Source organism: Kiloniella sp. (genome assembly GCF_048259265.1).
In the GTDB taxonomy this organism is placed as follows: domain Bacteria; phylum Pseudomonadota; class Alphaproteobacteria; order Kiloniellales; family Kiloniellaceae; genus Kiloniella.
The window spans coordinates 1-57671 of sequence record NZ_JBLXHT010000011.1 but is presented as its reverse complement, the minus strand read 5'-3'; the positions used below and the strand labels follow the sequence as shown (position 1 = coordinate 57671).

At 45.8% G+C, this 57671-nt stretch carries 48 protein-coding genes; 26 read left to right on the top strand and 22 right to left on the bottom strand.

Annotated elements, in window-relative coordinates:
* Positions 1 to 354: 354 nt before the first annotated feature.
* The 3 genes from ACN0QW_RS16280 to ACN0QW_RS16270 all read left to right on the top strand — a co-directional run bounded on the left by ACN0QW_RS16280 (position 355) and on the right by ACN0QW_RS16270 (position 3295).
* On the top strand, positions 355 to 1032 hold the full coding sequence (locus ACN0QW_RS16280) for a cupin domain-containing protein (protein WP_417432860.1): 678 nt from the start codon (positions 355 to 357) through the stop codon (positions 1030 to 1032).
* A gap of 478 nt (positions 1033 to 1510) precedes the next feature.
* Entirely contained in the window at positions 1511 to 2614 is a 1104-nt protein-coding gene (locus tag ACN0QW_RS16275; RefSeq protein WP_417432858.1) for a D-cysteine desulfhydrase family protein, read from the top strand.
* A gap of 30 nt (positions 2615 to 2644) precedes the next feature.
* The gene (locus ACN0QW_RS16270; RefSeq protein WP_417432856.1) at positions 2645 to 3295 is read left to right on the top strand and encodes a GDSL-type esterase/lipase family protein; all 651 of its coding nucleotides are present in this window, start codon (positions 2645 to 2647) and stop codon (positions 3293 to 3295) included.
* 239 nt (positions 3296 to 3534) lie between these two features.
* On the opposite strand, the gene ACN0QW_RS16265 is transcribed toward ACN0QW_RS16270, so the two are convergent.
* Entirely contained in the window at positions 3535 to 3993 is a 459-nt protein-coding gene (locus tag ACN0QW_RS16265) for an Lrp/AsnC family transcriptional regulator (RefSeq protein ID WP_299380459.1), read from the bottom strand.
* A 226-nt stretch (positions 3994 to 4219) separates the two neighbouring features.
* Between ACN0QW_RS16265 and ACN0QW_RS16260 the strand changes: the two genes are divergently transcribed.
* From ACN0QW_RS16260 to ACN0QW_RS16240, 5 genes are all read left to right on the top strand, one after another.
* The gene (locus ACN0QW_RS16260; protein ID WP_417432854.1) at positions 4220 to 5125 is read left to right on the top strand and encodes a DMT family transporter; all 906 of its coding nucleotides are present in this window, start codon (positions 4220 to 4222) and stop codon (positions 5123 to 5125) included.
* Between the two features lie 293 nt (positions 5126 to 5418).
* Complete coding sequence (locus tag ACN0QW_RS16255; RefSeq protein ID WP_417432852.1) at positions 5419 to 7440, top strand: hydantoinase/oxoprolinase N-terminal domain-containing protein; 2022 nt, start codon at positions 5419 to 5421, stop codon at positions 7438 to 7440.
* A gap of 295 nt (positions 7441 to 7735) precedes the next feature.
* A complete protein-coding gene (locus ACN0QW_RS16250) occupies positions 7736 to 9100 on the top strand; it encodes a serine/threonine protein kinase (protein WP_417432850.1) in 1365 nt (454 codons plus the stop codon).
* 5 nt (positions 9101 to 9105) lie between these two features.
* A complete protein-coding gene (locus tag ACN0QW_RS16245; RefSeq protein ID WP_417432849.1) occupies positions 9106 to 10257 on the top strand; it encodes a UvrD-helicase domain-containing protein in 1152 nt (383 codons plus the stop codon).
* Between the two features lie 8 nt (positions 10258 to 10265).
* A complete protein-coding gene (locus ACN0QW_RS16240) occupies positions 10266 to 11603 on the top strand; it encodes a hypothetical protein (RefSeq protein ID WP_417432847.1) in 1338 nt (445 codons plus the stop codon).
* A 203-nt stretch (positions 11604 to 11806) separates the two neighbouring features.
* Here ACN0QW_RS16240 and ACN0QW_RS16235 read toward each other — a convergent pair whose 3' ends face one another.
* Positions 11807 to 12250, bottom strand: coding sequence for a winged helix-turn-helix transcriptional regulator (locus ACN0QW_RS16235; protein ID WP_417432845.1), 444 nt, complete (start codon positions 12248 to 12250; stop codon positions 11807 to 11809).
* A 181-nt stretch (positions 12251 to 12431) separates the two neighbouring features.
* On the opposite strand from ACN0QW_RS16235, the gene ACN0QW_RS16230 reads away from it, so the two are divergent.
* Positions 12432 to 12812, top strand: coding sequence for a VOC family protein (locus tag ACN0QW_RS16230; RefSeq protein WP_417432843.1), 381 nt, complete (start codon positions 12432 to 12434; stop codon positions 12810 to 12812).
* Between the two features lie 419 nt (positions 12813 to 13231).
* On the opposite strand, the gene ACN0QW_RS16225 is transcribed toward ACN0QW_RS16230, so the two are convergent.
* Positions 13232 to 13891, bottom strand: coding sequence for an alpha-ketoglutarate-dependent dioxygenase AlkB family protein (locus tag ACN0QW_RS16225; protein ID WP_417432841.1), 660 nt, complete (start codon positions 13889 to 13891; stop codon positions 13232 to 13234).
* 29 nt (positions 13892 to 13920) lie between these two features.
* A complete protein-coding gene (locus ACN0QW_RS16220; RefSeq protein ID WP_417432840.1) occupies positions 13921 to 14529 on the bottom strand; it encodes a DUF4447 family protein in 609 nt (202 codons plus the stop codon).
* A gap of 522 nt (positions 14530 to 15051) precedes the next feature.
* Here ACN0QW_RS16220 and ACN0QW_RS16215 point away from each other — a divergent pair.
* A complete protein-coding gene (locus tag ACN0QW_RS16215) occupies positions 15052 to 15615 on the top strand; it encodes a hypothetical protein (protein WP_417432838.1) in 564 nt (187 codons plus the stop codon).
* 5 nt (positions 15616 to 15620) lie between these two features.
* Positions 15621 to 17681 carry an ATP-binding protein gene (locus ACN0QW_RS16210; protein ID WP_417432836.1) on the top strand — a complete coding sequence of 687 codons (2061 nt, stop codon included), beginning with the start codon at positions 15621 to 15623 and terminating at the stop codon, positions 17679 to 17681.
* 122 nt (positions 17682 to 17803) lie between these two features.
* Here the strand turns inward: ACN0QW_RS16210 and ACN0QW_RS16205 are convergent, their stop codons facing one another.
* The gene (locus ACN0QW_RS16205; protein ID WP_417432834.1) at positions 17804 to 18220 is read right to left on the bottom strand and encodes a PilZ domain-containing protein; all 417 of its coding nucleotides are present in this window, start codon (positions 18218 to 18220) and stop codon (positions 17804 to 17806) included.
* A gap of 232 nt (positions 18221 to 18452) precedes the next feature.
* Between ACN0QW_RS16205 and ACN0QW_RS16200 the strand changes: the two genes are divergently transcribed.
* Entirely contained in the window at positions 18453 to 19502 is a 1050-nt protein-coding gene (locus tag ACN0QW_RS16200) for a lipid II:glycine glycyltransferase FemX (protein WP_417432832.1), read from the top strand.
* Positions 19503 to 19650: 148 nt separating this feature from the next.
* Here ACN0QW_RS16200 and ACN0QW_RS16195 read toward each other — a convergent pair whose 3' ends face one another.
* Entirely contained in the window at positions 19651 to 20820 is a 1170-nt protein-coding gene (locus ACN0QW_RS16195) for a YeeE/YedE family protein (protein ID WP_417432830.1), read from the bottom strand.
* A 318-nt stretch (positions 20821 to 21138) separates the two neighbouring features.
* Between ACN0QW_RS16195 and ACN0QW_RS16190 the strand changes: the two genes are divergently transcribed.
* On the top strand, positions 21139 to 22527 hold the full coding sequence (locus ACN0QW_RS16190; RefSeq protein ID WP_417432828.1) for a tetratricopeptide repeat protein: 1389 nt from the start codon (positions 21139 to 21141) through the stop codon (positions 22525 to 22527).
* Positions 22528 to 22533: 6 nt separating this feature from the next.
* Here the strand turns inward: ACN0QW_RS16190 and ACN0QW_RS16185 are convergent, their stop codons facing one another.
* From ACN0QW_RS16185 to ACN0QW_RS16175, 3 genes are all read right to left on the bottom strand, one after another.
* Positions 22534 to 23865, bottom strand: coding sequence for an NAD(P)/FAD-dependent oxidoreductase (locus ACN0QW_RS16185; RefSeq protein ID WP_417432826.1), 1332 nt, complete (start codon positions 23863 to 23865; stop codon positions 22534 to 22536).
* A 217-nt stretch (positions 23866 to 24082) separates the two neighbouring features.
* Positions 24083 to 25084 (bottom strand): alpha/beta hydrolase, encoded by a 1002-nt coding sequence (locus ACN0QW_RS16180; RefSeq protein WP_417432824.1) that lies wholly within the window; start codon positions 25082 to 25084, stop codon positions 24083 to 24085.
* Between the two features lie 27 nt (positions 25085 to 25111).
* The gene (locus tag ACN0QW_RS16175) at positions 25112 to 26356 is read right to left on the bottom strand and encodes an OpgC family protein (protein ID WP_417432822.1); all 1245 of its coding nucleotides are present in this window, start codon (positions 26354 to 26356) and stop codon (positions 25112 to 25114) included.
* Between the two features lie 277 nt (positions 26357 to 26633).
* Between ACN0QW_RS16175 and ACN0QW_RS16170 the strand changes: the two genes are divergently transcribed.
* A complete protein-coding gene (locus tag ACN0QW_RS16170) occupies positions 26634 to 28199 on the top strand; it encodes a glucan biosynthesis protein (protein WP_417432820.1) in 1566 nt (521 codons plus the stop codon).
* 15 nt (positions 28200 to 28214) lie between these two features.
* Positions 28215 to 30059, top strand: coding sequence for a glucans biosynthesis glucosyltransferase MdoH (gene mdoH, locus ACN0QW_RS16165; protein WP_417432818.1), 1845 nt, complete (start codon positions 28215 to 28217; stop codon positions 30057 to 30059).
* Between the two features lie 76 nt (positions 30060 to 30135).
* On the opposite strand, the gene ACN0QW_RS16160 is transcribed toward mdoH, so the two are convergent.
* The 8 genes from ACN0QW_RS16160 to ACN0QW_RS16125 form a co-directional block, all read right to left on the bottom strand.
* Positions 30136 to 31023: a DMT family transporter gene (locus tag ACN0QW_RS16160; protein ID WP_417432816.1), complete on the bottom strand. Its 888-nt coding sequence runs from the start codon at positions 31021 to 31023 to the stop codon at positions 30136 to 30138.
* 56 nt (positions 31024 to 31079) lie between these two features.
* Positions 31080 to 31952, bottom strand: coding sequence for an ABC transporter permease (locus tag ACN0QW_RS16155; protein WP_417432814.1), 873 nt, complete (start codon positions 31950 to 31952; stop codon positions 31080 to 31082).
* 67 nt (positions 31953 to 32019) lie between these two features.
* Positions 32020 to 32967, bottom strand: a complete 948-nt coding sequence (locus tag ACN0QW_RS16150; protein WP_417432812.1) for an ABC transporter permease — start codon at positions 32965 to 32967, stop codon at positions 32020 to 32022.
* A 2-nt stretch (positions 32968 to 32969) separates the two neighbouring features.
* Positions 32970 to 33746, bottom strand: a complete 777-nt coding sequence (locus ACN0QW_RS16145) for an ABC transporter ATP-binding protein (RefSeq protein ID WP_417432810.1) — start codon at positions 33744 to 33746, stop codon at positions 32970 to 32972.
* Positions 33739 to 34551, bottom strand: coding sequence for an ATP-binding cassette domain-containing protein (locus tag ACN0QW_RS16140; RefSeq protein ID WP_417432808.1), 813 nt, complete (start codon positions 34549 to 34551; stop codon positions 33739 to 33741). The genes ACN0QW_RS16145 and ACN0QW_RS16140 overlap by 8 nt, the downstream gene beginning before the upstream one ends.
* Positions 34541 to 36106, bottom strand: coding sequence for an ABC transporter substrate-binding protein (locus ACN0QW_RS16135; RefSeq protein WP_417432806.1), 1566 nt, complete (start codon positions 36104 to 36106; stop codon positions 34541 to 34543). Before ACN0QW_RS16135 ends, ACN0QW_RS16140 begins: the two co-directional genes overlap by 11 nt.
* A gap of 195 nt (positions 36107 to 36301) precedes the next feature.
* The gene (locus tag ACN0QW_RS16130) at positions 36302 to 37777 is read right to left on the bottom strand and encodes a sensor histidine kinase (RefSeq protein ID WP_417432805.1); all 1476 of its coding nucleotides are present in this window, start codon (positions 37775 to 37777) and stop codon (positions 36302 to 36304) included.
* A gap of 8 nt (positions 37778 to 37785) precedes the next feature.
* The gene (locus tag ACN0QW_RS16125) at positions 37786 to 38547 is read right to left on the bottom strand and encodes a response regulator (protein ID WP_417432803.1); all 762 of its coding nucleotides are present in this window, start codon (positions 38545 to 38547) and stop codon (positions 37786 to 37788) included.
* A 308-nt stretch (positions 38548 to 38855) separates the two neighbouring features.
* Between ACN0QW_RS16125 and ACN0QW_RS16120 the strand changes: the two genes are divergently transcribed.
* The 9 genes from ACN0QW_RS16120 to eda all read left to right on the top strand — a co-directional run bounded on the left by ACN0QW_RS16120 (position 38856) and on the right by eda (position 48635).
* Positions 38856 to 40118 (top strand): ABC transporter substrate-binding protein, encoded by a 1263-nt coding sequence (locus ACN0QW_RS16120; protein WP_417432801.1) that lies wholly within the window; start codon positions 38856 to 38858, stop codon positions 40116 to 40118.
* 235 nt (positions 40119 to 40353) lie between these two features.
* A complete protein-coding gene (locus ACN0QW_RS16115) occupies positions 40354 to 41262 on the top strand; it encodes a carbohydrate ABC transporter permease (RefSeq protein ID WP_417432799.1) in 909 nt (302 codons plus the stop codon).
* Entirely contained in the window at positions 41255 to 42142 is an 888-nt protein-coding gene (locus ACN0QW_RS16110; RefSeq protein ID WP_299371255.1) for a carbohydrate ABC transporter permease, read from the top strand. The genes ACN0QW_RS16115 and ACN0QW_RS16110 overlap by 8 nt, the downstream gene beginning before the upstream one ends.
* 14 nt (positions 42143 to 42156) lie before the next feature.
* Complete coding sequence (locus ACN0QW_RS16105) at positions 42157 to 43281, top strand: ABC transporter ATP-binding protein (RefSeq protein ID WP_417432797.1); 1125 nt, start codon at positions 42157 to 42159, stop codon at positions 43279 to 43281.
* 68 nt (positions 43282 to 43349) lie between these two features.
* Positions 43350 to 44228, top strand: coding sequence for an SMP-30/gluconolactonase/LRE family protein (locus tag ACN0QW_RS16100; RefSeq protein WP_417432795.1), 879 nt, complete (start codon positions 43350 to 43352; stop codon positions 44226 to 44228).
* Positions 44229 to 44244: 16 nt separating this feature from the next.
* Complete coding sequence (locus tag ACN0QW_RS16095; protein ID WP_417432793.1) at positions 44245 to 45045, top strand: SDR family NAD(P)-dependent oxidoreductase; 801 nt, start codon at positions 44245 to 44247, stop codon at positions 45043 to 45045.
* Positions 45046 to 45098: 53 nt separating this feature from the next.
* Entirely contained in the window at positions 45099 to 46889 is a 1791-nt protein-coding gene (locus ACN0QW_RS16090) for an IlvD/Edd family dehydratase (RefSeq protein WP_417432791.1), read from the top strand.
* A gap of 136 nt (positions 46890 to 47025) precedes the next feature.
* A complete protein-coding gene (locus ACN0QW_RS16085; protein WP_417432789.1) occupies positions 47026 to 47973 on the top strand; it encodes a sugar kinase in 948 nt (315 codons plus the stop codon).
* A gap of 11 nt (positions 47974 to 47984) precedes the next feature.
* Positions 47985 to 48635, top strand: a complete 651-nt coding sequence (gene eda / locus ACN0QW_RS16080) for a bifunctional 4-hydroxy-2-oxoglutarate aldolase/2-dehydro-3-deoxy-phosphogluconate aldolase (RefSeq protein ID WP_417432787.1) — start codon at positions 47985 to 47987, stop codon at positions 48633 to 48635.
* Positions 48636 to 49085: 450 nt separating this feature from the next.
* Here the strand turns inward: eda and ACN0QW_RS16075 are convergent, their stop codons facing one another.
* The 4 genes from ACN0QW_RS16075 to ACN0QW_RS16060 form a co-directional block, all read right to left on the bottom strand.
* Positions 49086 to 49475, bottom strand: coding sequence for a hypothetical protein (locus ACN0QW_RS16075; RefSeq protein WP_417432785.1), 390 nt, complete (start codon positions 49473 to 49475; stop codon positions 49086 to 49088).
* On the bottom strand, positions 49472 to 49642 hold the full coding sequence (locus tag ACN0QW_RS16070; protein WP_417432783.1) for a hypothetical protein: 171 nt from the start codon (positions 49640 to 49642) through the stop codon (positions 49472 to 49474). Before ACN0QW_RS16070 ends, ACN0QW_RS16075 begins: the two co-directional genes overlap by 4 nt.
* A gap of 592 nt (positions 49643 to 50234) precedes the next feature.
* Positions 50235 to 51620: a tetratricopeptide repeat protein gene (locus ACN0QW_RS16065; protein ID WP_417432781.1), complete on the bottom strand. Its 1386-nt coding sequence runs from the start codon at positions 51618 to 51620 to the stop codon at positions 50235 to 50237.
* Positions 51621 to 51764: 144 nt separating this feature from the next.
* Positions 51765 to 52997 carry a methionine gamma-lyase gene (locus tag ACN0QW_RS16060; protein WP_299371619.1) on the bottom strand — a complete coding sequence of 411 codons (1233 nt, stop codon included), beginning with the start codon at positions 52995 to 52997 and terminating at the stop codon, positions 51765 to 51767.
* A gap of 223 nt (positions 52998 to 53220) precedes the next feature.
* Between ACN0QW_RS16060 and ACN0QW_RS16055 the strand changes: the two genes are divergently transcribed.
* Together ACN0QW_RS16055 and ACN0QW_RS16050 are read left to right on the top strand one after the other, a co-directional pair.
* Positions 53221 to 54792 carry a sigma 54-interacting transcriptional regulator gene (locus ACN0QW_RS16055; protein ID WP_417432779.1) on the top strand — a complete coding sequence of 524 codons (1572 nt, stop codon included), beginning with the start codon at positions 53221 to 53223 and terminating at the stop codon, positions 54790 to 54792.
* Positions 54793 to 55098: 306 nt separating this feature from the next.
* On the top strand, positions 55099 to 56793 hold the full coding sequence (locus tag ACN0QW_RS16050; protein ID WP_417432777.1) for a methyl-accepting chemotaxis protein: 1695 nt from the start codon (positions 55099 to 55101) through the stop codon (positions 56791 to 56793).
* Positions 56794 to 56894: 101 nt separating this feature from the next.
* Here the strand turns inward: ACN0QW_RS16050 and ACN0QW_RS16045 are convergent, their stop codons facing one another.
* Positions 56895 to 57290 (bottom strand): group III truncated hemoglobin, encoded by a 396-nt coding sequence (locus ACN0QW_RS16045; RefSeq protein WP_417432775.1) that lies wholly within the window; start codon positions 57288 to 57290, stop codon positions 56895 to 56897.
* Positions 57291 to 57671: the final 381 nt, after the last annotated feature.

Below are 57671 nucleotides of genomic sequence, written 5' to 3'. Positions count from 1 at the left end.
AAGCTTACCTATTAAATGATAGATAACCTCTTGACGTTTCTTTTTAAAGGCATAAATGATAAGCACGATAAATTACCTACTCATAGATACATAACTTACATATAGGTGAATAAAGGCTTATCTATATGACTATTTCTGAGAGCCACATTAAGATACACGCTTGGGCACATGCCAAGACACATGCCAGGATCGAGGTAGACAGGACCTTACGGGTAATACTTTTATAGGCTTACGGGTAATGCCTTATGGCAATACATTTTGGCTATGGGTAATACCTTCTTAGAAATTATGGCGACAATCTTACCTAGAGATATAGCGCCAACAATGAGACAGTTACCAACAAGAGACAGTAAAATGACGGAGAGCCCGATGCGTATCAATACTGATTTCACGAAACCTGTCGAACTACACCCTTCGGATACAAGCCTGTCGCCCTCTCCGGCATCGGGGGTAAACAGGACCATGCTTGACCGCATTGGCGATGAAGTTGCGCGCGCAACAACGATTGTGCAGTTCGACCGCGACAAGTATTTCCCGGAACATACCCATGACGGCGGCGAAGAGTTCTTTGTGCTTGAGGGAACGTTCTCGGACCAGTACGGCGACTTTCCCGCCGGAACCTATGTGCGCAACCCGATCGGGACCAGCCACTCGCCGCATACTGTAGAGGGCTGCACAATTTTTGTGAAGCTCTGGCAGTTTGATAAAAACGATACGGAACAAAAGTCCGTGAATACAAACGACAAAAGCCTTTGGACAGAGAGTGACCACAAAGAACAGACCGTTCTAAACCTGCATGAGTTCGAGAGCGAAAAAGTTACTCTGCAAAAATGGGCCGCAAATGCCAAGGCCGAGCTGACCGCCCCGGAAAAAGGCATGGAAGTTCTGGTTGTTAGGGGTGAGTTGAAATCCAATGGCCGGACTTTTCCTAAAAGATCATGGTTGCGCTATCCGACCGGAACCGAGGTCAACTACGATTTCACCAACGACACAACGCTTCTGGTCAAAACAGGGCACCTAGGGGAAGTCTAATCGCCAATCTTAACTCTTTGCTGCCCTAACTCTTCTTCACCACCTTCTGATTACTCATTTTAGGGCTCCTCATTTTAAGGGCGGCATCTTTTGACAGCATCTTGTGGTTGGGCATTTTATTTAACGCGCTATGTGGCTAAAATTTTCATCTCGCAAATAACAAATACCCCCTTCTCTTTACCCGTCGAGAGCAAGGGCCTCGAGAACAAGGGCCCCGAAAACAAGGATTGGCTTGAACCCTATCGTCGTCCAGACTATGTGAAAAATCTGTAGACTGCTCACCGGATTTAAATTTCAACGTGTTTTCGCACTCTCGATCGAGCGGAGATTCAAAATCATTTCAAGCGATGCAGGTCGAAGTAAATTTACGACAGGTGAAACGTTTGCACACAACTTGGTTTGATAGCGATACAATCATGAAATGCCCGTTCATAGGACCCGTTAATAGCAAATGCCCACCCCGCAGGTATTGCTATATATGGCAGCAAATTTACTTGTCGCTATTGAAGTAATACCGGAAAGAGATCAAAGTAAGTCTCTGAACAATTTTATATCTTTTGCCCTCTCGTTTCTCAGGTATTCCATGCTCACCGAATTCAATTCATCTGTGCCGCTGGCCTTCACCCCGACACCTCTACACCTGCTCAGTAAGTTATCCAAGCATCTCGGCGGGCCAGAGATCTTTATCAAACGGGATGACTGCACCGGCCTTGCCGGGGGCGGTAATAAAACCCGCAAGCTGGAATTTCTGATTGCGGATGCGCTGGACAAGGAAGCGACCTGTGTGATTACGGCGGGTGGATTACAATCCAACCATGTCCGACAGACCGCCGCAGCGGCAGCACGTTATGGGTTAAAGTGTCATCTGGTTCTGGTGCGAAATGTTGACTGGCAAGATCCGGCTTACCAAACATCGGGGAACCTTGTTCTCGACAAGTTGCTGGGGGCTGAAGTTACCATTCATCCCGGCGGCTCGGACCGGGATCGTATTATGGAAGAATTGGCATCCGATCTAACAAAAGCGGGCGAGACGCCCTATGTCATCCCCGTTGGCGGCTCCAATGCTGTTGGTGCCCTTGGTTACGCCAGCGCCTTGATGGAAATTCACGAACAGTGCCGCAGCTTGGGCCTCAGCCCCAAAGCACTTTATCACGCCACATCCAGCGGTGGCACACAGGCTGGCCTTATTGCCGGCATGATCACCTTGAAACGCCCCTTTCCTGTTCTCGGCGTCGAAGTCGATGGAGATCCCGTACCTGTTACAGACGCCATTAAATCTATTGTGCCGGAAACACTGGAGCGCCTTGGTCGGTTCGAGACTTGGGACCCCGCGCAGGATTTACAGGTGGTCACGGGCTATGGCGGCAGCAACTATGGCATTCCATCCGATGCAGGGAACGAAGCAATCGAGTTACTAGCCAGAACCGAAGGCATCTTGCTTGATCCTGTCTATTCCGGCAAAGCCTTTGCTGGCCTTGTTGATCATATCAGACAGGGTACATTGACCAAAAGCGATACAGTGATCTTCCTGCACACGGGCGGTGCTCAGGCACTCGGGGCCTACCCTTCTCTCTTTGCCTAAGCCACGAAACCAACACCGAAAGATAAAAAGATGAAACGAGTTTGTTTTCTGGGTGCGTCCGTCATGGAAGGAATGGGGGATGAAGCACGGCTGGGGATGCCCGGACGCCTCGCGCTTTTAGAGGCAGAAACAAAACAAAATTTTATCCACTATAATCTGGGCGTCAGAGGGCAAACGCTGAAGGAAATATCGGGCCGCGCGGCAGCTGAATGTCAGGCACGATTAAAGGATACAAAGGACTTTATAGTCTTCGCCACGGGATCTAACGATTTTGCCCTTATCAAAAGTGGTATACACCAAAAACCTATGCCGAGAACGCCGCGCCGAAGAGCCATGAAAAACTTCAAAGCCCTGATGACAGAACTTTCAGAAATCGCGCCCTTGCTTGTCTTTGGCCCGACACCTGTTGATGAAAGCAAGCTGCCCTTTTTCTCGACCGTATCAAACATGCATTTTGATTTTAAAAACGAAGAACTGGCCAGCGGATCAGCAGAATACGGTGCGATCTGTCAGGATATGAACATCCCCTTTATCAATATGCACAAAGCCCTGAGCGCGAGCGATGATTTTATGGCGGGACTGGCAGAGAACGACGGTCTGCATTCAACCGGAAAAGGCTATCAGGCCATGGCAAAAATCGTGCAGTCTTCGCCCCATTGGCAGGGTCTTCTTCAGGCGTAGATATAGTTGTCTAGCTTAACTTTTTCTTCCAATATCTCATAGCCTAATATCTAATACGTTACTTCATCACTCATGTAGGTCACCTACACGTCGCGCTTCACGCCTTGAGCTAAAATTAAGCTAAACAACTACCCCAAACACCTCGGCCTACAAGACTAGAGAGTTCATTAAACTCCGGCAAAGCGCCGCCACCTAAAATTGCCCCTAACTAAAGCCGCCCCAGTTAAAACAGCTAGGGATTATATTGGCAACTCCAGGCCACGTTTGACGTTTTCCATCACGACGGTGGTGGTGAATTCCTGTATTGCCGGGTTGTCAAAAAACACCCGCTTGGTAAATTTCTCGTATGACGTCATGTTTTCTGCGGTGACGATCAACAGAAAGTCAAAAGCCCCGGTCAGGTTATAACACTGTTGAATTTCGGTTTCGGCAAGGAACTGCGCCGTTAGCTTGTCCAACATCTTGGCGTCACAGCGTTCGATGACAAGCTGCACAATCAGGGTCAGGCCATGGCTGGAAACTTTGGGGTTAATCACCGCGACTTCTTTTTCGATGGCCCCCATATCCCTAAGCCGTTTAATACGGCGTTGACACGCGGTCGCGGACAGACCAACTTGTTCCGCAATGCTATCTGATTTAAGGCGGGAATTTTCCTGTAACGATCTCAGGATAGCTTTGTCGAAATTATCTATTTTCATCTTGGTCTTTAAAGTGGTCTGGCTCTAGCTAATCAGAGGGGCGACACTAATCCGTTGCCTGTTTCGATAACCGTTAAGCCGTGTAAAAGTCGAAAAAATGCTTCGATTTCTATTTGTTGCAGTTTTTTGATCGGGAAACCACTTATTTTGCAGTCAAACGACGTAAATATTCGGCTATGATCCGGATGAAAAAGGTAAAACATATTTTTGAGTATCGGGTAGAATTATGGATCAGGCTTTAAAGGCAGAGCAAAGTGCACTGACAATGGGTATCATTTACGGCTTGATGGCTGCTCTGTTGTGGGGGGCGTGGCCCGTGGTGTCCAGCCTTGGCCTTCAGAACCAGACCTTGAACGCCTATGATATTACGGCCTTACGCTTTGGTGTCGCGGGCATTATTCTTTTGCCCCTGATCCTCAAGCGCGGGTTCAAAGGCATCGGCTTGCCCGGTAGTCTGTTGCTGGCATTCGGGGCTGGTGCGCCTTATATGCTGCTCACCGTCACAGGGCTTAACTTTGCCCCGGCCAGCCATATGGGGATCATCGCGCCAAGCTGCATGATGACCCTATCCACAATCGGCGGCTGGTTTATTCTTGGCGACCGACCCGACAAAAATCGTCTCTTTGGCCTCGGGGTCATTATCCTTGGTGTTGCCCTGCTCGGTTGGTCCGGCTTTGCCATGGCGGGGGATAACCAATGGATGGGGCACCTGTTGTTTGTTGCCGGGGGCGGCAGTTGGGCCTGCTATACCATTGGCACAAAGTACTTCAAGGCTGATCCGCTCCACGCCACAGCCTTGGTTGCTGTGCTGTCCATGGTCATTTACCTACCACTTTACTTTACCTTTGGTGATCCACAAATCTTTGTCGCGCCTATTGAAGAAACCCTGTTTCAGGCTGCGTTCCAAGGCATCGGCTCTGCCATTCTTGCCCTGTTGTTCTATACCAAGGCCGTCGCCTTGCTCGGCGCAGCAAAGGGTGCCGTCTTCGCCGCACTGGTTCCCGGTATCGCCGTTATCCTCGCCTTTCCTGTATTGGGCGAAGAGCCAACGACCATAGAGATCATCGGCGTCAGCATCGTGACCATCGGCATGATCGGTGCCCTCGGCCTGATCAAGGCCCGCAAAAGATAGGTACCTTATTAAGGCTCACAAAAGGAAACGTGCTTATGTGGTGAGGCACCACGCCCCTATTTTTTAATTCACTGCTATTCAAGGCGTGAAGAGCGACGTGTAGGAGACCTACATGAGCAATGAAATAACGCCGAAGAGGAATAAATAAAGACGATCAGAGACTTTGCTATTTGCGTCAACAGCACTCGTCGCTTTTAGAGAAGCAATATTCATAGTAAATTGCTAGGAGATTTAGGTATAAGCTCTTTATATCACGGGTTCTTTTTTCACTGGCAGTTACGGATTATTCGGGAATGTTGTTAGGTATTGATACGGGTGGCACCTATACGGATGCGGTTCTTTTCACAGAAGAAGACGGTGTGCTGCGGACCGCCAAGTCACTGACAACCAAACACGACCTGTCCATCGGTATCTGTGATGCAGTCAACCGGATTATGGATCGCGAGGGCGACCAGATCCGCATGGTGTCCCTGTCCACCACCCTTGCCACCAACGCCATTGTCGAAGCCCATGACAGCCCGGTCTGTCTGATGATGATCGGTTATGACAAGGGATCACTGGAACGATCCAATCTCGGCACCGCCATTGGCAAGAACCCCTATGTCTTTATTGATGGCGGTCATACGCCATTGGGGGATGAGCAATCCCCGCTGGATATCATCGCAGTACAACGGGCCATCGACGAACACGCCCCCAATGTATCCGCCTTTGCGGTTGCGGGTTATTTTTCGGTGCGCAATGCATCCCACGAAGAAGCCGTTCGCAACCTGATACTGGAAAAAACAGATCGCCCGGTGACCTGTGCCCATGAACTGTCATCGGGGCTGGATGCCCCGCGCCGCGCCCTCACCGCGTTTTTGAATGCACAGTTGATCCCGCAACTGCATCAGCTAATTCATTCCGTCGATATCATGTTACAGGAAAAGGGCATCAAGGCCCCCGTGATGGTGGTCAAGGGCGACGGGTCACTGATATCAGCGCAAACCGCGCTGGAACGTCCGGTTGAAACCATTCTGTCCGGCCCTGCGGCCTCTGTGGTCGGGGCCAAATATCTGTCAGGTGCCAGTGATGTCTTTGTGGTCGATATGGGCGGCACCACCACCGATATCGCGATTTTGATGGATGGTGAACCCAAGCTCAGCGAAGAAGGCGCCAACGTCGGCGGCTGGCGCACCATGGTCAAGGCCGTCGCCGTCAGCACCTATGGATTGGGCGGTGACAGTGAAGTCGCCCTCAACCGGACACAGAGGGGCACAAGTGCCCTCTTATCTATTGGTCCGAGAAGGACTTATCCCATCAGTTTGTTGGCGCAACAGTACCCAAGTGTGCTGGAAGAATTACAACAACAGCTCCGTAACGCGCGTATTGGCGAACATGACGGACGCTTTGCATTAAAGCTGCGCGAACTCAACACCGCCCTCACCAGCCTATCACGGCTGGAGCTGGAAATCTGGGAAAGCCTCGCCGACAGCCCCGTTGCCCTGAACAAGTTGCTGGAACGCCCGGCCATGGCTGGCCCCTTGCAACGCCTGATTGATCGCGGCCTCGTCATTAATGCTGGCCTGACCCCCAGTGACAGTAGCCATATCCAGAACAAACAAAATAACTGGACCCGCGATGGCGCCCTGCTCTGCGCGCAACTGTTTTTAAGACAGGCTCAGCGCGATAATTACCTGTTGGGCGTCACACCAGACGACCTTGCGGAATTGATTTATCAGCAAACAATCGTTCAGGCGGGTAAAACCATTCTCGATACCGCCTTTATCGAAGCAAACATTCCAAAAATGGCCGATAGCCAAAGCTTAGGCACCGCCCTGCTCGACAATGCGCTTAACAACAAAAGCGACACGACAACCACCACCGACACCCCCCTTCTGGACTTTACTGTCAAACTGGGCAGAGGCATCGTGGCAACAGGTGCCCCGTCAGCCATCTATTACCCGGAAATCACCGCACGCCTGAACACCGAGCTAAACCTGCCGGAAAACGCCGATGTGTCAAACGCAGTTGGTGCCGTGTGCGGCGGCGTTGTCCAGAAATACACCGTCACAATCTCCTCCCCCGAAAAGGGCCGCTTCCGCACCCACATGGGCAGCGAGCAAAAGAACTTCACCGTCGCCCAAGACGCCATTGACTACGCCAAATCCCACGCCGAAGAAAAGGCCTATCAAATGGCAGAAGAAAGCGGTGCCACAGATATCATCGTCGAGGTTGACCAGTTCGACAAAATCATCACCGACGCCGGCGGCGACCAACTCTTTATCGAAAGCTCTATTATTGCGACGGCGAAGGGGCGACCTGTATTGATGGGGTGATTGGTCTGAAGGACTAGAAATAGCTTTTACCACAAAAATAACACTAAAGGTTGTGATTTAAATATTTTTCTATACTGTGTATTTTAAACAGAAGACTCTTCTCTCAACCCCAAAATGGTCATTGAAAAACAAGGTACTATATTAAGAGTTTACGTATAGTGCCAACTCTCCAAGTAGGTAACAAAAATTTCTAAAAATTGTAACGTCAAAATAGAAGTTGCCCAAAGTAACTGGAGTTTTGGAGATACAATTTTTTTAAAATATTATGTAAAATTAAGATTTAAAAGTATCTCAAATGGACAGAATAAAAGCACTTGAACTTGAGGAACAGCTTAAAGGTAAAAGCATTGATGGTTGGACTATTGAGCATCTAATTAATCAAGGCAAATCCGCAGCAGTTTTCCTAGCTAGCAAAGAGCAAGAAAAATCAGCAGTTAAAATATTTGATGATGAGTTAATCGAGCGATACGGTGATGAAGTCCAACTCGCAAGGATAAAGCGCGAACTAACACTTGTTGGCCATAACCATCCAAATATGGTTAAATTATTTGGCGGCGGTATTGATGACATCACCAAAAATCACTACTTGGTAATGGAGTATCTAGACGGACCAAACTTAAAAGACTGTTTGCAGAAAATCCCGACCGAAAACATTGGCTCATTAATTGCCCAACTAGCCGATTGTGCTCGATTTTTAGAGAACCTCGACTTAGTCCATCGCGATATTAAACCTGAAAATATAGCCATTTTAGAAAACTATTCGAAGCTAGTCCTATTAGATTTCGGTGTCTTGCGTCCCGTTGGAGAACCTGGCATAACTGATGATAATGGCGTCCAACCTTTTGTTGGCACTCTTCAATATAGCTCCCCTGAGTTTCTTTTCAGAGAAGAAGAAGATTCGACCCTAGGTTGGAGAGCATTAACATTTTACCAAATTGGCGGCGTCTTGCACGATCTACTAATGCGTGAAGAGTTGTTTGCAGATCGATCTGTTCCCTACAGTCGATTAGTCCTTGCCGTTAAGGACGATGTTCCGACTATTCACAACAAAGCGGTTCCAAGCTACCTAGTCGATTTAGCAATAGTATGCCTCGCAAAAACACCTAAGGTCCGCACCGACATTTTAGGTTGGGATGATTTTTCTCCCCCTAAAGCAGATAATACAACTGCAGAAGCAGCAAAAACAAGAGTGACTAGTCGTCAAGCAATAGCCAAAGCTGTTCAAACAGACGAGACGAACAATGATGTTGACCCGAGTGAATTGCAACAAACTGTAATTGATACGATCAAGTTGAAAGTCCGTGGGATTCGCGCGAGTAATAGCTCTAGCCTTCCTCCAGTAGTCGTCACAAGATTTGAAAATGAAGTCACTATCACGCTAGGCCCGAACAATAACTTTAGTATGCCAATGAAGTTATCTATCTGCTACACAATTAATATTCTGAGCCCAAATATTGGAGCCATTGAGCTGTTTTCGTCAGCATATATTGGAAATCCTACACAGAATGCCAAACCAACAAAACTATTTGTCGGAATTTTTACGGAAAATGGAATTACAAGCATACTCGAAAATAGTATCTACGTGGCTGTTGAGCAGGCTCAAAATTATGGACCCAATGGTGTTAATCGAAATATAGATTTAAGTATTTTGGAAAGTTAAAAGCTATGGCCGAAACTTGGTGGACAAATGCTTCAGAACTGGATGAAGAGCAAAAAAAAGTCGTCGCACTAAACCCAGATGGACACCATCTCATTCTCGGGCCTCCCGGAAGCGGCAAAACCAATCTTCTACTTTTACGAGCTACATATTTATATAGAAATGGGTTGCAAAACCTTGTAGTACTCGCATTTGGGAGGGTTTTGAAAGAGTTTCTTGCATCTGGTTCTGCTCATTACCCATTCGATAATGATAAAATTCAAACATATGTAAAGTGGGGTAAAACTCTTCTAAGTGAAAATGGCATCACGATAGATGAACCGGATTTTGAATCTTTAAGAGCAAGGCTTTTAATTGAGCTTTCAACATTAGCAGAACTCAATAAGCCTGAAAATCAATTTGATTGCATCCTTTTAGATGAAGCGCAAGACTATTCCCCTAATGAACTTGAAGTGATCTCTAGATTTACGACACGGCTTTTTGCCGTTGGTGATAGTAAGCAACGCATCTCGACAGAAATTGATGGCGCTCTGGATTCCCTTAAAGAAAAAGGCGCAACAGTTTCAACTTTAACCACACACTACAGAAACGGTGTGTTTGTGTGCCGGGTTGCAGATGGAATTCAAAACCAAATTGATTCCGCAGCTGGCCTTGAAGCCACGACAAACTATGACGAAGAAAGCTTCCCATCAACAGTCATATCTAACACCAGCATCGACATCGAGGATCAAGTATATCAAGCAGTAGAGCAAATCAAAGTACAGCTAGATGCTTATCCAGATGAACTTATCGGAGTATTATGTCCGAGAAAATCTGAGCTTGCTACGATATCAGAGTTAATTCAAAAATCATCTATTGCCGATAAGGCTCATATTCAAACGAGTGACGATAAATACACAGCATTTGAAAAAGAGCGAAGAGTGATTGTAGTAAGTATTAATGGAGCGAAAGGACTTGAATTCCGCGCTGCTCATCTACTAGGCATGGATCTTGTGAAGAACTTTCGTCTTCAAAAAAAGATGTGCTATACCGCTGTCACTCGGTGTAAAACATCGCTATCTGTTTATCATCGTGGTACGCTTCCTGGCTGGTTTGAAAATGGGTTACAAGCTTGTTCAGCACCCCCAACTAAACCTCATCTTGATGATCTGTTCAAATAGGAACTCAGATGCTAATTTGCTTGTTAGATAGAGAGAGCTTTTTAGATTGGCTCGGCGGAAAGCCTTCGCCAAAACCTGTACGCTTAACCGCAAACAAAATGCGCCAAAACATAGAAAATAATATTGCACTGATATATGATGACCCGAAATTTCCCACTTCAAACCAACCAATAATTTCTATACCTCAAGATAAAATTTCTGACTTCTATGCTTTTGTAGGAACCTATGTGAAAGGTTTCACACCTTTTTCAGCGTTTTTCAAAGTTGTCCCATTTGAATTATTGCCTGAGTTATTGAACGCACCCCCATATCAGCAGGGAATGAGTTTACAATTTGAATGTTTAATTGGTGTTGCAATAGCCGAGGTTTACACTCAATCACGTGCGCGATTAAAAGCAATCGAAAAAATATCTGTTTCTGCAGTTCAAGCGACCCTGTCCGCATCTCTCATTGAAGCTGTTTGGCAAGGTTATACTTCAGAGAGAATTAGTGACATCTCTGACCGATGGCAGACAGCACGCGAACTAGAAGATTCTAGTAATCTTTTCTTAAACCCACAAAAAATAACGGAAATTTGGGAAATTATTTCAGAAGTAATAACCGAAAAAAACGCTCGTAAACCTCGTGGCTCCCGTAAAAAAATTGTCCAAGCTCTGAAACACGCCTTGTTAACCAATGCCTCTAGTCAAGAATACCTATCTTCATTTATGAAAGAGTTCCCTAACCTTGCTAAAAATGTTGCTGGCTTAAGTCGTTCTAGAGAAGAAAGAGTACGCATAGTGCGGAATGTTCTTCCCGAACTTTTTGATTCCTCTTCAGATTTACTTACAAGAGAATTCCTCGCAGGTACTATAATATCAATGATCGGAAACGGGTCATTTGCACAGCTATCTCTTCTAGATGACGTATTACCCAAGCTGCCTGCAGCAGCCCTATGGTTCGGTGTAGTGTCATCTCTCCAAAATGGAAATGATGCTTTGACTGTTGGCAATTGTCTTGGACGTCGTGTCGTTCGCGACATGTGTTCTAATACAAATATATTCGTTCCTATTAGGGAGGATATAGCGATTGAAGAACTAAAAATGTTCCGTAGTGAATCAAAATCGGCGCATCTTTTTAGAACGGTTCAGACAACAAGCATGACCGTTAACCTACTTGGCAATGTAAGCGGTCGCTTTAAGACAGGAGGCGCAGTCAACAATGAATTGGCACAGGGAAAACGAGACACAACATCTCCTGATAACCAAGAGAAAATTCAAGAAGTAATATACCTATTAGACCGTGCGCGTCGTGCGGTAGAAAAATTATCCCGCAATAGGCAAAGAGATTTATTTGACGAAAAATAACGTATTAGAAAAAATATACTCTTAACCACACTTGCGATTATATAAAGTTTCTTCACAATAGAGTTACCTTTGCCGTTCTAAAAAACTTCTCCAGCATATAAAAGTCTTTAATACTAGTGTTCACTAAGCTGGCGCCGAGGTTGCCTTAATTAGAATCAAAGCGGTGATCTTTGATGTTCGATCAAAAAACTCCGTTTCTCTCATCACCCAAAAATCACACCGCTTGTCACGGTACTGATCATCGCCCCGGTATTGATGGGGTGATAGATGGGCATTGGCGGTCGGGTGGCGTCTTCAACGCGTCGGTGGATCCACTTTCGGTCTTCCATGCGGCGCAGGGACTGGGACAGGGCGCGGTCTGTGATGGTTGATAGGTTGCGCTTGATCTCGCTGAACTGACTTGGTTTTTGCAGGGTTGCCAGCACGGGCAAGGTCCAGGATCTGCGTATCAAGTCCTGTTCTTTTTCTTCCGATACATCCAGAACTTTATGCGCCATTTCGGCTGCGGATTGGCCCAGCGGGGTCAGGCGGAATTCCGGGCGCAGGGGGTGGCCGTGGCCGGGGTTGCGTTCCAACAGGCCAATATTGATCAGATGCGCCATGCTCTGTGCGAAGGCGGTTCTGCTTGCGCCCGTTGCACTCAGCAAGGGGGCTTGCCGCCCCGCTATGCCAGCGTGAAGCTTTGCAAGGATGGGCAGTGACCATGCGCGTGATGTGATGTTGACAAATGCATTTATGTCCATAAAGTATAGTTACTATATTTTGAGAATAGAAGAAAGCCCCTAAAGGGAAAACCCCGTAAAAGAAGAGCCCCGTAAAGGAAAAGCTATGTCGCTCGTAAAATTGAATGAAACCATCACAATTGCCATGTCGGTCACAGACCGTCACAAAAGTGCGGATTGGTACAAGGAAATGCTCGGGTTTGAGGTTATGTACCATATGGATGAAGCGGGTTGGTCAGAGATTAAAACCAACACACAAAACGTAACAATCGGCCTTGGCGAGCACACAAAACCGGCACCGGGAAACTGTGTTCCTGTGTTCGGCATCGCAGACCTTGATAGCGCACGGAGCAAGATGGAAGATGCCGGGGTACGGTTTGACGGCCCAACAGACGTGGTTGAAAGCATGGTCAAAACGGCGACGTTCTATGACCCCGACAACAATGCGCTGATGCTTGCGGAAGATTTATCAGGGGCTGCGGGCTGATATGCCTTGGGGTTCGTTCTTTATACTCGTTTTTTGAGCGGGTGTTGTTTGAGGTTTGTTATTTAGACTGTTGCAGCAGGTCCGATTAATGCCTGCTTCTGGTGCACCAAACAATTCCCTCCCTCAACCACCGCCCCAGAACGATCTTTTCCAGTGTTTTAATTTGGTGCCGATGTTCACTAAGCAGGCGCAGTGTTTGCCCCGGTCAGCATCGGTGCAATGGATTTCAGTGTCGATTAAAAAGGATGCCTCTACCACAGAGCGTTTTCAGCCAAGACAATTTTCATCACGAGGCAATTTTCATTACGAGGCAATTCTCCATTGGCGTTTTTTTGCCCAAGAAGCTCCCCCACATAAGACATTACCTTTAAATCTGCATCTTTAAATCTGCGCCTTAAAGTCTGTGACGTTTGCCCTGATCAGGAATAGGTCATCCGGAAGGTGAGACAGATACGCTCGCCTGTTGGTTTGTTGGTCTTGGGGATCTGGTGGAGCCAGTAGTGCTGGGTTTCGCCCTTCATCAATAACAGGTTGCCCGCTTTCAGGTTGATATCGAACGGCAGGGTCTCGCCTGATTTTGGCTTGAATTGAAAAATCCGATCACCACCAAAACTGAGCGAGGCAATGGCCGGATTTGTGCCCAATTCTTCTTCATCATCCGCATGCCACGCGACGCTGTCTCGCTCGTGACGGTAGAGATTACAAAGCGCGCTGTTATAGGTAAACCCGGTTAAGTCTTCCACCCGTTGCTTGAGGCTTAACAGCAAAGGCGTCATCGGCCTTGCGGGCATGTACAGACGCGAATAGGTATAGTCCGACTCTCCGTACCATTGCTGTAAACGGGGGATCGGTACGGTCCGGCCATGGAGAGAGATATGCGCTTGCTGCCAATCCAGATCGGCTTTCAGCTGTTCAAAAATCTCTGCGCTTTCAGCAGCCGAATAGGCCTCTGGAAAGCATGAGATATCGGCTTGTGGGGCAGGATAGTGAATTACCCTAGTATCTAGAGTATCTAGGATTTCCGACGTATCTGGAGTATCCGGCGTATTTGATGTATCCGGCAATCTACCCTCCCCCACTTACCTTAACAGACTTAAGAATTGGCGGTCTATTCTTCGTCAGTCTCTTCTGGGTCAATCTCTTCTGCGCCAGTATCTTCTTCGGGAGATTCTTCTGCCGGAACTTCTTTCTTCGCAGCCTTTGTCTCGGCAGTTTTTGTACTCATAGCTTCGGCAGTCATAGCTTCGGCCCAAGCAAGACGGTTGGCTTCGCTATCTTCTTTTTCACCAAGGAAGTCTTGATAACTCTCGGGATCAAACGTGACGGGAACCAACGTGATGTCTTCCCTATTAAGCTCTATACGTGCGCGGGTGATTACCGTGCTGTACAGCTTGTGATAGCGGAATATTTTATAGAATCCCGGGTTCCACTCTTTGAACACTTTGTTGCCGAGATAACGTATAACGGGAACACTTTCAGGCTTACCTTTTTCTTCGACGATATCGTCGACGGTCGCCAGAATGTCTTCGGCATAATCCTCAATCATTTCTTCGAGCTTGAGCAGTTCTGTAGCTTTTTCATCAGGGATTTCGGACTTTCCCTGTACCCAGCTGAAAAGATCCCTTGCCGGGACTCTGAGAACGCCGGCGGCCTCGCGATGGGTCATGCCCATTCCAAAAATGATATCGTCCATTTGATCTGGTGTAAGTATTGACAATTTATAACGTCCTGTTTTGTAAGGGTATTGCTAAAACAACATGAACAGCAATAGCAATAAAGTTAGTAGGCCTCATCCGTGTTGAAGGTGTGGGATGGTATAAGGCCTGATTGTTCTGACGCCTATGTAGCATGATCTGACAGATTATGAACATATTATTTCAAAAGAATTTTGGCAAATTTTGCGTGACTGTTCAAATCGATTTAAAAAAACGGATTTGTGTGCATTACTTCGGGTTATCGTCAGTGACAAAGCCAGTACCTTCGGAAGCACCAGCGCAAGTGTTAAACCGCTGCGAAGTGCGACCAATTAAGGCGGCTTGGCGTCATAGAGGCTATGCTTGCATAAAAAACCATCTTATGGGCGATTAAACTCGTAGCGGCAGATTATTTTTAATATAAACTTAAAGAATGACTTAGATAATCAACGCTAAATTTCAAACTCACTAAATTTCAAACTCAGGGAGACATCGGAATTTTAAAGAAAATCTTCATTTTCTCTTTGTTTAAAATCATACTTGTCTTGGCTTCAATCTCACCCGTTACGACAACTGCGCAAGGCGCTGAACAGACAGTCGAACTTGGTTTGAAACCCAGCCTTGTTTATGATCTTTGGTCTAACATGAACAGGGCCGTTCTCACGTTTGCCACGCTCTATTCTGATGACCAAGTATGGCTTGAACAACTGCAAGATATGCAACCCAAAGCTTTTTCCGGCAAAATTCCTGCACATGTTTTAAAACGGGTCAAACTATTTCAAGAAAAATTGGATCATCTTGATGAAGCACCAAAAAGCGTAAGATCAGATACCCTGTTAGATCACAGCCTGTCTAATCTTCTTAGCAGTAAAAATAAAGAGATTACGCCCAGTCAAGTCTATCTGCATTCAGGCCAAGCCTTGATCAACATGTCTGAAAGTATTCTTTACAAATCATCTTCCCCAATTGAAATAAGCTCTTTTTTCAAAGAAAACAATATCATAGAAAAAACGCCCAGTGATGTATTTGGGCTGGTTGATCTTGCCATCCGGCGTATTGACGCAATTACTGCCCGTTCAAACAACACCCCGCTGATCGTTAAGGATTAAGCTCAATGAATAATCCGATGAAAATCCTCACGATCAGTCAACTTGGGAAATATCTACTCTTCTTTCTGGCCCTATCTGTGGTGATTACACTGATCCATAACTGGACCTTAATACGTGATATCAATGACCTAGATAGCTCATGGAATAAGAATGAGAGCAGTATCGTACAGAAACAGGCGTATCTTTCTACCCTTCGTGGCACAATTGGCTATGGCGGGATGATACATAACTTCAAAAACTACCTGCTCCGTCACGATAAGAAATATCTCCTCACGTCTCACAGGTCGATGCTTGAAGCAAAAATTATCATAAGCGCCTACAGGCTCATGAATATTTCTAAAGAAGAGGAAACTGCGCTTAATAATATTGAGCAAATGTTACGCGAATACCTCAGCGCAATTACCCATGCCGAATTATTGATCAACTCTGGCCAGTCTATTTCCCTGGTTGACGATCAAGTTGCCGTTGATGACACACCTGCCATCAACTCATTACTAATTTTAACAGAAACACTGGCCACACAACGGCAAAATAAAACAACTTATGTGTCCGATGAAATCAACTCGCTGACAAACCACATCACCTTTTCGACTTTCCTAACCGGAGGTTCCTTTATTCTGATTATCGTCCTCCTCGTATGGTTTCTACGTTATCGCCTCCTTTTACCCTTAGCGACTATGACCTCAAGAATTCGGGAAATTAACCCCAAGGCACCCGGAATTAACCGTCTGGAAATTACGGGAAGAAGCAAGGATGAACTCGGCCTCTTCATAGATGCTGTTAACCAGTTTATTGATTCTCTTGATACACATTTGGTTGAAAGACAGAATGCCGAAAAGGCGTTAGAAATCTCTAAAATTGAAGCAGACGAAGCCAATGTTGCCAAATCGAACTTTCTGGCAACAATGAGCCACGAAATACGAACTCCCTTGAACGGTGTACTAGGACTGGCACAGCTTTTACAGGATACTGACCTCAACCGCGACCAATCGAACAAAGTAACCACCATCCTCTCATCGGGACAGACACTCTTGGCAATTATCAATGATGTTCTTGATATGAGCAAAATCGAAGCCGGGGGGCTGGAACTGGAAGAACACCCATTTTCTTTATCGACATTAGTTTCAACAATCACCACACCTTTCCAAAGCTTGGCTGACGAAAAAGGCTTGGAATTAGCCGTGCATTCTGACGGAGACTCAGATCTAGTCTTAAAGGGAGACGCTGTAAGGCTACGTCAAATTTTATGGAATTTATTAAGTAACGCTATCAAGTTTACTGATCAGGGGCGCGTAAGCTTAGATATAGAAGTTATATCTGATAAAGAGAAGATGCAGAATATCGTTCCTGTTCCAAAGGATTATTTATTATATTTTACAGTTAAAGATACAGGTATCGGAATTGCCCCCGACCGCTGTGATGCAATTTTTGATGCTTTTACGCAAGAGGATAACACAATAACCCGTAAATACGGGGGTACAGGCTTGGGGCTGTCTATTGTTAAACAAATATCCGAACTCATGGGGGGAACGATTAAAGCGAAAAATAATCGGGGTGAAGGAACTAAATTTATAACCAGCATTCCATTTCAAGCTGCAACAGAAGAAGAAATTTCCCAGGTGTTGTTACGGGCACAAAACAACGAGCAGCCGGACCTACCTCCTCTCAACATTATACTTGCAGAAGACAATGCTGTTAACGCGCTTATCGCAAAAACATTTTTAACGAAGTTCGGACATTCTGTAAGGCATGTGGAAAACGGCCTTCTTGCTGTAGATGCAGCAAAGGATAACTGGGCAGATTTAATCCTTATGGATATCCATATGCCAGAGATGAATGGCATCAATGCAACGAAAACCATCCTTAAAACTGAAATTGGAAAAGATTTACCCATTATAGGGTTAACAGCAGAAGCCTTTGCTGACCGTCATATTGAGTTTATGAAAGCTGGCATGGTTGATGTTTTGACGAAGCCTTTTACAGAACAACAATTAGCAGACACGCTTACCAAAAATCACCCTGTTGAAAGGCGACGGAACAATCGGGATAAGATTGTAAATTCTTAAATTCTTCCCTTAAATTCTTCCGGTTGCGAGAAAGCTTGAGGGGCCAGAAAACCTCTCTATCCTAACACTTGGTGCTCAAGGGTGACCAATATATGTGGAGGAAATTTTCGTGCCCAACAAACTTACCTCAACCGTCCCAGAACGATCTTTTCCAGCGTATTAAAGTCTTTGTTACCGATGTCGATAAAACGGGCGCCGAGTTTGCCGTGGTCAGTATCCGCGCGGCGGATTTCGATATCGATCAAAAAGGGATCAGCTTTTTTCAGCAAAATTTCGAGGCTGACAATATCACCAACTTTCAAGCCTAGTCCTTCGATATCCAGCTTTTCGCCGTCGTCAACGATAACGTCCATATCGCCGTATTCTTCAAGGTCGGTTTCTTCGCCTTTGATGCCGACACCACCGGGGCTAATATCGTTAATGGTTACGCGGACACCCTTGAGAAGAGCTTCTATACCACTTAGTTTTGCGGCAAGGTTCACTGCACGGCGATGATCGCGTCTTCTTTCTTTGTTATAAACCGCTACTACCTTCGCCATAAAACCTTGTATCCCTTTTGATAGTGATCCAACCTAACTCTTCCTTATCGTTGTTTCATCGTTCGTGTAGGTCACTTACACGTCTTAAGTAAAAACTAGGTTTAATAACTATGGTTGTTGAACTTATGTAAGAATAGCACGAATATATCGGGAAATCATTTACAAAGCCATAGATAAAGCATTATGGATAATAGATGATTCATAAAAAAAATTAGCGAACAACAGCTCTTATATGCCTCAAAAATCGCAAAAAAAATTAACGTCACAAAAGAAGACCAAGCCAGTCGCCAAAGCATCTAGTTCATCACCGGACGCAAATCTATTAGCTATCAAATGGAATGACGTTTCCGTACGCCAATGGCGGGACCTTGTGCGCAAGGCAGAGCAATCAAACCTGTTGCAAAGCTGGCCCTATGCACAAGCCGTCTTGGTAACTGAACGTCTGGTTGGCAAGTTTGCAACGATTTATTGGCAAGGTCGTATTGTCGGTATCTGTCAGGTACTGGAACAGCGATTACTCGGCGTCTTTCACAAGGTTCGGCTCTATCGCGGGCCACTGTGGCTGGAACCCGATCTTCCGCAAGAGGTTCATGAATTTTTCTGGGCGGAAATTCAAAAACGCTACCCATCGCGTCCCTGGCGGTTTAGATACTTCCTGCCCGAAATGCCGGATACCGAAGCAAACCGTGCTTTGTTGGCGAAATTTGGCCTCAACCGAATTCAGACCGATGGCTATTCATCTATCTGGCTGGATCTGACTCAGCCCGAAGAAGCCTTACGCGCGAACCTGAAACAGAACTGGCGCAATACCCTTAATCAATCCGAGAAGAAAAACCTCTCGCTTGATTTAGACACAGAGGGCAAACACCTGAACTGGCTGTTGAAACTCAGCGAGATGGATAAGATCCTCAAAGAATTCAAAGGGCCAAGCCCCGCGTTGGTCGCACACCTAAAACGCTTTACAAAAGACCGTGGTGAATTCCTGTTGATGCGGGCACTACAAGATGGACCGAATGGGGAGCACAACAGAGAAGCCGTCGGAGCCATCCTATTGTTTCTGCACGAAGGCAGTGCAACCTATCTGGTGGGCTGGAATTCGCAAGAAGGGCGCGATGCCCGTGCGCACAATTACCTACTGTGGAATGCCTTGTTGGAGCTAAAAAAACGCGACGTCAAATGGCTCGACCTCGGCGGGATTAATCCCGATGATGCCAAGGGCGTGACCTACTTCAAAAAAGGCCTCGGCGGCACCCCTTTCACCCTCGTCGGCAGCTACAACTAGGTGGCGAGAGCCACTTCTCTTTATGAGTATTTTGCTTCCTTCATAGCCATTTACCTGTTCAATAGTTGCTATAGTCGATTTCTGTTCAAGGCGTGAAGAGAGACGTGTAGGCGACCTACACGAACGATGAAACAACGCAAAACAGGAGTTAAGTAGAGTAACTATAAGCTTTTCGGATGCGGACGCCGATCATATTCCCGGCAAGAGCTGCAAAGAGCCAGACCCAGCCGTGCACACTGCCCGATGCTACACCGCTGAAGAAGGCACCAATGTTACAGCCATAGGCCAAGCGGGCACCGTAGCCTAACATCAAACCGCCGATCAGGGCCGTAAGAATACCTTTGGTGGTGACGTTCTGCGATTTGCCAAACTTTCCGGCAAGAACCGCCGCGCTCATGGCCCCGGCGACAATACCGATGTTGGTAGCAGAGGCATCGCTTTTAAACAGGGATCTATCAAGAGCCGCCATCCGGCCCGACCAATAAGGAATATCGGACAGATCCGCGCCAAAGAAAGACACCATCTTGCCGCCCCACAGCGTAATACCAGATGTAATCCCCCACGGGTGCCCCAGCAACGCCAGCATCGCGAAGTTCAACAGAGCCAATGCCACCGCGCCGAGCACAAGCGGCCACGGACCTTGGGTTATCCGTTGGAATAAAGGTGTTTTGGACGTCCCCCCTGATTCTGTCATCAGAAGATTTCTGTTTTCGACCCTGCGGACAAAGAGATAGAGCAAGGCAAAGACAAACAGATGCAGAATCAAAGCCTGTTCCCACCCCCAGAGACTCACCATGGAAATCGCTTTCCACTTGGGCAGTGTATGCCAAAACGGCAGATGCACCGTTGCAATAACCGACCCCAACATAAAGGTGATCAGCGTCACCACCATGCGGACACTGCCACCCCCTACGGTAAAGAGCGTACCACTGGCACAACCACCCGCGATTTGCATGCCGATGCCAAAAACAAAGGCACCGACCACAACACCCGTTCCTGCCGGCGCCACAAAACCCGATGCCCTGTGCCCCAGAATAGTGCCGCTATCGAGTACCGGAAAGAAAAGTGTGACCGCAACGGCAAGCATGACAATCTGCGCCTTGAGCCCTGCACCCCAGCCCTCAATCAAAAAACGTCGCCACGCCGAGGTAAAACCGAACGCCGCGTGATAGAGGCTAATGCCCAAGGCAATGCCCAGCCCCGTCGCGATGGCTGGCCGTTGGCCCATATAGAAATACAACACAACAAGCGACAGCAAAGAAATTACCAGTGGCAAATATCTACTTGAGAAGAGTATGTAACTTGATTGCACTTGCATTAAAGGGTCCGTTTGATGGGCTGTTTTGTCAAATTTCGTAGTAGATTTCGAACCTATAATACCCATCCAATAACTCTTTTCCTTTCACAATTTTGTCAGAAGGCTGTGTCCGGCCTGTGAACTGTGCTTGAGTACAGAGACAAAAAGCAAAGCTATTCTGCTACTTTGGGACAGCGCGTGCCTTATCACGGTGATCACAACCACCTAAAACGCTAAGGTTTGACATCTTTTGAGCACTGGAAATTACGCCCCAATGCATGCCATATGGAATTTAAGAATTTAAAAATCGCCGTATGAAAATTGCTATGGAGGCACCCCGTGTTGTTTGATTGTCGTGGACACGCAGTAACAGCTTTGAATCAAAACGCCGTTGATCACTTTGACAATACAGTCTCCCTCTTTCTCGCCCATTCAAAGAAAGCACCCGACGCTCTCGGCCTGACACTGGTCGCCGATCCGCAAATGGTTCTGGCGTTGATTGCCAAGGGCTTTTTCTACAAAATGCTGGCCAAGGTCGAAACAGACCCCGTTGCGCTGGAATCCCTGTTCAAAGCAAAGCTATCGGTCAGAGAACGCGGTGCAAACCACCGCGAAAGCGAGCTGCTAACTGCTCTGGAAGAATGGTGTTACGGCAACCTCGACAAAGCAATCGTCAAACTTGATGCCTTGCTTGATGATTATCCCCTTGATGCCCTCAGCGTAAAGATCACCCACGCCTGTCAATTTATTCGTGGGCAAAACCACGGTATGCGGGCCTCGACCACGAAAATCATGAACGCATGGAACGAAGACGTGCGCGATTACGGCTTCATTCTGGGCTGTCACAGCTTTGGTCTGGAAGAAACCGGATCTTATGCAGAAGCAGAAAAAACCGGCAAGCGCGGTGTAGAAATCGCCCCGAACGATGCATGGGGCACTCACGCCGTTGGCCATGTTCTGGAAATGTCCAACCGTCCGTCCGAAGGTATTAATTGGCTGAAACAGTACCAAAACGAGTGGGAGAACTGTAACAACTTCTCGTACCACATGCATTGGCACAAAGCGTTATTCCATCTGGAACTGGGGCAAAAGGATGAAGTGTTGCGCCTGTATGATTGCTACATCCGTAAGGATCATACCGATGATTTCCGTGATATCAGCAACGCAGTCTCCCTGCTCTATCGTCTAGAGTTAGAGGGCGTCAACGTCGGCAATCGCTGGGAAGAAATAGCGAAGCTATCCGCCAACCACGTCAATGACCACAGCCTAGCCTTCGCCGATGCGCACTACCTTCTCGCGATCCTGAGCAGCGGGAACACCAAAGCAGCCGATGCCTTTATCGAAACTATGCGGGAAAAAGCAAAGGGTGAAGGAACAGCACAGGAAATCTTTCGCAACTATGGCATGCCATTGGCAAAAGCCATTCATGCCTGCAAGACCGGAAATGATGCGCAGTGCGTTGATCATCTGTTACCTGTCTTTGATGACTTGCAACAAATCGGTGGCAGCCACGCCCAGCGCGATGTCTTCCATAGGCTCCTGATTGATGCATCGATCAGGGCAGAGCGATACTCAACAGCCAAAGACCTTCTCGACACCCGACTGAAACAACGCCCGGAAAACCCTTGGGCCTTAAAGAGGCTGACAAAAATCCCGGGAACTGCAAAAGCAGAAAAAACACCACGAGAAACTGCGAATACAATACAGAATATCGAGTTGGTTTCCTAAATTTGATTAAGCAGACATACTTAGTTCAATGGGTGATCCATCGTGAAACCGATCAAGTCTAAAACGGCTTAGATCATATTCTATGGGTCGCCCACATATCAGATCAGCAACAATCTTGCCCATTCCCGGACCAATACCAAAGCCATGGCCACTCAAGCCTGAAACCATATAAAAACCATCTATGTAATCAGCTTGCGAAACAATTGGTAAAACATCTGGCGTGGTCTCGATCATACCCGCCCAACTCTCTACAAAAGCGGCATTTGCCAATTCAGGCATATGGGACTTTAGAGCTTCGCGCATTTGTTTAAGAATGTTTTCATCAGGTTTGGGGTTCAGAACTCTGTTTTGTTCAAATGGCGATATCTTAGCCGGATTAGTTTTAACCCGATGACCGACTTCATTAAAAAAAGATCGGTCAAACCGTAAAGAAACATCCCGATAAGATTTTTTCATCAAAGGTAAAAATTTGGATAAATACCTAAAACTATCGGGTGAAATTGAATGCGATGTTTGATCCGCAAGGGCAATGCTATATCCCCCATCTGTTCTTTTACGAAAAGCAATATTTTCTGATACCGCATTTCCTTCGAAAAAACCTGTGACAGGTTCCGTCCGCGCAACGGTGCCCTTAACTTTCAGTTGAGGAAGGGATATATTATGGATGCTCGCAAAAAGAGAAGACCATGCGCCCGCTGCTGATACAACTTGAGTAACGTTTACACGCCCTAGCTCTGTATAGACACCAGACAGTTTTCCCGCCATGACATCCAAGGAACGAACGGCGCAATTTTCAATAATTTTCACACCCAGACCTTGTGCTGCAGAGGCAAGCCGCGGAACAGCAATCAAGGGTTCTGCCCGGCCATCAGAGGCAGTATAAATCGCACTCTTCCAATACTTGTTTTCCTGACCTAACAGGGATTGTACTTCCCGCGCACCTAACAGCTTCGTATCCAGATTGTGCTGGCGGGCTATATCAAGCCAATCCTCGTTTTCTTGCTCCATAACATCAGTTTCGGCAAGATAAAGACAACCACATTGTCGAAAACCAAGGTCTTCGCCAATTTCCTCTGCCAGTCCCTGCCATATACGCAGGCTTTCTTTCATAATGGGCAATTCAGAGCTATGACGCCCTTGTTGGCGCACCCACCCCCAGTTACGACTGGATTGCTCGCCTGCTACCCGCCCCTTTTCGCAAACCAGAACTTTCTTTCCCTGCTTCGCTAGAAAATAAGCGATAGAGATACCTATAATGCCTGCGCCAATAACGACGACATCAACATGTTTCGGAATTTGATCGTTAAAAGTAATTGGAGAGTTTTCATTTAAAATCATTGGAATAAGCGCACCCGTTAACAAAACCCAATGAATCTATAAACTTAAACACGAACTAAGAACAGCGAAAACCGTTTAACTTTCCCGACAGGAATAGTTACTGAATTTATATCCTTGGTGTTATTCTAATACCGGGAAAAATCGACCAACGTAGAACAGTATAAAACGGTTGGTAAAATCATAAGATTCACTTCCCCCTGCAATCAGGCACTTTACCTTAAGAACACAAAAAAGAGTTTCTGTCTGCTGTCGCTGCCGGGATGATATTATTGTTTTCTGAATTTAACCCCGCAGTATCATCACGAGTTTCCTTTAGAAGCTTTTGGGTTTTTTCTGATTTTTCGGCTTTAAACTTGCTATCTATAAAAACCAATGCCTGTTCAATTTCGTCCCGCCATAGCTTCCATGTGTGATTACCATTGGTTATCCGTAACTCGGATGGAAGCTTCCTGCTCTTGAGTTCTTTATAAAGCGCAAAGGTGCCTTCGTAGAGGCCAAACCAGTCATCATCCCCAACCGTCAGATACGTATGAGGAAAGCTTTCAGGCTTAGCCTTTTCCAGTGCGGTGAACACATTTTCTCGGTTAAATGTCTCAATAGAAAAAGGATCGCCATAGGCACCGGCAAAAAGCTTTATCTGAACCGGTTTAAAGTTATCAGCGCTTTCAGTATTCGGGAAAATTGCTGGGCTTAAAGCAGCAACCGCGACATAGTCTTCCGGCGTTTCAAAGGCAAATTTTAGGGCCCCGTAGCCGCCCATGGACAGTCCGGCAATGGCGCGTTTTTCTTTGGAAACTTTGTTAGCAAGAAGGTCTTCCATCACCACAAGAAGCTCTTGTCCAAGGCCGGATTGAAAGGACCCATGCTTAGCTGAGTTGAGATACCATGACTTCCCCGCCGCGGGCATAACTACCACCATGGGATTAATCACTTGATCAGCGATCAAACGATCCAATGTCTTAGCAACCTGCCCGGCTTTCAACCAGTCTTCATGGGACCCACCGTACCCATGTAAAAGATAAAGAACGGGGTATAAGCGATTATTAACACAATATTTTTTAGGAAGGTAAAGCGAATATTTTAACGGATCTTTGAAGCTAGGCAGAACAACGTTTTGATCCTTAATCACGAGACCTTGCGCAAAGGCTGTTAAGGACCACAACAGCCCAAAACAGATGGTTCCAATCCCTGCAAAGAGTAATTTAAGTGCGTTACGCAAGTGTCTCCCGATCAACGAAATTTTTGATTATTCTGCAGGCTGAGCCACAGTCCTGTTCAAATCAGTTTCTGGTTTTGTCTCTAACTGGATTGGCTTATTTGGAGCCTGTCGCCACGGGGATGATTTTACCCACCCCATCAGGTATGCATAGCCAATGAGAATAGACATTCCAGAGAGATTCACAATGGTTAGAGCCAAGGCATCGCGACCGATCTGATCCAGAACAATACCGCCTATCCATGACAAGGTCATGCCCAAGAGGAAAACGGGCAAAGCTTGTTGTCCGCATTTGATCAACGGCTTGAAATAGCGATGCCTCAAGATCTGTTCCCGCCCTTTCAGCAAGGTCACGCAAATATAGGCTAGGGCTAAAAAGTGTAACCAGCGTAAAAGCCCAAAGTTGGTTTTCTTGAACCCGAATATCAGTTCGGTGCGGATTTCTTTCAGCTCTGGTATCGCCCGCATAATCGGCCAGTTACTGATCGGAACCAGTGCTAACACAAAAATTATACAGACAATGAGCAACCATTTGTTTGGTGGTGGCGCCTTGATCCAGCCCGCAGATATGGCAAAGCCCGTGAAAAACAGTAACTGCCACGTCAACGGATTGAAAAACCACGGACGATCTGAAAAAGGTTCTGCGGGGAATTCAAGCTGCCACTGCCAACTTGCCGCGTATAAAGCGATTGAGAAAACAGGGACCAAATAGGGGTGAACGCGCGCAATAAGAATTACCACAGGAACAAGCGCCAAAACCCCAATATACATGGGCATGATATCGAAAAAATTCGGAACATAGGTCAAGGTGAACAAGGCACCAAGAGCTTCGGTCGTATTATCGAAGAAATAAGGAAGGTTTAATTTGGTAATATAGTTAAAATCAACAAAATAAGCTGTTGCGACAGCACAGACCGTCGCCAAAACAAAGAACAAGCCCAAATGCGCCACATATAGCTGAACACAACGAATTACAATGCGCATGGTTCCCATAAGAAAACCGGATCGGCGAAAAGTACCACCAAAGGCAATTGCCGCTGCAAACCCCGAACAGAAAACAAACATTTCAGCCGCATCACTGGGCCCAAATCGTGCTGGGATGAACTTTGCCCAAAAATTACTGGGCACATGAGCGACAAAGATAATCAGCATGGCCACACCCCGGAAAAAATCCAGTCGTGGGTCACGCTCTTTTTTAACAGACCCAATAGTTTGGGCAGTTTGAGCTGTGGGACTTAACTTGTTTTCTGTTGGTAGCTCATTCGCTTTGTACATGCGCTCTTTATCCGGCCGATTCATAATTCGTAAAAAGAGGTCTCTATATTGAAAATGATACCTAATCAACCACAGGTACAGTAAACCCTGTTCGCGAACTTGTGATGAGGATTGTATGTCCCTTCACTTTGGGAAAGCTTACAACAAACCAATCTGTTATGGAGAGGCACAAATCATAATAAGGTAAACAAAATGCAATGACACAGAAATATCCCTTGAAAAACGATTACATTTCAGCGACTTCCTCTGTATTAATTCAAACTTGAATCATTGCACAATGAACCGTAGAAAATTCCTTCTTTCATCCATAGCGCTCTCTACCACAGGGTTAATTCCCAGTGTTATTTCGCGTCCTTTTGCCAGTAACACCACTGCCAAGGACGTTACCCGTTATGACGATGTCATAGAAAAAGCACAGATTTTATCGCAAACGGCCTACAGCAAACCCGAAAGCACCATAAGTGATTTCTGGAAAAGTATGTCCGTCGAAGAATTTTCCAAGATTTACTATAACCCGAACAAACCACTTTGGAATGATGACGGCCCCTATCAGCTACAGTTTTTCCACCCCGGCGGCCCCTGGTTCCACGATACGGTTGATATCAACCTACAGGAAAGCGGCAAAGAAAAAGATCAAACTATCCAGCCCGGTATGTTCTGGTACGAAGGCAAACAGCCAGCATCATCAGATATGGAAGACCTGCACTTTGCGGGTTTTCGGGTTCATCACCAGCTCAACAGCGAATATTATGATGAACTGATCTCTTTCCTTGGGTCCAACTATTTTCGCGTTTTAGGCCAAGGACAGCAATACGGTCTTTCGATTAGAGGGTTGGCAATAGATACAGCAGATCCGGCAGGCGAAGAATTCCCCCTATTCAAAGAGTTTTGGCTAGAAAAACCAACCAAAGACTCTGATAAAAATGACCTCGTCATTATGGCACTGATGGATAGTCCAAGTGTATCCGGTGCTTATCGTTTCACAATCCAACCGGGCAAAGACACTGTTGTTGATATTGATGTTTCTCTTTTTGCCCGCAAAGACATCAAAAAACTTGGTCTGGCACCTTTAACAAGCATGTTCCTATTTGGTGAAAACACAAAGGGTCTGGATGATTACAGACCTGAAGTGCATGATTCCGATGGTCTGATGGTCTGCACATCTTCTGACGAATGGATCTGGCGTCCATTAGCCCGACGTAAAAACGTCACTATTTCTGCTTTCGTAGGTGAAAATACGAATGGCTTTGGCCTTTCACAGCGTGATAAAGATTTTAATCATTATGGTGATCTGGAATCTCGATACCAAAAACGCCCGAGCATCTGGATAGAACCCAAACAAAACTGGGGTCACGGACATGTAGAACTGGTTGAAATTCCTTCGGATCTGGAAACGACAGACAACATTGTCGCCTATTGGGTTTCTGATAAACAAATGAAGGCTGGCAGTTCGTTACAATACGGCTATCGATTGACCAGCTATCTGGAATCAGAGCAATGGCCGCCCGCAGGGAAATCAATGAGTACCCGTGAAGGCCCCGCCAACAGAGCAGGATTTTCCTATGGGCACAGTGCTCAAGCCCGTTTTTTTGTTGTGGAATTTGAAAGTACTGAACTGGGTGATCTACCAGCTGATAGCTCTATTGAAGCCATATTCGAGTGTCAGGCAGGAAATATATACGACGTAAAAACCTTTAAAAATACAGAAAACAAGCTGTGGCGTGTCGAGTTCAACATGGAACCGGAAAACGACCAGCCTTGTGATTTACGCGGGTATCTGAAGCTTGGCGATCGCGCCCTGACAGAAACCTGGACTTACCTCTATACAACTAGATATGCCTAAGGCTGGATAAACTTAATGAGCCATAAAACCAACAGTTCATGCAAGATTGACGTCGCGGTTACAAAGCGTCGGCGCAGATCTCTGCTTCTTTTGTTGCTCAGCCTGACCGTCGGTGCCCTTAGTACAAACTTGGCACTCAACCTTTTCGAAAACGGATTAAGTCTGCTCGAAGGGATTTATGTCCTTCTTTCTACAATTGCCTTTCTTTGGATCAGCCAGTCTTTCTGGACCTCTGTTATCGGCTTTATCATTCGTGCTTTTCATAACACAAATGCTGCTGAAACTGTGGCACCCATTGCCCGGGATCTGGACCATACTGCGGCCCCAAAAGGTAAAGTCGCCGTGGTTATGCCCGCCTATAACGAAGATCCTGACTTGGTTTTTCTGGGAATGGAGCAAACGCTACGATCTGTGCTGGCAACGGGACACGGTAATGCGTTTGAATTCTTCCTTTTAAGCGACACAACAGATCTTTCCATTGCGGCTCAAGAAGAAACATTGGCCCAGGAATTACTCCACCGTTATGCCCTACAGGGAAAATTCCACTATCGTCGTCGAGAAAAGAACACCCACCGTAAAGTTGGTAACATCAAAGATTTCTGTGATCGTTGGGGCGCTTCTTTCGACTATATGGTTGTGCTGGATGCAGACAGTATCATGTCGGGTGAAACAATCCTGAACATGACCAGAATGATGGATAACAATCCAAACACTGGTCTGATACAGGCATTACCCCGCGCCATGGGACAAAAAACCTTGTTTGGCCGCCTCACCCAATTCAACATCCGATTAACCGGCGAGTTGTTCACAACCGGCCTTAGTTACTGGACCATGAATGATGGTAACTACTGGGGCCATAATGCTATTGTTAGAATTGCGCCATTTATGGAGCACTGTGAACTTCCCATTCTTTCAGGTAAAGGCCCCCTATCAGGCGAAATTCTCAGCCATGATTTTGTCGAAGCTGCCTTTTTACGCCGTGCAGGACAAGACGTCTGGATATACCCCGAAGGCACAGGCAGTTATGAACAAGTGCCAACCAATATTCTGGATCACATTATTAGGGACCAGCGTTGGTGTCAGGGTAATTTCCAGCACATGCGTCTTGTATCAGAAAAAGGGCTTAAAAAGGTAAGCCGTATCCACATGCTTATGGGTGCGATGAGCTACGGATCATCTTATCTCTGGATGCTGCTGCTGTTAATGAGTGCCTTTTTGGTGACCGAGCGCACCATGCCGATCAGTCCTGTTATTCCACTGCCCTATGAATGGTCAATGCTGACACCCTACACAGCATCTCCTCTAACTTTGTTTATCATTGTTATGAGTATGCTGTTTATGCCAAAAATACTTGCACTTTTTCTGGCCTATAAAGATGCATCCGCATACGGTGGGGCATTCAAGCTTACAATAAGTTGTATTCTAGAGATGGTCTTCTCTGCAATTTCAGCGCCTGTTATCATGATATTCCATGTTCGCATTATTTCAGCCCTTCTGGTGGGTAAAACGGTGCAATGGAATGCACAGAGCAGAAGTGGCCGCAGTATTCCATGGAAAGAAGCTTTCAAACAACATCAGGCACACTTGCTTGCCGCTGCGGTCCTTGGGTCTGTTTATCTAAATCAAGCTCCAGAACTACTGCTTTGGCTGGCCCCAATCCTAACCGGTCTGATCTTTGGTGCTCCATTAGCCGTTGCCTTTGGGCAAGAAAAGATTGGTTTGTTTTTGCAACGACACGGTATTCTTCTGATCCCAGAGGAAACCAGACCACCCGAAGAATTACCGTTGATATTTACACAAAACATACAGGAAAGCAGCTCATTAGTCTCAACAGAACTTTCCCCTAAAGCTGCCGAATAAAGTCCCTTTACCTCACAAAAAAACAACCCCAAATTGATAATCAATTGGGGCTGTTTTTTGTGCTGGAATATCTGGATCAGGTGGCTTTTATATCCTTCTTTTTATCCTTGAATGCGACAAAAGCAGTAGCAAACAGAATAAAACAACCTGCGATATAGAAATTATATCCCGGTATAATACTGAAGAAAAATAAATCAGAAAAGACAGCAAAAATCAGTGACAGATACTCAAACGTCGCCAATTTCGATGCTTCACTGAACTGATAGCTCAGAGTCATCATAATATGTGCCACACCACCAGCAAGTCCGGAGCCAATAAGCAGCATTAGTTGTGTACTATCAGGGGATGGCCATCCAAAGGGAAGAGTTGCCAAACCAGCAAGCGTACAAGTCAAAGCAAAATACAATGCAATTGCCCCTGCGTTTTCAGTCAGGGCCAAACTGCGAATTTGAATTTTTGCAATTGCCGTAAATCCTGCCGTGGCAAACCCTAAGCCAACACCGATCAAATAGCCCTGATCAACATTGAAACCATTTAATTGAGGTAAAATAAGCACCAGCATTCCGGCGAAACCAAAAACGACACCGACCCAACGCACCCCAGAAACGGCCTCACCAAGGACCAGCCTTGCCAATAGAACCGTCAGGATCGGCGCCAAATATCCGATGATGGTCGCATCGGCAATTGGCAGGTATTTCAGCGAAGCAAATGAAGTAAACATTGCAACACACCCAAAAAGACAACGTGCGACGTGCCCCCCCGGCCGTTTGGTTTTTAACCCTGATGGAAAATCACCCGTCATAAACAAAAAAATGACCAGAGGTATCAACGCAAAAGCACTTCGGAAGAAAACCGTTTGGCCAACAGGAAAATCTGTTGCGAGCATTTTTATGAAAAGGACCATAATCGTAAAAAATATTGTGGCACCTATTCGTAACGAAATGCCTTTAAAATCAGAACTCATTTTATTTTTCCAAAGCCCAGTTATCTTTTTAAAGTAAGGTTATTTTTAAAATGGGGCTATTTTTCCAAAGATTGAAGATAATCACGTAGGTGATCCCCCATAAGATTAAGTGTTAAAACTGTTATTAAAACGGCAAGCCCCGGGAAAACCATGACATGGGGTGCCGTCAACATGTACGGCTTTCCATCCAAAAGCATCGCCCCCCATTCAGCTTGGGGAGGCTGCACACCAAAACCGAGAAAGCTTAAACCAGATATCGACAAGATTGTTCTGGACCACGAACTAGTCCAGACAACGACAACGCTCAATACAATATTTGGAATATAATGCCTTGTTAATATTAAAATATATGGAATTTTGTTTAATTTAGCCTGTAGAACATAGTCCCGTTGTTTCACATCATCGGTCAGTGCCCTGACCAAACGGGCAAAACGCATCCAGCTCACAAGAATTAATGCGATCACCATATTTACTGTATTCGGCCCCAGAACACCTGTAATCACGATTGCAGCAATTAATTCAGGGAATGCAAAAAAGCTATCTGTCACTCGCATACAAAAACCATCGACAAAACGACCGAGAGACCCCGCGAGTAAACCAACAATTGTGCCGATAACGGCCCCTGTGGTTGACACGATCAATGCCAGCCCCACAGACCACCCCGCACCGTAAAGAATACGGGTCGCAATATCACGCCCCATCTGATCCGTTCCAAACCAACTTTGCCAGCTCGGTGAACTAAGACGATTTAAAAAATCGGTTTCTACGGGATCATAGGGCGTCAGGATAAAACCAAACAGAATTGCCCCGGCAAAAAGGGTAAAGATAGAAAAGATGAAATAGTGTTTTTTTAGAATAGTCTTTGTTTGAAGCGAGAATGAAAAAAAACTTTTAAAAAAGGTAGAATGGTTAAATGAGGAGACGTTCATGAAATAGCTCAATTTATAATCTTAGCCCGATAATTATCTTTGTTAGATTATTATCTTGGCCGGGGAATTATCTTTGTTGGGAAACAGGGTTCATAAACCATTGAAAAATTTCAACAGCACTATTTATCGTTACATAAGTCACGGCAGAAAAAAGAACGATGCATTGAATAATGGGGAAATCCCTGCCCATCACGGAATGCACCAATAAGGAACCAATACCACCACGGGCAAAAACAACTTCGACAATCACCGCCCCTTCCAATAGGAAAGCCAGTTCTAGCCCCAACATTGTTACAAAGGGAACAAAAGCATGCCGAACAATATGACGGCAAAACAGCTCTTTTGAGCCAACACCCCTGATTTTTAGAGCCTCGAGAAAAGGCGCGGTACTTGCTTCGAGCAAAAAGGACCGGATCAAGCGAGTTTGAGAAGAAAGAACCCAGAAACCTAACGTAGAGGCTGGCAAAATCAAGTGTGCCAGACTTCCTGTGCCATAAGCAGGTAGCCATTGCAGGTTGGCAGCAAACACAAAGATAAAGATAAGACCTAACCAATAAGATGGAATCGCTGCCCCTATGGATGAAAGAGCTATCGCAAAACGATCAATAAAACTTTTAGGTTTCCAAACTGAAATCAGACTGAGTGGGATTGCAACGGACATCCCGAGAAGAAGGGCAGATAACGCCAACTCCATTGTTTCCCACAACTGACTGACAAAAATCTCATCGACAGGTTCCTGAGAAATTAATGAAACGCCAAAATCCAGCTGAATAATATCTTGGGCCCAATAATAGAATTGTACAAATAAGGGTCTATCTATACCTGTCTCTAACCGTATCTGCTCCACAAGTTCAGCAGATGCACTGCCCTCGCCAATATACCGCGCATTTGCAATGGCCAGCGCTTTGTCCCCTGGTGCATAATAATACAACAAAAATGTTAGAAAGGAGACGCAAAAAAGTACGAGTAACAGACTGACGATCTTGATCGCAGCAACACGTATAAAGTTATTCAATGTTATGCCGCCTGAATTTCTTTTGTTTTTTTATGAGGTAATGATCCCAAAATATAAGCAACTTCCAATAACTCCCGCCCATAAGCACTTTCCGGCCTTTCGAAGAACAAGCCTACATCTTGATATTCCACGACCTTTCCACGATTAAGGAGTAAAATTTTATCTGCATAATGTCGTGCAAACCCTAAATCATGGGTAATGAAAATATAGCTCAGCTCATTTTGTTTTTTTATACGTTCCAAAACTTGAGCTATCTGCTTTTGGATAATCGCATCCAATGCACTAAGGGGCTCATCGAAAAAGAGTATATCAGGTTTGGCAACAATAGCCCGGGCAATGCACACCCGCTGGGCTTGTCCTAAAGAAATCTGAGACGGATACCTATTTTCCAAGCCGTCGGGTAATTCCACATCGTTTAAAGCTTGCTTGATAGCATGTTCGATCTCTGCTGCTTTTAAGGATGATCGATAAAGGCTTTCGGCAATAGAAATTTTTACTTTTTTACGCGGATTTAATGCAGCAATCGGATCTTGCATAACCATTTGGGTTGACGGCAATCCAATTTGAGAACTTTCAGGACTTTGATAAACATGACCATTGAGCGATACACTCCCCTGAGATAAGGGAATCAAGCCAAGAAGAGACCGGAGTAGTGTTGTTTTACCCGATCCACTTTCGCCAATAATACAAAGCGTTTCGCCGCGACAAAGATCAAAATTAATATCCTCAAGAAGGCATTGATTCTGCATCTGCACCGATAAATTATTAACTTCAAGCATCAGCATGCCCCCAATGCCGATGTTTTACCAAGTTCGACGTGTAGGGATGTGACGGTGAATTCAGGATTTCATCGGTCATCCCCACCTCTATTAACTTTCCAGAAGATAAAACAGCTACACGATCAGCAAACTGGGTTGCTAACGCCAAATCATGGGTCACCATCAACACAGAGATATTATGATCTCTCGCGACCTTTGTTACCTCAACCAAGGCCTTTGCAGCAATAATAGTATCCAAGGCAGACGTTGGTTCATCCAGAATAATAATCTTAGGTTTTGCAATAAGTGCAAAAGCTAGAAGAAGCCGTTGTTGCATTCCTCTACTCCACTGATGTGGATATTTTTTATCAAAAGCTTTTAGTTTTAACTGAGATAAAATATTTTCAGAAAATGTCTTTTCCTCGGCCCCTTGTTCCTTATGAAGCAGAGTTCCTTTTAAAGCCCTCGCCCCTCTTAACGCCTGTGACCATTGCCATTTCAATCGCTTTAGCGGGTCCAGCCCAACACTGGGGTTTTGAGGCACATAGGCGATTGAACCTTTCACCAAAGAATCAGACGATCTATGGCTTGCAAGATCTTGTTGTTGTCCTTTGAATGTTAAAGAACCTGAAACCTTGAAACCGTGGCTTGTAACCCCCAACAAACTTCTGAGAAGAGTGGTTTTCCCTGCCCCTGACTCCCCCACGATTGCAAGGGTTTCACCAGAAATAACATCCAGATTGATGCTGTCGATCAAAACCTGACCGTCATAAGTCACGGTCAGGTCAGATAACTCAACAAGAGGGGGTGTTTCTTTACCCTTCAATATCCAACTCCGGAGAAGCCAAGTACGTTTCAGCAGGGTGAATTCTATACCCTTTTACTTTACCGTTACCGACAGAAACCTGCGTTTTATGGAACACTGGAATTAAAGGAAGATCTTCGGCAATGATTTCCTGAATCTCATCATAGATAACCTTGCGCTTTACTGGATCAAACTCTTCACGTCCCTTTTTCAACAAGGCATCAAGTTTCGGATTATTATAACCCGAGAAATTGTACCCAGCCTCTGAATCCAACAAGGTCGATGGGAAATAATCCGGGTCGCCCTGTGGTGCTGTTCCCCACGCCTGAAGGTGCATATGAATTTCACCCAACTTTAGCGCGTCATTATTTGCCTGATATTCCCCCATCGAAATTTCAACTTTCAGGCCCAGTTTGCTTAAAAGTGCCTGCGTCACCTCAAGCGTTGGTTTAAGGGCTGGACGTCCCTCATAGGAACGCAATTTAAGAACGATATTCTCACCATCAATTTCACGAATACCATCGTCATTGGTATCTTTTAATCCCGCGTTATCCAGTATTTCGAGGGCTTTGTCCCTGTCGTAAGATGCTTCCAAAGCTTTGTTTACCCAGGATTTCATCGTTACAGGAAAAATAGAATGAGCAGGATCTCCGCCCACACCAGCCAAAGCAGCTTCAACAATCAAACTACGATCCAAGCCCAAAGAAATAGCCTGCCTTAGCTCTTTATTGGCTAGGGGGCCGTCTGCGGTTCTGACCTGATAGAAAAACAATCGTGTCGTCGCCCCATCAAAACGTTGCCCCTGATTGCTTTTTTCCAGCGCAGCGAAATCTGGCTCAGAATAATTCGTGACAAGATCCACATCTCCTGCTCGCAAAGCAAGTGCGGCAACAGACGCATCAGAAATAGCATCCATAATAATGCCATCAAGTTTTGGTTTACCGCCCCAATAATCAGCAAAGGCTTTAGTGTGATAATTTTTCTCAGCTTCAGCAGAAACAAAAACAAATGGCCCTGTACCGATAATCGGTAGCTTTTCAGTGCCTTCTTTGATCACTGATGCTGTCGGCTCTGTCAGGGACCAGATAAAAGCTGAATTAGGCTCCTTCGTCTCAAAAACAAACGTTCGCTCATCTTTGATCGTAATCTCTTTGATATTCAACAGTTTGATCAGGCGCGGGTTGTACGCAGCATGATCTTTGTCATTCAATTTTTGAAATGAATTTTTAACAAGTTCCGAGGTTAATTGGCTACCATCATGGAACTTAACATTTTCACGTAATGTAAATTCCCATTGGGTTGGGCTAATATTACGATAACTTTCCGCTAGACGCGGAAACATTTTCATTTCGTAATCCAAACCAACTAATGTTTCAGAAACACCCGCCCTATTACTCAACCAGCCATTTTGACGTGCCCTTGGGTCTGGAACCGAACTTTTCGGACCAAAAGGCACAGCAATTGTTATTACTTTTTCTTGAGAATACGCAAAATTAATAGAGACCGGACCAACCATACCTGCAGCAAACGCAATAAAACCGGACGCAAGAATGGCCCTTAATGATCTTTTTTTCATAACTATAAAGCCTATGAACAATTAGGGAACAATTAGGAGAAATCTGTAAAAACATCAATTCATGTCTTCAGATCGGCAACATATACAAAACGTTATAACATAACAATTAAAAAATAAATACTCTAAACCTACTCCCCTGACAGAACCTAAGAGAATGAGTTTCTCAATTATATTCAACAGGATAACGACTATCTTTTATGTCGCCTCAATAGAACGAGGAATATCAACTGTCGCATTCAAACCCTGAACAGGCAGATTGATTAAATCAAAATGCCCGTGATGAGCCTGAATAACACTGTTGACAATACTCAACCCAAGTCCACTGCCCCCGGTCTCCCTATTTCTAGATTTCTCTAGACGGTAGAAGGGTTTGAGGACATTTTCCATTTCATCCTCTGGAATGCCTGGGCCCTTATCCATAACCTCAATTAAAACGCGACTGGGTTCTATAGTTAAGCTGACCTTTGCCTGAAATCCGTACTTAACTGCATTGGCAACAAGGTCGGTAATAGCGCGCTGTAAAGCTTTGGGCCGTCCCTTCATGTTCCCTTTCAACATACCATCCAAAGGTACTGACTTTTCATGGGAACTAAAGACTGTGCCCGTTGTCCTCAGGGTCGGATACTGAATAGGCATGAATATAACCGGCATGCCGACATCGGAAAAATCAACACAGATACTTTGAACAAGCGAGACAATCTCAAAATATTCTTCTTCTTCTCTTTCTAAACCACCCTTGAGGAAATCAATCGCATCTCTTGTCATGCCCAACATCAGATCAAGATCGGAAAGTATCTTGTTTCTCAGGTTTTCATCTTCGATATATTCAGCCCGTAATCTCAGCCGTGTCGCGGGCGTGCGCAGATCATGGGAAATGGCCGTTAACATACGCGTTCTTTCATCAAGAACTTCGGCTTTTTCTTTTTGTTCCGTCGAAAGCCTGTACGCGACCCCTATTGCTTCTTCAGGCCAAAAACTCTTAATATTAAGAGTATTCAGTTCGTTGCTATTTTCGCTTAAAATTTTAAAGGGTCGTAATAGAGCCCGTGTCCCGACAGCATAAAGAACACCCGAAAACGCCATCCCTGCCAGACAAATCAATAGCCACTGAACTTCTGTTATTCGGGCTTGCCAATATTTAGGACTAGAAACAACCAGCCTCTCGCCATTCGCAAAGGGAATATAAAGCATCGCCCGACTGTCATGCCTAGCGATTGCTGATACAAGAAATGTTAATTTTGCAGTTAGATCTTCGGGTGGATAGTCAGACTTGAGGATCTTTTGACGGGGATTACGATCAAAAAGATCAAGGTAAATTCGCGGGTTAGGCCCATATTGCGAATTCGTATTCAACAAAAAATAGCTGTCTAAAGACTGAGCATCACGAAGCTCATGCTCCTTAACCAACGCAAACTGAACCGCATCGGACCGATTAAAATTCCCGACAGATAAAAGCCTGCGTTCAAGCGGCATACGAGAAATATCTTCGTAGACCCGGGCAATAACGGGACCAATCCAAGTGGTTTCAGCGATTTCAGCTCTACGATTGATAATAGCTCCGACCCCGACAGAGGCAAAACTCGCCGCAAGGAAACCGCACAAAAAGCCAAAAAGAAGAATTCTAGGGCGTATTTTAGTCGGAAGATATTTCTCGAAAAAATTCGGGATCATATCAAAGATCAAACCCCGTTCCGAACAGGAAGCACAGGGTTTACGGAAACCTTTTCAGCAAAGATATATCCCTGTCCACGAACAGTTTTAATCAACTTTGGCCTATCTGCATCATTTTCAAGCTTTTTGCGGAGCCGGCTGACCTGAATATCAATACTGCGATCAAAGGCAATTGCCTCGACCCCTCTGGTTGCGTTAATCAAATCATCACGTGTCAGAACCTTTTGTGGATGCTCCAAAAAGGCGACCAACAGAGCAAATTCACCAGAAGAAAGGTGAACAACAAACTTATCAGGAGAACGTATTTCTCGCTTTCCCTCATGTAACTGCCAACCGGAAAATTTGAAAATTCTATTGGCAATACCCTGATCTATATAAGTATTATCGTCTGAACCAACACCACTAACACGACGGAAGATCGCCTTCATTCGCGCTAACAGCTCTCTGGGGTTAAAAGGTTTTTCCAGATAGTCATCCGCCCCTACTTCCAGACCAACGATACGATCTGCGTCGCCCGTTACAGCCGTAAGCATAATGATTGGAACATCTGATTTTTCACGTACCGCACGGCAGAGATTTAGCCCATCTTCACCCGGAAGCATGATGTCGAGAATGATCAGATCAATAGACCATTTATTCAACTCACGGCGCATTTCATCACCTGAACCCGCTTCAGAGACTCTAAAGCCTCTTTGCGTCAGAAACCCGGTTAAAAGATCTCTAATTTCTTCATCATCATCCACAATTAGTAGATGTTTGGCCTTTTCCATTCACTTACCTGTCATATTTCGCTGGTGCAGCAAGCCCTTAAAAACAAAATACTTTATCTCGCCAGTGTAACGGTTTGTAACAGAGCGAATGATCTGCAATCTTCTGTTACCTTAAATTAGTCGCTAGTTATACACGATAGGGTTTTACTAAGGCTATCGGAACCCGAGCATTCTGAATAACTAACTATAATCTATGGGATGCTCGTTGGTTCTTTGTCAATATCTCAATGGGTCAATATCTCAATGGGTCAACACCACATTGGACCATAATCATATTAGGTCCAAATCGCACGGGGAGGAAAATGGGAATGAAATCTTTTACTCAAAAACTCGCACTTACGACGGCTTTGGTAAGCTCTATTGCTTTGGGCGCAGTTTCCGCACAAGCAGAACCAACAGCAGAAGTGCTGCATTACTGGACATCAGGCAGCGAAGCGAAAGCTGTTAAAGCCCTAAAAGAAGACTTTGAAGCAAATGGCGGTAAATGGGTAGATGCACCCGTTGCTGGCGGTGGTGGAGACGCACAAGCGGCAGTTCTTCGTTCGCGCGTTCTATCTGGTAACCCACCAGCGGCCGTACAGATCAAAGGTTTGAGCATTCAGGAGTGGGCTGAAGCCGGCGCATTGGGTGATTTGACCAAGCTTGGTGAAGAAGAAGGCTGGGACGACGTTCTGCCACCTTTGTTGCAAAAAATTGTGAAACATGACGGCAAATATGTTGCCGTTCCTGTGAACATCCACCGCGTTGACTGGATTTGGGCAAACCCGGAATCTCTGGCTAAAGTCGATGGTGAACCGCCCCGTACATGGGATGAATTCAATGCCCTCGCAGACAAACTACAAGCAGCAGGCATTACGCCACTGGCGCACGGTGGTCAGCCATGGCAGGACGGCACTGTATTTGAAACAGTCGTACTGGGAATGGGCGGCGCTGAATTTTTCAACAAAGCCTTCATCGAAAAAGATATGGCAACGATCAAATCTGACACCATGAAAAAAGTCTTTGATCAGATGCGTAAAATGCGCGGCTATGTTGATGCCGATTTTTCCGGAAGAGATTGGAATTTGGCAACAAGCATGGTTATGCGCGGCGAAGCAGCCATGCAGATCATGGGTGACTGGGCAAAAGGTGAATTTCTTGCCGCAGGGAAGGTCCCTGGCAAAGATTTCCTTTGTGTTCCCACGCCATCCAACGGTGGATACATTCTCAATTCTGACAGCTTTGCCATGTTCAATGTCAGCAGTGAAGATGACAAAGCAGGTCAAGCCCTGCTTGCACGTCTGATACTGGGTGAAAAGTTTCAGGAAACCTTTAATCTGTACAAAGGGTCCATTCCCGCAAGAATGGGCGTACCAACTGGAAAGTTTGACGAATGCGCTGTGAAATCCATGAACGATTTACAATCTGCATCTGAAAGCGGTGCACTGGTTGGATCAATGGCGCATGAGATCGCGGCTTCAGGCGCTATCCGTGGAGCAATTCTGGACGTAGTTACAGAACACTTCAATTCTGACATGACATCAGATGTTGCGGTTGAACGCCTAGCCGAAGCAATCGAGTTGGCTGAGTAGGCTCCCTGAAAATAACGGTGTTTCCCCTGTAATGTCCATTGCGAGAACAGTCATCGGAGACACCGTTATTTTTTAAGACTGAGCATATTAAATCTATGCTTAAAAGCCTTTCCGTCATCATTAATCAATGACAGGAAAAACTTTATCTGTTTGACTTAGAGTATTCATTCGCTGCAAGCGATGTCACTTATGAGACTTTGCTTGCCGGAATGCTCCCGAATAAATGATGAGCCTCATGACTCAAAAATCCATACCAGCTAAGAAACCACTTTCTGATTGGTTTCGCCGGAATGTAGCTAAGTTGGTTGTGGCACCTACTTTTGGTCTGATCATATTCTTTGTTTATGGCTTTATTGCCTGGACAGGATATGTCTCTTTCACAAAGTCCAAGATGCTACCAACCTATTCATTCGAAGGATTTTACCAGTACATTCGCCTCTGGAAGATGACCCCTTGGAATGTTGCAATGGAAAACCTGCTTGTTTTTGGCAGTCTGTTTATTCTTATTGCAATTGTCCTTGGCTGTTTGCTGGCAATTGCACTAGATCAGAAAGTCCGTGCCGAAGGGGTATTACGTACAGTTTACCTCTACCCAATGGCGATATCCTTTATTATCACGGGTACAGCTTGGAAATGGATACTTAACCCCGGGCTCGGCATTCAGAGTTTAGTGCAATCATGGGGTTGGGAAAGCTTTTCCTTTGATTGGCTCATCAATAGTGAAATGGCGGTCTATACCTTGGTGATCGCGGCCGTCTGGCAATCATCCGGCTTCGTTATGGCGCTCTTCCTCGCGGCATTACGTGGGGTTGATAGTGAGATAATCAAAGCAGCATATTTGGATGGAGCTTCCTTATCTCGTATCTATCTCGTCATTATCTTACCGACGTTACGGCCCGTATTCCTGAGCTGCTTTTTTATTCTCACGCACATGGCCGTTAAAAGCTTTGACCTTGTGGTTGCCCTCACGGGCGGTGGCCCCGGATACAGCACAATCATGCCAGCGAACTTTATGTATGAAATGACATTTCGCCGCAATCAGATCGGCCTTGGCGCAGCATCAGCAATGATGATGCTTGCGACCGTGATGGCCATTGTCATCCCTTACCTCTATTCAGAATTAAGAGAGAAGAAAAATGGCTGATCTCTCTGCACTTCCTGGCGGGAAAAGCCCTTGGCAATCCGCCGCTCGATTTGGCCTTTACGCCCTGCTTTTAATTTTTGCAGCCTATTATATCCTGCCGTTGATCGTTGTTCTTTCTACATCGTTGAAAGATCTGGATGAAATCCGTAACGGCACACTGTTATCCCTACCCGCAGAGATAAATTTTGATGCGTGGGGGTATGCCTGGAATGAAGCCTGTATCGGCGTCAGTTGTACCGGATTAAAGCCGTATTTCTGGAATTCTGTTGCAATGACCATTCCGGCCGTCTTGATTTCCACAATTCTGGGGGCTTTGACAGGTTACTCGCTCACCAAGTTCAAGTTCAAAGGCGCGAACCTGATCTTTGCGATGATCCTGTTTGGGTGTTTTATCCCCTTTCAGGTCGTGTTGCTTCCTATGGCACAATCACTGGGTTACTTGCGAATTGCCAATACAGTGCCGGGCTTGGTTCTGGTTCATATTGTCTATGGCCTTCCCTTTACCGTGCTTTTTTTCAGAAACTACTACGTCAATATTCCCGATGATCTGATCAAGGCCGCAACAATCGACGGCGCAGGATTCTTTATGATTTTCTGGCGCATCATGTTGCCCTTATCGCCTCCAATCATCGTCGTGACCATTATCTGGCAGTTTACCCAAATCTGGAACGACTTCCTCTTTGGGGCATCGTTCACCACTGGTGGTGGGCAACCGGTTACTGTCGCACTCAACAACCTTGTAAACACAACAACTGGCGTCAAACGATACAATGTGGATATGGCCGCTGCCCTGATTACAGCAGCACCAACACTCGTCGTATATGTATTGGCAGGTCGTTACTTCGTACGCGGTCTAACCGCTGGCTCAGTTAAAGGGTAAGGAGAAAAATACTCATGGCATCCCTATCCATTCAAAATGTCAAAAAATCATATGGCGCTATCGAAGTTCTCAAAGGCATTGACCTTGATCTGGAAGATGGTGAATTTTTGGTCCTTTTGGGCCCATCCGGTTGCGGGAAATCAACACTGCTGAATATGATCGCAGGCTTGGATACCATTACAGATGGTGAAATCCTGATTGATCAAAATGTCGTAAACGATGTGCACCCGAAAGACCGTGACATCGCGATGGTTTTCCAAAGCTACGCGCTTTATCCCAACATGTCCGTTGCCCGGAATATCGGCTTTGGTCTGGAAATGCGCAAAGTCACTAAGGAAGACCGTGAAAAGCGTGTGGATGAAGCAGCCCGTATGTTGCAAATTGATCACCTGAGTGATCGTAAACCCGCACAGCTTTCCGGCGGGCAACGACAACGCGTTGCCATGGGACGTGCGCTTGTACGTGACCCCGAAATCTTTTTATTCGATGAACCACTATCAAATCTTGATGCCAAACTTCGGGTAGAAATGCGGACGGAAATCAAAAAGCTGCACCAGCGTCTCGGCACGACCATGGTTTATGTGACCCATGATCAGATTGAAGCCATGACCCTTGCCAGCCGGATCGCTATTCTACGCGAAGGTGAAGTACAACAGTTTGCAAGCCCGCAGGAAGTATACGAAAAGCCTGCGAACATGTACGTAGCCGGGTTCGTCGGTTCACCGCCAATGAACTTTGTTCCCGCCGCTGTTGTCAGTGAAGATGGCAAGTTAGGCGTTTCAATCGAACGCACAGCCAATGGCAACAGAAGCTCTGTTTTCCTTGCCTTGCCTGATGATCGACAGGATGTCGGTGACTGGGTTGGACGTGATGTCATCCTCGGCATCAGACCCGAAACCCTGACACATCGTTCGGATGCAGAAATATCTTTGAACAAAGGCCTACAGGCATTTGACTGTCAGGTGGAAGTATTGGAACCTACAGGCGCAGATACACTCACCTATATCGAACTGGGCGGACGCGAAGTAATTGCACGGGTTAACCCTTACAATACCACAGCACCGGGGGAAACGATGGCATTTATGGTCGATATGGGAAAAGCCAGTCTCTTTGATCCCAAAACCGAACTTCGCATTTAAAGACAGAAGAAGACGACGAACGTGACCGTACCAAAAGATCCCACAATAAAAGATTCAGGGGAAAAATTTTGATCCAAAAAATTTGGAAAGGGCCAGCTCTGTTGGGTGAGTCCCCCCTTTGGGACCATCGAGCAGGCTTCCTTTATTGGGTTGATATCGAGAACAGCAAACTCTATTGGCAAAAGGTTGATGGGTGGCAAAAAGTTGATGGATCTGATTATTCTTCGATGGACCTCCCCGCGCTTATCGGGTCAATAGCGCTGTGGCATGATGGAGGACTGATTGCTGCGATGGGTCAGGGGCTTTTCCTCATAGCCCCCGACTTGGGAACCGTCACCCCCATTGCGCCGGAATTAGCAGATGATAACTGCTTGATGAATGACGGCAAAGCCGACAGAGCTGGTAATTTCATTTTCGGGGCAAAACATCTAAGAGAATGCGCCCCTGTTGCGGGATACTGGCGATACCAATCCGGTCAAATTAGCCCTCTGGAACAAAAGTTTATCGTATTTAATGGGCCGGCATTCAGCCCCGCGGGTGACAGAATTTATTTTGCGAACTCACCAACGCAACAGATCATGACCGCAAGCTATAGCACCACAGAAGGAATCACTTCACAGCCAGAGGTTTTTGTTCAACTAACTGGTAAAGATGGTTATCCTGATGGCATGACGGTTGATAGTGAAGGTTATCTCTGGAATGCACAGTGGGATGGATGGGCGATTACGCGTTACAAACCAGACGGGACGGTTGATCAAAAAATTGATATGCCTGTCCAACGCCCCACGTCATTGTGCTTTGGAGGTGAAGACCTAAAGACGCTTTTTGTGACCTCTGCATCAACCCGACTATCACCGAAAGAACTTGCAGAAAATCCCGATGCGGGGGCTTTATTTCAGTTAGACGCCCCTGTTGCCGGACTTCCAGAAAAAATTATAACCCAATAAGTTAAAGTCATAAATTATGTTATTGAATAATAAAAACATTATCATAACCGGATCCAGTAGTGGCATTGGCCGTGTCATCGCCGAAGAAGCCCTAAAAGAAGGTGCCAATGTTTTCTTGCACGGGCGGCGAGAACATCTGGTCGAACAAGCCCTGTCAGAGTTGAGCAAAGGTTATGGAACCAATCGCGTTTCTGGATTAGCCGGTGATATTGCTGATCCGACCTTTCCAGAAAAACTGGTTTCAGCAGCCGTCAAAAAATTTGGCAATCTAGATGGTCTGGTCAATAACGCAGGGATATCGCCACGCCATAACATTGATACGGCATCTGCCGAAGACTTTGATCAGGTTATGTCAATCAATTTGCGGGCACCGATGCTGACCATTCAGGCTGCAATGCAAAGCTTTAGAGACAACGGATCGGCAAGCGTGGTTAATATCGGGTCGATAAATGCGCACTGTGGGCAACCGGATCTTTTGATCTATTCAACATCCAAAGGCGGTCTTCAGACACTGACAAGAAACCTTGGTGATGCTTTGGGACCGGAAAAAATTCGCGTCAACCAGATCAATGTTGGCTGGACCCTGACCGAAAACGAACACCAGTTACAATTGGCCGAAGGTAACCCTGAAAACTGGTTGGACAATGTCTCGCCTTTATCCGCCCCTTCTGGCACGATCCTTCGCCCCGAACAGGTTGCAAATCATGTGGTGTTCTGGCTGTCAGACAAATCTGCCCCCGTCAGCGGAACGGTTTTTGAAGTCGAGCAATACCCGGTTATAGGGCGTAACCGCGTGACAAGCGGACAAGCAGATTAAGCTTTTACATTACAAGAAGAACTCTGAGCAATTCCGGTATAAAAGAGAAAACCATGACACAACAACGGATCACCCCCGCAGAACTGAGAAGTAAAAAGTGGTTTGATGATGTTGATGATCCCGGCATGTCTGCTCTCTATCTGGAACGATATCTTAATTTTGGCCTTACCCGCGAAGAACTCCAGTCCGGCAAACCGATTATCGGTATCGCACAAACGGGATCAGACCTTACACCCTGTAATCGCCATCACACAGACTTGGCTGTTCGTGTCAAAGAAGGTATCCGCGATGCCGGGGGCATTCCCCTTGAATTCCCGGTCCACCCCATACAGGAAACCGGAAAACGCCCCACCGCTGCGCTTGATCGAAACCTTGCCTATCTGGGTCTTGTCGAAGTTCTCTATGGTTATCCCCTTGACGGGGTTGTTCTGACGACGGGGTGTGACAAGACAACGCCAGCCTGTTTGATGGCGGCTGCGACAGTCAATATTCCCGCCATTGTTCTTTCCGGTGGTCCCATGCTGGATGGCTATCACAAGGGGCGGACAGTCGGTTCGGGCAGTATCATCTGGGAAGCACGCGAACAACTGGCCGCAGGTGAAATTGATTACGACGGCTTTATGGACCTCGCTGCGGCGTCAGCTCCGTCTGTGGGGCACTGCAACACCATGGGTACAGCCCTTTCCATGAACTGTCTGGCTGAAGCATTAGGCATGTCACTCCCCGGCTGTGCCTCTATTCCTGCACCCTATCGGGAACGCGGGCAGATTTCCTATCATACGGGCAAGCGTATCGTTGATATGGTTTGGGAGGATTTGAAGCCTTCCATGATTATGACCAAAGAAGCCTTTGAAAATGCCATTGTGTTGGCTTCGTCCCTTGGGGCGTCGACCAACTGTCCCCCTCACCTAATTGCCATTGCCCGCCATATGGGCGTCGAATTGACAATGGATGACTGGCAGCGCATTGGTTACAGCGTTCCTATGATTGTTGACTGTCAGCCAACCGGACGGCACCTGGGCGAGCGTTTCCACAAAGCGGGTGGCGTTCCGGCTGTTCTGGCTGAATTGATCAAGGCAGACTTGATCCACGAAGGCTGCCTGACCGTAAATAATCAAACCCTTGGTGATAATTGCAGAGAAGCCTTTACCCACGACCGTGACGTTATCAAAACAACAGATGATCCCCTGTTACAATCCGCAGGGCTTATGGTGTTATCCGGCAATCTTTTTGATAACGCTGTTCTCAAAACATCTGCCATCGATGAAACTTTTCGAAAAAGATACCTGGAAGACCCAGAACAGCCCAATGTCTTTACCGGAAAAGCAATCGTCTTTGAAGGGTCCGAAGATTATCACCAAAGACGCAACGATCCTGATCTTGGTGTTACTGAAAATTCAATCCTTTTCATCAGAAACTGTGGCCCGGTTGGGTACCCAGGTTCCGCAGAGGTTGTGAACATGTTGCCGCCAGACAGTCTGGTCAAACAGGGCATCACCTCCCTACCTTGCGTTGGCGATGGCCGCCAGAGCGGAACGTCTGGCAGCCCCTCAATTCTCAATGCCTCGCCAGAAGCCGCGGTCGGTGGCGGATTGGCACTTCTGAAAAGTGGGGATGACGTCCGGGTTGATCTGAATACACGGCAGGTGGACATGGTCATCAGCGATGATGAGCTAAGGATAAGAAAAAACAACCTTGTGCTGCCAGAACTGGATAATCAGACCCCTTGGCAAGAGATCTATCGCTCTATGGTTGGGCAACTATCCACGGGCGCCTGTCTGGAACCCGCAACACTCCACTTGAGAGTTGTCGATGAAAAGGGATTACCCCGCCATTCCCATTAATCCAGTATAACGGACATCAGAATATTTTTTCGGACATATTGCTAGCCATTGAACAGGATCTGTCTTATAAAATGATCAAAATCTGCCAACCAGATATCCTATTTTTATCAAGTCCGGTGTAATCAGGAATAGTAACGTGACCTCAATTGGTATTATCGGCGAGTGTATGATCGAACTGTCCCGAGCGGATGTTTCTGGGGCTGATGCCTCTGGACATAACGAATTGCTTTATCAAAAGCGATACGGCGGTGATACCTACAACACCGCCTATTACCTTGCACAATGCGCGAAATCGAAAATCGACGTCAACTATGTTACCGCGCTAGGTGATGACGCCATCAGTGATGATATGATCGCGACTTTTTCTACTGCGGGTGTCAATACGGATTTGATAGAACAAATACCCGGTGCAGTACCCGGTCTATATGCCATACAGACGGATGAACATGGAGAACGCAGCTTTCTTTACTGGCGTTCGGAAGCACCCGCTCGACAGCTTTTTCAAACGCCGCAAAGTGAAGCGCTTAAATCTGAACTCCTAAAAAAAGACTGGCTCTATTTTTCCGGTATTACACTCGCGATCCTTCACCCTAAAGGTAGAGAAGCCTTCTTCGATTATTGCCAAACCTTTCGGGCACAAGGGGGGAAGATCGCTTTTGATATCAATTATCGCTCGCGCCTTTGGGCAAGTGACGACGAAGCAAAGTCTATCATAGATAGAGCTTACGCAATTTGTGATCTGGCTTTACCGTCCTATGATGATGAAACCCTGCTTTTTAAAACCAGTTCCCCCCAAAACGCGATAGACCGCATCACAAAGCTTGGCGCGAAAGAAATGGTGCTTAAGAACGGTGCAGAAGAAGTTTATGTCCACAGTCATGGTCAGACTGAGAAGCATGCTATTGTTCCGGCGACTGATGTGAAAGACACGACCTCTGCCGGAGATAGTTTTAACGCTGGTTATCTCTACGCGCGACTATCAGACCACGATATCTCTACGGCGGTTAAAGCAGGATCAAACCTCGCTAAACAGGTCATTGCCCAGACTGGCGCAATTGTTCCTGTCACCCCCCCGACATTCTAAGGCTCACGATTATGGCTATTGCAGACAAGCAACATCAAAACTTCCTAAGCAAAACACTTGAACAGGCCGTTATCTTGCCCGTTTTGGTTATAGAACGCGTAGAAGATGCAATCCCATTAGCCGAGGCCCTATTGGAAGGCGGGTGCAATTCAGTTGAAGTTACGCTGCGAAGTGAAGCTGCTCTTGCTTCTATGGAGCAGATAGCCACCCATTTACCTGAGCTTACCCTTGGAGCCGGAACGCTTCTAGAGTGCGAACAGTTCCAACAGGTTAAAGACGCAGGTGCACGTTACGCCTTAAGTCCCGGCACGACAAAAAAGCTTGCCTTGGCAGCAATAGATTCTGATCTGGCATATGTTCCTGCTGCGGCAACCCCGTCTGAAATTTTGGAACTCCGCGAGCTTGGCTTTAAGATTCAAAAACTTTTCCCCGCCGGCGCTTCAGGGGGCATTGAAATGCTTAAATCCCTGAGCTCCCCAATAGCCGATGTTCGTTTCTGCCCGACAGGTGGCGTTTCCACAGCAAATGTTCAGGATTACCTGCAACAACCCAATGTTATCTGCGTTGGTGGCAGTTGGCTCGCCCCAAAAGATCTTGTCGCTGAAAAGAACTGGTCCGCAATTACACAAATCGTTCAGAAAAGCATGGCTGCCGTTCGCTAAAGCCTGAGCACATATATGTCTGGGGCAAATATGTCTGAGACAAAATAGTTCCAGTTCTGAAAACAACGCGTTAAGACACTATCCGGTCTCCCCCTGAACCGTCTTCGCCCGCTGTAAACTGGCAAGATCAAGCTTGCCCGCAGTAAACAACTGGCCACCAAAGCATTTTCGCATTCTTCAGCCAAAGCAACAAAGATCGTCTTCTTGGTACCCCCTTTTCCCAGCGGACATAACGGTTATAGGCAGGATGTAACGTTCAGGAAGATCTTGCGAAGGCGCACCTGTACGCAGTATTTAAAACTCACTATTTGGGAACTTGGAATCATAAAGTCATATACAGAAAGGTATTGAATTGGGCTCTACACCAAGTGAAAGAGGGTACTAATAACCTCTAGTAGGAGATTGTATTCATTGTGACTGAATAGGTTTCTTTTCGTTGGAAATTTTGAGTTATTCTTTAGTCATAATAGTAAGGAGATAGCTATCATGATAATCAACTACGACCTCACACCTAGAGAAATCATCATTATTTAGCTCATTCATCACAAAATCATTTTCGCTTTTTGCTCCAACAACCAAACAATCATGAGTATCAATTAAAGTTGATGCAAAAGAAGATAACTTTTCCCAACCAAGCCTATATCCCGTAATACTATTACGAACAGTCTTCTCAAACTCAGGCATTGTTTCATCATTAGGGGTCTTACCTATTCCATCGAAGTCCAATATAGACCATATATAATCTTCGCATGGTAGAATTGATGATAGCTCAACTAATATTTGTTTTAAGCTGAGCTTAACATCATTTTTAATAATATTTCTCTTTGTTGTTTTCATCATGGCAGCTTCAAAGGACCTGCGCCTCCTCTTCTTGGAGTACCTCCCGTAGGGTTCGGAGTGTATTCATGTTGATGAGGATTATGTTCATGAATATCTGGCCTAATATGATCTGTAAAATCAATTTGTTTTGTTGGCTCTAATTTACCAGTACTTTCTTTAATACCCATTCAAGTCCTTGAATATAGTCACCAGTTTACTACCTTTTTTAGAACCTAACTGTGTATATGGATCGCCAGCGAAGCCTCTTCCGCACGGATATAGTGGATTTGTTCCATTGTGTGCCAGACTGAACCCCGGCCTAGTTCGTTAACTATAAACTGGCGAGGTCAAGTCTGTCCGCTGCAATCAGCTGGTCATCCTAAGTATTCTCAAAAGAGATAATATCAGAAAGAGGAAAAAATTAAGAAAGGGCGATACTTAAATTAACAATTTTCCATCATCATTTACTATCTGATTTATTACAAATTCCTTCACATGAAATCCTTCAGGAGTATCTATGAAGCCTTTTTGACTTGAAACTAGTTTTAGACCTAGTTCAACTTCTTGTTCTGTATCATATATTCCTATTAATTTTTGACTATTACCACTTAAATTTATCATCTATATGTTTAATATTACAGGCTACTGTTAACCCTAAGGGAGATTTGCCCTTCTTCACCTGTACCTAGAACGCTGACTGTTTAGGCCAGGTATTGTATACCAACCATTAGTATGAGTTGACCGCAACTCCATAAAATCAGAGCGTTTAGTAATTAGCCTTTAACCTGCCATCAACGATTGTGCCCTTGCCGCAGCTTTATCAGCTTTTGCAATATCGCCCAACCCTTTGTGGGCGCGGGCAACATAGTTCCAGTTTTGAACGGACGTGGTTTTCAGTGCACAGCGTTCGTTCGCCAGTGCCAAAGCAAGATCATAGCGTTTTGATCTCAAAGCGGCTTCCAGAAGTGTCCAGCCAATGATATCTCGCTGTGCATGACTTCCGCCCAGACGGTGTGTCCGATAGCGCACAGCCAACAGACGATCAACACAGTTGTTGTAGTTTTCATTCTCGAAATCTTGTAACGCCTGGCAAAATGGAAGCCCAATTTCACGGCTCATGGCCGTATTGGCATCGGTTGCATGATCAATATAGCGTTCATTAGCAGTAAGAAGTTTTTGCGCCGCGTCGGTACGTCCGTCAGAGACAAAGGTCATCATGGCATGGACATCATTAAAGGCATAAAGCGTGTCCGAAGCACTTGGTTCCCACTTATCGGCTAGGGATGCCCAACGATCCCCGACATCAACACCAAGTAATTTCAGACGCCACAACAGTGCAGCGGCATCAAGTTCTTCGTACTTATCGACCGTTTGATGTGGCGTTCGCAGGTTATTGTCATAAACATCAAAAACGCGGTCGATTTGGCCGATATCAAGGTGGAACAATGACAGATGCCACCAGAGATGATTGGCAAAATGGCTCTTTGACCAGCTTGGCGCACGGTCACGCATAAAGCTGATACCACCAGCCTGTCGTCCCTGCATTTCCATCACATGAGAAACGGAATGAACCGCATAGGGATTATCTGGCCGGATCGCCAGTGATAAACGTCCCATTTCTTCGGCCTGTAGATAGTCCGAATTTTCTTCCAGACCAAATGAATAGAACCCGAGGACAAATTCATAGCCCGGCATATCTTCGTCCCAAAGGGCAAAGACCCTTGCGACACAATCCCGTTGCCCCGCAACGTCACCAAGTAAAACATCTGTAAGGTGGATCAATTGAAGCGCGAGAAGGTCGTAAGGATAGCGGGTTAGAACCGCTTCCCACTGCTGAACAGCCCCGTAAAAATCCCCTCCGACCCAAGCTTTTACAGCCCTGATATGTCCCTTTTCCCGATCATTGGCTTTATCCCAAAGCGCTTCAGCTGCATTCAAGGCAGCAACCATTCTTTTATAAATACGGGTTTCAAGAGTTTGGGTCAGCCAAGCTGCTTTGAAGCAATGGCCCATGATAAAGTCGGGATGTTCTTTGAGAACCTTGTCAATTCGTCCGATGGGATCACCATAAAAAGACATCGCGCAAATATGTCCGTCTTCCATGGCATCGATTGCTTTCTGATCCCCGTAGGAAACAGGAACACCACGAATATCTTTTAAGGCCACAAACCATCCCTCCAAATTTATAACTTATTTGCCTCACCCGGTTAAAATTCAGGTTTTGTTATCAATGAGGCTGAATTACTAGGGCTCTTCTCTTTAGATAGAAAAGAAGCCCTAGCTTACTCTTGTTTACGCCGTTTTTGGTTTTTATGCCGTTTTTGGCATAACACTTACGTTACGACCACCCCCAGCAATTTCCAAAGCGTGATCGAGATCAGCGAGAATATCTTCTTCTTCTTCCAATCCGACAGACAGACGCACAAGGCTGTCTGTAATATCATATTTCAGACGCTCTTCTTCCGTATAGGTCGAATGGGTCATCGTTGCCGGATGCTGGATAAGTGTTTCCGCATCACCAAGGCTCACCGCACGAACAATCATCTGACAGGCATCAATCATCTTCTGCCCCATATCCAGACCACCCTCAAGCTCGAAGGCAATCATACCACCAAAATCAGACATCTGTTTTTTGGCAACATCATGCTGTTCAAAACTTTCAAGGCCCGGATAGTAAACCTTGTTGACCAGCTTGTGGTCTTCGAGATAACGCGCAACGGTCTTAGCCGTTTTACAATGACGATCCATACGCAAGCTCAAGGTCTTCAAACCACGAAGAATAAGCTGTGCATCTTGTGGCGAAAGAACCGCGCCTGTCATGTCTTTTAGGCCGATCAGGCGAATGTCATGCATAAGTTCGGCAGAGCCAACAATAGCACCCGCCATCAAGTCCCCATGCCCGCCCAGATATTTTGTTGCAGAGTGCACAACCAGATCAGCCCCAAGCTCGAGCGGACGCTGTAAATAAGGGCTGCAATAGGTATTATCGACAACCACCGTGGCATTCTTGCTATGCGCGACCTTTGAAATTGCTTCGATATCAACGATACGCATGTTGGGATTTGCCGGGGTTTCAAAGTATACGACACGGGTCTTGTCGCTGATTGCATCTGCCAGCTTTGCAGGATCAGTCAGATCAACGTGACGGATTTTAACACCAAAACGTTCCAGCCCATGGTTAAAGAAGGTGAAAGTACATCCATAAAGGGTACGATCAACGATAACTTCATCACCGGGCTTCACAAGTGTCCAAAAAACCGATGTAATCGCGCCCATCCCAGAAGATGTCACCAGAGCAGCTTCACCGCCTTCTAAAATGGCCATACGTTCTTCGAGCAAGGCAAGTGTTGGGTTCGAAATACGGCTATAGATATACCCCCCCTCTTCTTCCGCAAAACGGCGACCACCTTGGGCAGCGGAATCAAAAGCAAAGGTTGATGTCATATAAACTGGCGGGTTCAAAGCCCCCTGATGATCCAAAGGGTTATAGGCATGATGAATTGCACGGGTTGCAAAGCCTTTTTTACCAGCAACATCAGACATTTGTTTCTTCTCCCAGAATGAAGCATTTGTTATCCCCATATAAGAGCAACAGTCGTGCCAACAAATAAAATCGTTTTAAATCAATCATTTAACTTTACGGCACACATATTAATGTAAAATATTCCTTACACTTCTAGTATAATTAACCCATTGTTTCCTTATTATCTTTGATTTTTAAACAAAAATATGATGTAAATATATTCTTACGTAAGGAATTTTTTACATGCGCTTGCAATTAAAGGGTGATAACCGATTAGGAATCACCTATGAAGTTTTGAATGTTCTGGTTAAATCCGGGCTAGATATCCGTAATATGGAAGTAACAACACACTTCATTTATATGGACATTCCTGCCCTAAGAAAATCGGAACTTGAAACACTGACCTCTGCGGTAAAGTCAGTGCCGGGAATTCACGAGGTCAGTGCCATTGATCTTTTGCCCACAGAACGCAGACGCTTACAGCTTCATGCCGTGTTATCCAGCTTACCAGAACCCGTCATCGCAATTGACACGAACGGCTATATCACCCAAGCAAACGAAGCCGCCCAAGCGATCACGAAGCAAACAGAAGCCAAATTGCGCAATGCCTCACTGGATACTCTATTGCAAACGCCATTGACCGCACCCCTACAACAATCTGCGTTTCACATAACGGAAACCGAGGCCGTGTTAGGTGGCGAAACCTACCTGATAAGAGCAGAACCAATCACGTCAAAAGAAAAATCAGACAGTAAAATATCAGGAAGCGTTCTCATTTTCCTAAGACCAGCACAGCTTGGTCGCGCCTTTAGCGCATTAGACACACGTCAAGCAACCCGGGGCTTTGATGCCATCCTTGGCGAAACGGAAATTATGCAGAACATAAAGGGGAAAGCCCTACGGCTTTCAAAGGTCGATGCCCCCCTTCTCATTCTGGGTGAAACGGGAACAGGTAAAGAGCTTTTTGCCCGCGCATGCCACGAAACCAGCAATCGCAACAGAAAACCCTTTCTTGCCCTGAACTGTGCCGCCTTACCGGAAAGTCTGGCCGAAAGCGAATTGTTCGGCTACGCCCCCGGTGCCTTTACGTCTGCTGTAAAGGGCGGCAAACCCGGCCTTTTGGAGCTGGCAGACACGGGTACGCTCTTTCTTGACGAAATTGGTGAATTGTCACCCTACCTTCAGGCAAAATTGTTGAGGTTTTTACAAGACGGTATCTTCAGGCGTGTAGGGGGCACAAAGGAGATCAAAGTAAATGTCCGGGTCGTAAGTGCGACCAATCGGCATCTGGAAGACATGATAAAAACGGGGGCATTCAGGGAAGATCTCTATTATCGCCTCAACGTCTTATCTATTACTCTGCCACCGCTAAGGCTAAGAAAGGGTGACATCCCCCTTTTGACGCAACATTTCACAAACAGAGCATCAAAACAGGTCAACTGCCCACCCCCCAAAATTTCACATGAACTTCTTGCACTGCTCAAAAACCATCCTTGGCCCGGCAATATTCGCCAGATGGAGAATGCTATTTTTAGGGCCGTGTCACTGTGCGAAGGCACAGAACTCACAACTGCAGACATGGAGTTCTCCAATTCACAGCCGTTCAAATCATCCCATGGCTCAGAACTCGCATACGATAATATTACCAACTACAAAGAAGCGTTAGAAGCATTCGAAAAGGAACTCTTCGCAAACCTTTACCCACAACACCCAAGCAGCAGGAAGCTTGCAAAGGTGCTCGGGGTTTCCCACACGACTGTTGCCGAGAAACTAAAGAAATATGGGCTGACATACCCCCCCCCAAAGGACGAATAAATAAAGCAAACGGTTAAGCTCACAGCCTGCGACAGAAAAGCGCGACTAAAACACTCAAGAATTAAAAATCACCGTATCCTATTGTTTTTAATAATATAAATTAAAATTTATATTATTCAGCTAAATACATCCATAGTTGTAACTTTTAATATGCGTTAATATTTCAGCTTGATAATACGGGCTGGAAAATTTGCAAAAACGTACCTTTGTCAAAATCAGGATACGTTTTATTTTTCTGGATGGTGGTACCACGCGCGTTATAACCGCATTCAATTTCCAAGTGATAAGTTTTCGAAAGAGTTCACTATGTTTATCAATAATTTCCAAATTAAACATTTGGGTATGATTTTTTCTGCAGTCTTACTCATTATTGTCGGTATCGTCGGAACCACTACTTACTTTAGCCACAAGGGCAATGAGGATATTAATCATCACTGGGACACATTTCGCCAGATTGACTATAACAAGCAGCTTGCAATTACTAATTTACAGTACTCTCTTGGCTTTGGCGGGATGGTCCATCAATTTAAAAATTACGTCCTTCGCCAAGATCAAAGTCGTATTACAAAAGTCGATAATGCAATCAATAATGCAAAAAAATCTCTTGGTAAGTATCAAGAATTGGGGGTAACAAAAAAAGAATCTGATGCCCTTAAAATGATTGCTTCTGTTGTTGATGATTATGCAAAAAAATTGACCGAAGCCCAAGCAATGGTTAAGGCAGGAAAGTCACCTCAAGAAATTGATTCAGCAGTTAAAATTGACGATCAACCAGCCCTGGACGGTATTAATATTCTTAATGCCGCTATTCAAGAAGGGATTGATCTGAATACAGGGGCAGTACGGCAATCAATCAGCTTTGTTGAACGCTTAAATACCTTTGCCCTGACATCTGTTTTTGCCTTCCTTCTTTTTATGTCTGGTATGAACCTTTGGTGGAGCCGAAACCACCTCAACAAACCGATAACAGCTATCACCTCAGTCATGACACGATTGGCAGATGGCGACCTTTCTATCACGGTACCAGCAATAGAGTGGAAAAATGAAATTGGACAAATGGCCCGCGCTGTTCTTGTCTTTAAAGAAAACGCCGAAAAAATCCACGAAATGGAAAAGAGACAAAAAGAAAGAGAAGAACAGGCCGAGCTTGAAAGAAAGAGCCTGATCAACAAACTGGCTGACGATTTTGAAAACCAGGTTGGTTCGACCATTAGAGAAGTCAGCAATGCCGCGACTGGCATGGAAGCATCAGCCCAACTATTATCAACCACGGCGGAGAACACATCGCAACAGGCCACATCCGTTGCGGCGGCATCAGATGAAGCCGCCTCTAACGTACAGACTGTTGCTGCTGCTGCCGAAGAACTTTCAGCTTCTGAACGAGAGATTAATCGTCAAGTCGGCAGATCATCAGAGGTCGTCGCCGGAGCTGTCAAAAAAGCAGATGGTGCGCACGATACAGTTGGAACCCTCGTCAACTCGGTAGATGAGATTGGTAAGGTTATCGAACTCATTACTGGTATTGCAGAGCAAACCAATCTTCTTGCGCTTAACGCAACCATCGAAGCGGCCCGTGCTGGCGAAGCCGGAAAAGGCTTTGCCGTTGTGGCAAGTGAGGTCAAGAACCTAGCCAATCAAACAGCCAAAGCGACCGAGGAAATTTCCGGGCAAATTTCCAATGTTCAGTCCGTCACCGAAGATGCAGCCAAAGCACTTGAAGCCATTGGAAACTCTATCAGGGAAGTGAATGAAATTGGCGACGCCATTTCCATAGCCGTTGAAGAACAAGGCGCTGCAACACAGGAAATCGCCCGAAATGTTGAGCAAGCCTCTGCAGGAACCCGCGAAGTTTCCAGCAACATCCAGCACGTCAGGCAAGCAGCCGCAGATACAGGCGAGACCGCGAAAGAAATACTAAAAGCCTCTAGCAGTCTGTCACACCAATCTGTGAACCTTCAACAAGGATTGGATACTTTCTTGTCTCAGGTCCGTAATGGTTAAGTGCAATTTTTAAAGATTGTACAAAAGACAAGACAAAAGGGCTGGTGTTTTTCCAGCCCTTTTCTATTCCCCTTAATAATTAGATATTCCCGTGATATTCGTTAAGTACCAACTTTCACGTCTTCCGGTTTATAGAAAATACCCAACATCAAGCTTTGGGCAATTCGTTCAGCCTTTTCCTGAATAAAGTCAGCAATTTCTACCGTAAACAAATTCAAATTGGTTTCGCGAAAAAGCTCTAACCATCGGTCGAACAGATGTCTTTTAATACCGTCAACCTTCATATGAACCATCATCGGGTTTCCCTTATATTGACCAGATGTCAATAAAACCGAAGACCAGAAACGACACATCGTCGCCAAATGAGGATCCCACCGATCACCAATGCTATTATTAAAGACGTCTTTTAACATCGGGTCTTTACGAACCCTGTCATAAAAGCTGTGCACCATAGTATGTATGGCTTCTTCTGTAATCTCTGTATACGGCTGGTGCATTTAATCCACTCAATAAACAAACACTAAGATGACTATAATATATATCTTTAAAGTATGCGAATGGCAAAATTGTCGCAACAAAATGTTATCCAAATTCAAAAGGAAAACAACGCCTTTAAAAGTAAATTATTTCGTCTCTTTTGCCCTAAGAGCGTTTTTGGGCTACATAGTGTCGCGCAGGCGTCTGTACGCTTGTCAGTCTATATATAATTAATAATAAAACCCCGAAAATAATTGGGGTTATTGTTTATAACTTTTTGGGTTAATACCCTACTTTACCGGAGACGCACCGATATGACCCGTACGATCCTTAGTTCAGCGACCAAAGAGATCGCGATTGGTTTTGATGATCCTTTCTGTATTATTGGCGAGCGGATCAAT

Excerpts from the sequence above, each read along its gene's own strand:
- ACN0QW_RS16095 (WP_417432793.1), top strand. The coding sequence starts at position 44,245 with ATGTTATTGAATAATAAAAACATTATCATAACCGGATCCAGTAGTGGC.
- ACN0QW_RS16050 (WP_417432777.1), top strand. The coding sequence starts at position 55,099 with ATGTTTATCAATAATTTCCAAATTAAACATTTGGGTATGATTTTTTCT.
- ACN0QW_RS16155 (WP_417432814.1), bottom strand. The coding sequence starts at position 31,952 with ATGAACGTCTCCTCATTTAACCATTCTACCTTTTTTAAAAGTTTTTTT.
- eda (WP_417432787.1), top strand. The coding sequence starts at position 47,985 with ATGGCTATTGCAGACAAGCAACATCAAAACTTCCTAAGCAAAACACTT.
- ACN0QW_RS16270 (WP_417432856.1), top strand. The coding sequence starts at position 2,645 with ATGAAACGAGTTTGTTTTCTGGGTGCGTCCGTCATGGAAGGAATGGGG.
- ACN0QW_RS16195 (WP_417432830.1), bottom strand. The coding sequence starts at position 20,820 with ATGCAAGTGCAATCAAGTTACATACTCTTCTCAAGTAGATATTTGCCA.
- ACN0QW_RS16090 (WP_417432791.1), top strand. The coding sequence starts at position 45,099 with ATGACACAACAACGGATCACCCCCGCAGAACTGAGAAGTAAAAAGTGG.
- ACN0QW_RS16170 (WP_417432820.1), top strand. The coding sequence starts at position 26,634 with ATGAACCGTAGAAAATTCCTTCTTTCATCCATAGCGCTCTCTACCACA.
- mdoH (WP_417432818.1), top strand. The coding sequence starts at position 28,215 with ATGAGCCATAAAACCAACAGTTCATGCAAGATTGACGTCGCGGTTACA.
- ACN0QW_RS16125 (WP_417432803.1), bottom strand. The coding sequence starts at position 38,547 with ATGGAAAAGGCCAAACATCTACTAATTGTGGATGATGATGAAGAAATT.
- ACN0QW_RS16280 (WP_417432860.1), top strand. The coding sequence starts at position 355 with ATGACGGAGAGCCCGATGCGTATCAATACTGATTTCACGAAACCTGTC.
- ACN0QW_RS16240 (WP_417432847.1), top strand. The coding sequence starts at position 10,266 with ATGCTAATTTGCTTGTTAGATAGAGAGAGCTTTTTAGATTGGCTCGGC.
- ACN0QW_RS16060 (WP_299371619.1), bottom strand. The coding sequence starts at position 52,997 with ATGTCTGATGTTGCTGGTAAAAAAGGCTTTGCAACCCGTGCAATTCAT.
- ACN0QW_RS16145 (WP_417432810.1), bottom strand. The coding sequence starts at position 33,746 with ATGCTTGAAGTTAATAATTTATCGGTGCAGATGCAGAATCAATGCCTT.
- ACN0QW_RS16185 (WP_417432826.1), bottom strand. The coding sequence starts at position 23,865 with ATGATTTTAAATGAAAACTCTCCAATTACTTTTAACGATCAAATTCCG.
- ACN0QW_RS16120 (WP_417432801.1), top strand. The coding sequence starts at position 38,856 with ATGAAATCTTTTACTCAAAAACTCGCACTTACGACGGCTTTGGTAAGC.
- ACN0QW_RS16200 (WP_417432832.1), top strand. The coding sequence starts at position 18,453 with ATGCCTCAAAAATCGCAAAAAAAATTAACGTCACAAAAGAAGACCAAG.
- ACN0QW_RS16110 (WP_299371255.1), top strand. The coding sequence starts at position 41,255 with ATGGCTGATCTCTCTGCACTTCCTGGCGGGAAAAGCCCTTGGCAATCC.
- ACN0QW_RS16205 (WP_417432834.1), bottom strand. The coding sequence starts at position 18,220 with ATGGCGAAGGTAGTAGCGGTTTATAACAAAGAAAGAAGACGCGATCAT.
- ACN0QW_RS16105 (WP_417432797.1), top strand. The coding sequence starts at position 42,157 with ATGGCATCCCTATCCATTCAAAATGTCAAAAAATCATATGGCGCTATC.
- ACN0QW_RS16230 (WP_417432843.1), top strand. The coding sequence starts at position 12,432 with ATGTCGCTCGTAAAATTGAATGAAACCATCACAATTGCCATGTCGGTC.
- ACN0QW_RS16130 (WP_417432805.1), bottom strand. The coding sequence starts at position 37,777 with ATGATCCCGAATTTTTTCGAGAAATATCTTCCGACTAAAATACGCCCT.
- ACN0QW_RS16075 (WP_417432785.1), bottom strand. The coding sequence starts at position 49,475 with ATGATGAAAACAACAAAGAGAAATATTATTAAAAATGATGTTAAGCTC.
- ACN0QW_RS16260 (WP_417432854.1), top strand. The coding sequence starts at position 4,220 with ATGGATCAGGCTTTAAAGGCAGAGCAAAGTGCACTGACAATGGGTATC.
- ACN0QW_RS16045 (WP_417432775.1), bottom strand. The coding sequence starts at position 57,290 with ATGCACCAGCCGTATACAGAGATTACAGAAGAAGCCATACATACTATG.
- ACN0QW_RS16210 (WP_417432836.1), top strand. The coding sequence starts at position 15,621 with ATGAATAATCCGATGAAAATCCTCACGATCAGTCAACTTGGGAAATAT.
- ACN0QW_RS16115 (WP_417432799.1), top strand. The coding sequence starts at position 40,354 with ATGACTCAAAAATCCATACCAGCTAAGAAACCACTTTCTGATTGGTTT.
- ACN0QW_RS16245 (WP_417432849.1), top strand. The coding sequence starts at position 9,106 with ATGGCCGAAACTTGGTGGACAAATGCTTCAGAACTGGATGAAGAGCAA.
- ACN0QW_RS16070 (WP_417432783.1), bottom strand. The coding sequence starts at position 49,642 with ATGGGTATTAAAGAAAGTACTGGTAAATTAGAGCCAACAAAACAAATT.
- ACN0QW_RS16135 (WP_417432806.1), bottom strand. The coding sequence starts at position 36,106 with ATGAAAAAAAGATCATTAAGGGCCATTCTTGCGTCCGGTTTTATTGCG.
- ACN0QW_RS16255 (WP_417432852.1), top strand. The coding sequence starts at position 5,419 with ATGTTGTTAGGTATTGATACGGGTGGCACCTATACGGATGCGGTTCTT.
- ACN0QW_RS16160 (WP_417432816.1), bottom strand. The coding sequence starts at position 31,023 with ATGAGTTCTGATTTTAAAGGCATTTCGTTACGAATAGGTGCCACAATA.
- ACN0QW_RS16275 (WP_417432858.1), top strand. The coding sequence starts at position 1,511 with ATGGCAGCAAATTTACTTGTCGCTATTGAAGTAATACCGGAAAGAGAT.
- ACN0QW_RS16175 (WP_417432822.1), bottom strand. The coding sequence starts at position 26,356 with ATGTACAAAGCGAATGAGCTACCAACAGAAAACAAGTTAAGTCCCACA.
- ACN0QW_RS16055 (WP_417432779.1), top strand. The coding sequence starts at position 53,221 with ATGCGCTTGCAATTAAAGGGTGATAACCGATTAGGAATCACCTATGAA.
- ACN0QW_RS16250 (WP_417432850.1), top strand. The coding sequence starts at position 7,736 with ATGGACAGAATAAAAGCACTTGAACTTGAGGAACAGCTTAAAGGTAAA.
- ACN0QW_RS16265 (WP_299380459.1), bottom strand. The coding sequence starts at position 3,993 with ATGAAAATAGATAATTTCGACAAAGCTATCCTGAGATCGTTACAGGAA.